Source organism: Borreliella yangtzensis (assembly GCF_014201775.1).
GTDB classification, from domain to species: Bacteria; Spirochaetota; Spirochaetia; order Borreliales; family Borreliaceae; genus Borreliella; species Borreliella yangtzensis.
In genome coordinates this window covers 57672-115342 of sequence record NZ_JACHFG010000002.1, presented here as the reverse complement: position 1 = coordinate 115342, position 57671 = coordinate 57672, and the positions used below count along the sequence as shown (strand labels likewise).

The following is a 57671-nucleotide window of genomic DNA, read 5'->3' as shown; positions in this document are numbered from 1 at the left end:
GTACCCTCTAAAAATATATCTCCCTTGACAAAATAAAAATTATTAACATATCTAAGGCTAATGTCATTAATATCAACAGATACTAAAATACCTCTTTTAAGCCTTTTATAAGCATATTGGGAAAAACTACCGGGTGACGCACCAATATCTAATACATTACCAGAAGAAAATAAAGAAAATTTTTCATCAATTTCTATCAACTTGTACACAGACCTTGCCAAATACCCTTCTCTTTTAGCTTTTTGAGAATACTCATCATCTCGGCGATACACATCAATCCCTTTAATACAATTTATTATACTTTTTCATTATAATTCTTATTATGCAAAATAAACTATTTTTAAAAAACATTGAAAAAAATATTAATAATGTCTTTTCAACAACTAATTTTCTAAATTTATTCAAAGATAAAGATTTAAAATTCACCTTTAAAATAAAAAAGGAAACTCTTGATTATATTAAAGCACCAGCAATTGAAATCATCAATAGAGGTGGAAAACGAATAAGACCAATGATAATGATTCTTTTGGCTTACGCATTGGGTTTAAAAGAAAAAAACGATAAATTAATATATAAATTAAGCTTGCTACTTGAACTTCCTCATTCTGGAAGTTTGATTATTGATGACATTGAAGACAATTCGCTAAAAAGACGAGGCACATCAGCAATACATTTAATCTATGGAATAGATAACAGCATAAATGCCGGTAATCTAATTTATTTTTTACCTGCAAAATTAATAGAAAGATCAAATTTAAAAGAAAATCAAAAATTATTAATTTATGAAAATTTCTTTACCACTCTTTCAAATTTACACCTAGGACAAGGGATTGACATTAAATTTCACAATGAATCGCACATTCCAAGTATTAAGGAATACATTTCTTTAGTAGAATTAAAAACAGCTTCACTTTTCGGAATGGCTAGCTTTTTAGCTGCAATACTCACAAATAATGAAGACAAAGCTAAAAGAATTTACAATACATTCTTAAAACTTGGCGTTTATTTCCAAATAATAGACGATATTAAAAACATCAAAAATAAAATTAATGGCAAAAGGTTTGGAGACGATTTGTTTGAAGGGAAAAAAAGCTTGCCAATAATTTATTTTTTACAAGAAAAAAAATTTGAACCAAAAATTATTTCAAAATTTAATCAAATAAAATATTCTAAAACCACTAAAGCAAAAAAAGAAATATTTAAACTAATAGAAATGATAAATTCATCAAAATCAATAAGAAACTCAACTATTATTGCCTTGAAATACTTAAACGAGTTTAAAACCGAACTCAATTTATACCCATTAGCAAATAAATATAAAAACCTGTTAATAGATATTGTTGAACAAATAAAAGAAGGAATTTAATGAGAACAATAATACTACTGGCACTCTTTTATGGATTGACCCCAAAAATTTGCCCTACAATAACACCACCAACATTAAAGCTCAATGAGCAAACAAACAAATACACAATAGAAAAACTTTACCAAAAATCAATGTTGCTAAAAAAATCAAAAAAATATAACAAAGCTATAGCAAATCTAAAAAAAATAATTAACATGGATCAAAATCAAGTTGATGCTCATCTTTTGCTCTCAGAACTAGAATATTTAAATAAAAACTGGAAAAAAGCAATTATTAAATCTCAAGACTACTTAAAAATAATAGACTTTAAAGACAAAAAGAACTTTTTAGATATCTCTTGGGCCTATTTTTTAATAGGAGAAATCAAAAATTCAATGGACTACATAACTGAATTTTTCCAAAGCGGTAAAGAACTATTTAAAGAAAATATATTTATAGCAATTGATGCTCTTTTTAAAAAAAGTATTTATCATTTTATAAACAATGAAAATGCAGCATTTAATACAATGCTAACCTTAACGTTTCAATTAGCAATCAATGATGATACTTTATTTATCATTTTTTTAAATAATTTAGAAATAATAAAACAAATACCCTTTTATTATTTCAATAGGGAAAAATTCAAAGAATTATATCTGCAAATTAGCACTCTAAAAACAATTCAAAACACAAAGTGTAGAACTTAAACTAAGATTTATCTTTTTTCTTAATCAATGAAACTAATATATTTATTATTATTGCTACATAAAATGGAAAAGAAAGAGAAAAATAAGAATTTATATACTCTTGAGTACGGAAAAATTGATATTCAACAAAAACTATCAAAAAAGAAATTGGGAAAATTAATAAAGGATTTGAAAATGCAATATAAAGAATGCAAATAGCAAGCCAACCATTGTTTAATCCCAAATTATAAGAGTAAGCTTTCAGATTTACCGCAATAAATGAACCAGCAAGACTTGCTGTAAAAATTGATACAAAAATTGCAAAAGATTTAAAACGATTACTTATTTTTTCACCCAAAATGTCTTCATAATTTCCTGAAGAAATAAATTCAAAAACTGCTCTAATTCTTGAATAACTTATAACATAAACAGTAACAAACAAAACAATGAAAAAAATAACAACAAAAACAATACTTTCAAAATTTCCAGATAAATTTAAAGTAAAACCAGGAATAAAATTAAAATTACTCTTTATAAAATAATCAACAAGAAAATAACAAAAAATATTAACACCTATTCCTGCTATGAAAATATCATAATTTTTCTTTACTATAAAAGATAAAAAAAATCCAAACAAAAAGCTAATAAACAGAGTAAAAATAGTTGCCAGAAAAATTCCATATCCCAAATAAATAAAAAAAGATGTCAAAAATATTGACAGATACGAAATACCCTCAATAGATATATTTAAAAATCCTATTCTTTCTGTATAAAGAACTCCAAGTGCTAAATATGAAAATACAAGAGCCTGCTCAAAGACACCAAACATCTACTTTTTCCTAGCTTTAATCAAAAATAAAGAGAGAAAAATTGCAATTGCTTGACACAGCCCAATAAATTCATACTTAAAGTCATAATTTATATTAAGAAAATTATTAAATTCGATTAATATCGAAAACAATAGGCTGAAAAATAATACATAAATATAATTAAATCCTGAAATTACAGCAACAATTAAACTGCTCCAACCAAGTCCTGAAGTTAGCCCTAAAACCAAATACGGTTTAAAGAACACTACAAACATAGAACCGGCAAGACCATTTAAAAAGGCACTACTAAATACAGCAAAAAATTTATATTTAAATTCATTTATATTAAAAAAAATATCTCTCTTTTTTTTATTGCTTAATATCTCAAGTTGAAGCCCATAAATAGTTTTTTTATGCATAAAAACATAAAAAAGCCAAATTGACACACCAAACAAAACCAAATAAACAAGAGATGAATCTAAAGCAAATAAACTATTAACTCTTTTTGTCTGATTAGAAAAACTACCTGTTTTTAACATATTCAAAATAAATCCATCTACCAACCTTTGATTTCCATAAGATATTAAAAGACCTGTTAAGGCTCTATTTAATCCAAAGAAAAAAGTAATAAAAAAGGGAATAAGTCCTAAAAGTCCTACAAAAAAAGAACTCAAAAATATTAAATATATAAAATTAAAATGGGTTAATCCAAAAAAACTTGAAAATATATAAGCGAAAAATGCTCCAAAATAAACCTGGCCTTCATTCCCAAGATTTAATGAATTACTCTTGGCGCAAGTGGCAATGCCAGTAGACATGATTAAAAATAAAATAAAGCGCCAAGATATCATCTTAATATAAGAAAATTGAAAAAAATCACCAAAAAAATAGCTAATACTTAATATCAAAAAAGAAAAAATTAATGCCATAAAGCTATTTCTAAACAAGGTCATAAAAATAGTAATTCCTTTAATTTTTCTTTACTAATCTTTTCTCTAGATACGTTTAATAAAACTTCTCCCATTTTCATTGCCAAAATGTTATCAGATAGCAAAAACAATTCATCTAAATTGGAAGTAATCAACAGAACTGGCTTTTCTTTTGAATAATTACGAATAGCAATAGACATTTCATTATAAGCTTTGTGATCTAAATTACTTAAAGGAGAAAAACAAATTAAAAAACTTTTTGCAATATACATCTCTCTGTAAAGAGCAAACTTCTTCAAAGTTCCTCCAGAAAATGCCAAAGATTTGGAATAAAGAATTCTATATATTTTCTCTTCACTACAAAATTCCATTTTTTTTTTAAAAAAATCTTTTATCTTATTAATATAAGATTGCCTAATAAAAATTTTATTTTCAAAATTCATAGATTTAGCCAAAAAATTATCCAATATACTACTATTATCCGGAAATAAATTGCCAATACCTAAGGGTAAAAATCCTGCTTTACACTCAAAAATATTTACTCGTTCATATCTAATGCCATCAATTTTTATGCACCCAACAAAAATAAGCTCTCCTAAGAATAATTTTTCCCACGTTTTAATTGTCGCTTCTTCGCCAATTATTCCTAAAACACCCCTTTTATTTAAAGAAAAACTAACATCGTACTTCCAAAAATCTTCAAAAAACAAATTGAATTTAATAGAATCTTTTTCAAATTTATTAAAATTAATATTTGTAAAAAATATTTTGTCACTATAAGATTCAAGTTTGCTCAAAATTGATTCTTTGTTTATTGTTCTAAAACATTTTCCATCTTTTAAAACAATAAACTCATCACTAAATTTTACAGCATCTGTGATCTCACTGTGGGTAATAAAAAGAGAAGCAATTCCTGATTTCTTAAGCAACACAAGCAATTTTATAAAAGCTTGCGCTTCTTTTTGAGAAAAATAAGCAGCACTCTCGTCAAAAATAATTATTTTTGCATTCTCTTTAAGAGAAGCAATAATAAGCAAAAAATAAATTTCTTTAATATTTAAATCTTTAATTTTTTTGTCTAGATCAAAAGAAACTTTATAAAATTGCATAAGCCACCTATAATACTTATAGGTCTTAGACTTATTCATCGGCATGAAAAATGCATAACCAAACCAATATATACTCAAATATTCCCATACTCTTAAATTCATTTTCAAATTAGGAACTTGAGAAACGAGATAAATACCATTATTTTTAGCTTTATCTACATTCCAATTTTTCTGCCTAATACCATTGACCAATATTTCACCACTATCAAATTCAACAAGTCCAGCAATAATCTTAGCTAGAGTACTTTTCCCTTCTCCATTTTTACCAACTACTGTTAAAATTTTAACTTCTCCAATTTTTAAATTAATACTGTCCAAAATAGGCTTATCAATATCTGGAAAATACTTAACTATATTTTTAAACTCTACCATTAATTTTGTTCCAAATTAATTTCTATGCCATTTACACTAACCTCTTCTATTCTTTTTAAAAGATCTCTTTTCAACTTTCGACTGGTTCGCTCTAAATAAAAAACATTAGAAATATTAAATAAAACTCCTTTGTGTTTTATACCAAAAATATCAGAACTACCATAATTAATCTCTGACTTAAGCGCCCTATCCAAAACATATGGGACATAATATTTTTGATTTGTAATTCCTGAACCAATAATATTTTCTTTATTATCTAAATAATCTTCGCTATCAAAAAGAATCGCAAAAATATTGTTTTCTCTAACAGAGGAAAGCACTCCTTTAACAGCAGGTCCTACAATAGGAAGTATTACCAAAACATCCGAATCCTTAATCAAAGAATCTGATAGCAATTTAGCTAAATTGCTATCATGCCAATTGCCCAAAACTCGATAATAAACCTCGGTATTCTCGCTCACATCAAGAATACCTTTTTTAAAATAATGATAAATATAATCTCTCATAATAGAATAATCTTGACCTGCAATAAGAGCAGCATTCCCAAAGCCAGAATTAAATTCCTTTAAAAATAGACCTACATAATACCCTAAAACATATGCTTCTTCTGCAACATTATAAGAAACTGAATAAACTTGGTTGTTGGTATTTTTGACTAAAGAATCAAAAATGAGAAACTTGGTATAAGGGTAATCACTTGCAACACTGTCAACAATATCTTGCATAGCATTATTTGTAGTTATTAAAAAATCATATTTTTTTGAAGTTAATAATTTTTCAAGCATTTCTATCCACTCGATTTGATTAAATCCGGCTTCTAAAACTTTAATTTCAAAATTTTCATGCTTTTTTTTAAATTCAAACAAAGAATCATACATTTCTTTATAAGATGGAGATCCTGAAATAATTCCCGGAATAAATAACGCAATATTTGTTTTATTAGAAATATTAACCTTTCGCTTCTTAAAAAAAATTAAATAAACAAATAAATATAAATGGAATATCGTGAATAAAATCCAAAACCCTTTAAAAAACAAATTCTTACTCATAAAGATAATACATCCTTTTATTAATTATTAAATTTACCTTAAAGTTACAAAAGTTAATATAAAAAAAATCCATAATAAGCTATAAAAACAAATCTGCCAAAACTAATTTAAAAATTATACGAATATCTTAAAAACATATCTTTTTTTCCCTTTTATAAGATTTTGGCAAAAAATTCAAAACCTAAATAGCAAAATATTAAGCAAATTCTGAATGTAAATTTTAAATTCCATTGAATAATGGAATTTAATTAACAAAATCTGAAAATTTTTCATTTCTTAATAATGCTCATATTAATAAGTTAAGAATAACTAATAAAAACAAATACGCTACTTTCTCCTCTTATTTTATTTTTCAAGGAACATACCATTTTATCTAACAAATAACTTTAACATAATAAACTAAATATATAAAAATCAAAACTCTTTAGAGCGCAATAAATACAATTCATTAACATTTAAATTACTAGTAATATCATCATTTGAACGTCTTAAATACATTTTCAAAGAATGGATTGTTTTAAAAAACTTATTTTTTAAAACATTTTTATTAGCTTTGTAATCTTTTAAAAATTTTAAAACAGGACTGTTAACAGTTATTGATTTATCGAAAAAAGTAGAAAAATATTTAAAAACATCATCTACAAAATAAAACCTATTGGCCAAATCAACAAAATTATTAAATAATACACCAATTCGACCCTTTAAATAATTAACATTTTTAATCATATCAACCCTGTTACCAAGTTTATAATTTTTATCTTCCAAACTCCATTTTGAATATATAGAATTAAATTTAAAATCTTTCATCAAATAATTATACATAGAGTTAAATCTGAGAATATCTTCGGTATATTTTAAAATAAAAAAATATAAAAACCCTTTATTTAAAGACATAAAATTATCCTTAGCCATCCTTATAAAATTTTGGTTAACACCCTTTAGTGTGCCTTCATTAACTTTATGTAAAAAAGAATTTCCATTAAAAAGCAAAAGACTATTATTAGGAAAAATTAAATATTCGGTTTCGGTTTTATCAATGTACCTTACGCTACCCTTGTAAACATTAATAAAATAATTATTAAAATAATCACTATTAACATAAAATTTTGAAGTATTTTCAGCCTTAAACAAATTATTATTTATAATAACAGAAAATGAAGATCCTTTAACAATGTTATGAATTACAGCATCAAAACTTCCTCTAAACAAATATATTTTTGCATCTTGCAAATCTTTAAGGGAAGAATAAAACACGAAACTATTTGTATTGGAATAAAAAATTAAATCTGCAGAAATACCGTTTATTTCGTATAAATTTATTTTGAGCTTTGAATTTTCTCCAACTTCAATAAAATCGTACTCAAAAATTTCATCATCTAAATCTAACTTAACAGGAAATGTATTTCTAACAACACCAACTTTACCTTCTATTTCTTTTACAACTGCTACTTGAGAAAATAACGCCCTATTTGAAAGCAACATCAAAAGGACAAAATGATATATTCTAAAAATATAGTTCTCCTGATCTTTGAAAAACTTATAAACTTAATTATACATTGTTTTACATAAATTTATTACACTTTGAACAATGATGAAAAAGAACTATAATTTAATTTAAGGATTAAAAATATTAAGTTTTTTTAGGTTTTTATTGACACACTATAATTGCTATAATAATAAAGTAATAAAAAGAGGAACATTAATATTTGTAAGTTCTTACTTTAAAGATAATAGAAGTCAAGTTATTAAAAGGGTGTATTTATGAATATAAATAATAAATTAATAAGAAGGGTGTATTTATGAATATAAAGAATAAATCAATTTTGATGCTGCACATTGTAGTAGCAATCTCTTTTATTGCATGTAAAACGCCTCCAGAAATAAGAGAGAGTAAAAATGCTAAGATTGCACAACCAAACAATAAAAATTTTCAATTAAGAGATATAAAAGATATTAAAAATGAGCTAATAAGAGAGAGAGGACATCTTTTTTATTCTAAAGAGTTTAATGAGGCTGAAAAATTAGAAGAAGTAATGAAACAAAATTTTTCTAAAAGAAAAGCAATAGAAGGAAATGAAGTTGCTCTAAAGATACTTGAAAGGTATAAAACAATACTAAAAGAAACAAAAGAAAAAAAAGAAAAGACAAGTTACCTTAAAGAAAATATTGAAAAGTATTTAAATGATGCAGAAGCAAATGAAGCATATGTATGGATTCCGTTGGAAATCGATGAAGTAAATAACCTATATTTTGAAGCAACAAGAAAATATAAAAATTACGATCTTGACAATGCCCTTGACATGTATAGCAAAGCATTCAACAGAGCACAACAAGCAGCAAAAAATGCTAAAGAAGCTAAAGCTTTAAAAGAAACTGATGAGAGAATGTACAAACAATTAAAAGCACTTGAAGCAGCTTCTAACTTACCAATTTATAGCAACAATAAGCTTATTAAGCCATCTCCATGGAACGGTAGAGCATTTATTAAAGAAAGAAACAGTCATCTAAACCTTTTAAATATCAATGGGGGAGATATTTATCTTCTTGGAGAAACAGAAGATTCAACTCCAATAGTACTAGCATATGAAGAAAGAGTAGAAGTATCAAAAACCTATAAACCTCAAGAACAATTCAAAACACTAGAACTTATTGAGCGATCTAGAAAATTGTGGGAAAAAGGAGTTGAAGCTAAACATGTCAAAAACTTTAGACTTGCAAATGAATTATTTTTAGAGTCCGCAAGATACCTAGAAGCTTATCAAAGCAATGCAAGTAGAGAACTTTATGTAATAAAAATAGGTAATACCTTATGGGGCATTTCTAAAAAATTATATAACGATCCTTACCTATGGCCAAAAATTTGGTTTGCTAATAGACAAAAAATACAAAATCCAGATCTGATTCATTCTAACTGGAAAATAATAATTCCTGCAAAATAAAGCAAAAACAATCACATAGCAAGGCCTTTAGCCTTGCTATCTTATTTTATATCTAATAAAATTAAATAATAAAAATATTCTAAAAGAGACATAAAATGAAGAAACTAACATTATTAAACTTAATATTTATTTCATGCTATACAATTAATTTAGAAAAGCTAACAAAAGAAACTCCTTATGGGGTTTATCTTAGAGAAGCTCAAAAAGCTATCAATGTTAATGATTACAATTCTGCACTAAAAGCATATGAAAAAATGATTCAAAATTTTGCTCATAACCCAAATATAGTTGCTACCGGTAAGTATGAAATTGCATTTATATATTACACAATAAATAAAACAGAAAAAGCAAAAAAAATATTTGAGGAACTAATAGAAAATAAAATAGAAATGCCCAAATGGATTAAGCCTTTGGCTAAAAAAATATTAAATAAAATAGAAAATAATAATTTACAAAAATAAAAATTCTTATTGGAATATAATTCCATAAATTGTAATATCTTTTTCTTTTGCAGAATTGATAACATCTTCATAAACAATAGAACCTCTTGGATACTCGTGGGGGGGCGCATCCCCTATAACAATAACAAATCTTCTTTCTGCCCGCCAATCAAACTGAGTTATGGCAGCATCAATTCCCTCAAATACAGCTTCTGGATAATCCCCACCACCACCAACGTTAACATATTTAAGAATATTATTCAAATAAGGGATAGTATTAAAATCAAACGCTTTAGTTAAAAAATCTTCAAGGTAGTCTTTATAAAAAACAAGACCTATTCTATAGGATTTAAACTTTTGCAATTGCGGCTCTATTATTGAAAATAAATGCTCTTTTAGAATCTCAATATTACTCTTCATACTGTCAGTAACATCAACAACAAGAACTAGATCTAAATCATAAACTGGATCTTCTGAGTTTTTTAAAATTTTTTTTATTTTATCAACAATATCAATGCCATCCTTAGCAATAACAACTTCATCCGAAAATTTTGTAAAAGTATCCCTTAATTCATTAAATTCAATTTTCCCTTGATTTTGATCATCTTTAAAAAGCAATTCATAGGCATTGTCTTGATAATTGCCCAAATAATCATTATATTTTTTTTCAAAAGCTCTTATAGAAAACCAAAAAGGTTCTTTTTTGGTTTTTAATATTTCTAAATCAATCTCACCACTTCTTGTTGAAAAATTTGGAAATCCGTATTTTAATTTTTTTGGAATCAATATATGAAAAGCTTCTCCAAACTTCTTATTAGGAACAGGCGTGGAAGATGTCAATGACAAAAGTTCTTTATTTTTAATAACTCTTCCATTTAAAATTCTAATTTCATCTCCATTAACCTTATTATAACTTAAAGTACGAAATGAATAAGTAGCCACATCTTTTTTCTTATCAGGAATTTCAAAAGACTCTGTCAATATTACTGATTTAATCGAAGGTTTTTTTCTAATAAAAAGATGAAACCCCTCTTCATGAGCCTCAACATAAACATCATCAATGCCAATTTTCAAAGAATTATCTTCAAATCCAAACAAATAAAAACTAATAAAAAGAAATAAAAAAAATTTTTTCATAAGGAACCCGCCCTATATACAATTCAAAACCAATAAATAAAACCTATAATTAAAGCTTTTCGGATAAATTTTCATAAAACAAAACATTCGATTTAGAAAAATTATTCTTAAAAATATTTCTGAGATTCAAACTAGCAAGATCTTTTTTAACACTTTTTACCATATCTTCATTTCTATTTAAAATATCAAAAATCTTAGCTGATTCGCTTAAATTGCTAACCCCAGAATTAAAAAGTTTAGTATCTCTTATGGATGAAAAAGAGGCCATTACTTCTACAACTCCAAGATTATTATAAGTTTCAATTTCTTTTAATAAAAGAATTTTATGATAATCATTTTCTTTGGGATTAAAATTCAAAACATTGGCCTTCTCTAGTTCTAAATTTTGCATAACCCTTAAATAATAGCTTCTAGAAGCTAAAAAATCACCCATCTTATAAAGAGTTAAGGCAATAGAATTTAAAACTTCATTACTACTTGAAAACCCCGCCATGCTCTCTACTTTAAATAAATATTTCAATGCATCATCATAATTGTTTTCCCTATAACTAAGTAATCCAACCTTATAGTAAACATCTGGATAATCAACACCCTCACTTATTGCCAATTTATAAGAAGATATTGCAGACTTAAAGTCATTTAAAGATCTAAGAATATCACCTTGTTTTTCATAAATTGAAGAAATTTCTTTAGATCCTTTTATGAGATTGTGTTTTTTATAAAAAGAATAGTCACTCAAGGCTAAACCAATAATATTGCTAGCTCTAAGAGAATCTTTAGATTTTTCATAAATGTCTGCTAAAATTTTATAAGCCAATATCTTGTCTCCAGCATCTTCAATTGAATTTTTATGCCTAAAACTATTTAATGCTTTAAGCAAATAGACTTCGGCCTTCTTAAAATCCCCTATGTAATACGAATATCTTCCACTTTCAAAAAGTGCCTTATCGTAATTGGGATCTTTATTTAATATTTTTCGAAGAACATATTCAATCTCTGAATTCATATTAACATTATTATCAAGCTTGAAAATAGTTCTACCATCATTTCTTTTGAAATCAGAAAATTCCTTATTCAATAAATTTGTTTGTCCATTAAGATAATTTAAATTTATAGCAAGATTATTTGCCCTCTGATTATAGGTTACAAAAGAAATATATTTGTCTACTAGCTTTTTAGCATATTTTGTATAAACAACTTCATCCATATCAATAATTTCATTTGACTTAATAAAATTATTGACATTATCAGACTCAGTATCTAAACCAGCTTCAATATAAGCATTAAAAAGCTTAAATAAAATTTCCTTTTTTTGTCCATATTTAGAAAGTACAACCGTATAGCTATTAATACCATCTTTATAGTAACTAGGATTTGTCTTAGCCCATTTAAAATAATTATCCCCCTTTAATACTAAAGCATCATAATCATAAAGATCATAAGATATAACCTCATCAAGTATTGAATTAGCTTGAGAATATTCTCCAAGATTAACTTTCATAGAAGCATATGCAATATATCCTTCCTTATTAAACTTTTTTCGCCTTCTATTTGTAGAATTTTTAGAAAAAGGCTCAATTGTAAACAATTCTTCATACTTTTCTTCAGCACTATCAAAATCTCTAATTTCTTCAAACGCTCTGGCATAATTGATAAACCATTTATCATCAGGCCTAATGTAATAAGCGTCTCTAAAGAGAGCTTTTGCAAGCTCTCTTTTATTTGCATATATAGACTCTATACCCTCTTTATATTTGCTCTCAGAGGCAACATAAAAAAACACTACATCTACTATAAAGTAAAAAGAAACTAAGACTAAAACAATAAAAAAAGAGGCTATTTTTATCAAAGGCAACAAAGCTCTTGAGACTCTATAGCTCAATTTCTGTTGAAGTTTACTAAATTCTTCCGCCTTAAAATAAATTACAGGCAATTTAATAGATCGTCCAACAATATCCCCTACAAATTTAGCAATAAATTTCAATCTTTTTTTATTTTTTTCAACAAGATCAATTAAGGCCTCAAGTTTATACTTTGAAATATTTTCTTTGGTTAAAGCCTCAGCAATTGCAATTCTTAAATTTCTAGGATAGGAATTTAAATGTTTTAAAAATAGTGGATAATTAACTTTAAATTCAAAGCGTTTAGATTTTGAATTTTCATCATACTCTAGAAATTTAAAATCATCTGCAACATTTTCAAAATCATTGTTATCAGAATTTAAATTTAAATTATCTTCAACAAACATCTCTGCTTGTTCGTCTGTCTGGCTTTTATCATTTATAGCATCATCAATATTAGATTCATTAGATTTAATAAATTGTAAAAAATCATCATCTCCAGAGACAAAAGAATCATTATTACCTTGATTGTTAATTGATTCTTCTGAACTTGGCTCTGAAGAATCGATTAACTTATCAAAATCAAGCTTGGAAGCAACTTCTAAATCAATAGAATTATCATCAAGAACTCTGTCAATGTTATTTTCAAAAGAATCGCCTGAAGAAACATTAAAATCATCATTCAAAGTTGAAAGCCCTAAATCCATATCAACTCCCAAATCAGAACTACTTGAAGGTAAATTGTCATTAAAAATGTCAGAGTAAGACAATTTATCCTCATTCTCAAGAGCATCAAGCATAAAATTTAAATCAAGCTCATCTTCATTTTCACCTAACCCAAGATCTTCACTTATCCAGGGAACAATGCTCTCTCCAGGCTCAGGCAGCTTAACATCCATACTCACACCAAAAGATTCTTTAGATAATCTTTCATTAGAAAGATTATCTAATATTTCTCTTTTAAACTGTCTTATCTTATCTATATCAGGCATATTGCAATCAAGTTCCTAGTTCACACATCAAAAAATCTTTTTATACACTTCAAACCCTTCTGCATGAAGCGTATTAAACCGATTTTCTAAATCTTCAGCAATTTTTAACCCCAAAACTTCTTTTGAAACCTCTGGTTGACAATCTTTTAAAGCATTTAAAATTTTATCCCTATACTCAGCAATACTTATAACCTTGTCAGCATTATATATAAGGGAGTCTCTTTTAAAAACATCGTGAGACATGTCTCCATCTTCAGAAACTTCTAAAACATTCCCATTGATTCCAATCATTAAATAATAATCAAAAATTTTAAAATAATTAACAATTTCTAAAATTACTTTTTTTGTATCGGGCCTCCCTTTTCTATATCTAGTAGCTGTAGGAAAGATGAGTATAATGTACCCACTATTTTTCTTTTCATAAATATATTTCATAGAATTAGCATTAAAAACACGCCTTTGCCTAGCATGCTCTGCACCAACCCCAACAAATGAGTGTGGTGGATACACTAATATTGCATTGTATCCCAAAGAAAGAGTTTTAACAAATAGATTATCTCTGAAAAGCTTAACTCCGGCTATTGGAATAATATGATCTGCAATTTCACTATAGCCCATTTTATAAAGTAAAAATTGGAAACAAGGAAAATCAAAATTACTGTAATGCTCCATTAATATAATTGAAGACTTACCGGATTTAACCTTTTGGTAAAGTTCTAAAATGTTTTGCATACCAACAATAGTAGATCTATCCTCAAGAAGTCGCTCTATCATTCTATCTACCAACCTTCTACTATTAAGATCCGCATTGCGATAAGATTTATCTAAATAATTAACATTTTCAACAGACTTAAATTGACTTACAAAGTCGCTTTCCATATCTTTAAAATATTTATCAAAACTTTCATTTTGTACAAACATAAAACTAGCACCTTTAAAAGCATTTTATTTTGCCACTTAATCATTAGTTACATCATTTTATTTCCCACGAATAAACAACTCTACAAAACTAACAATAAATAACCAATATTAAACAAGCACACATTTTTGAAAACATTTCACATTTATTATACCTTATCTATTATACAAATTAAAGTAAAGTTTTAGCTTACAACAACAGGCAAAATAACACTAAAAACTATTACATTTATTAGACTTTTTTTATTGTAAGAATTAAAGTAAAATTTAAACATAAGATAAATCAAAGTACCAGGAGGCATAAATACTTAAAAGCAAAAAAGAATAAATATTCTTTATTAAAAAAGATTAATAAAGAATTAACACAATAAATATGCAAAATTTTGAAAAAGGAAAATTCCATGAAATACACAAAAATAGCTTTAATACTAACTATTTTTTCTTTAATGGCCTGTACTAATAGTATTGCAAAAGAAAAAATAGTTTTTAGAGTGTCAAATTTAAACGAACCATCATCACTTGATCCTCAGCTTTCAACAGACCTTTATGGTAGCAATATCATTATAAACCTATTTTTAGGCCTAGTAGTAAAAGATTCACAAACTGGAAAATATAAACCAGGACTTGCAAAAAGTTGGAATATTACTGAGAACGGAACTATTTACACATTTCACCTAAGAGAAAATATAGTTTGGAGCGATGGGGTTGCCATTACTGCTGAAGAGATAAAAAAATCATATCTAAGAATTTTAAATAAAAAAACAGCTGCATTATATGCTAATTTGGTAAAATCTACAATAAAAAACGCACAAGAATATTTTGATGGGACGGTCTCTGAATCTGAGCTTGGTATAAAAGCTATTGACAGCAAAACTCTAGAAATAACACTAACATCTCCAAAGTCTTATTTTCCCGATATGCTAACACATTCAGCATACATACCAGTTCCAATGCATGTTGTTGAAAAATATGGAGAAAATTGGACCAATCCTGAAAATATAGTTGTTAATGGTGCATACAAGCTCAAAGAAAGATTAATTAACGATAAAATCGTAATAGAAAAAAATGAAAAATATTATAATGCAAAAAATGTAGAAATTGATGAAGTAATATTTTACCCAATAGAAGGTAGCGTAGCCTACAACATGTACATAAACGGTGAAATCGATTTTCTACAAGGAGCAGAAAAGAATAATAATTTAGAAGAGATTACAATAAGAGATGATTATTACTCAGGATTACAAAATGCAATGTCATACATGATATTCAATACAACCCTAAAGCCACTAGACAATTTAAAAGTTCGACAAGCCCTCTCACTTGCTATTGATAGAGAAACTTTATCTAAAATAGTTTTAAAAGGAAGTGCAGAGCCAACAAGAAATTTAACTCCAAAATTTGAAAATTATTCTTATGGGAAAAAGTTAATACTATTCGATCCTGAAAATGCAAAAAAACTTTTAGCTGAAGCTGGATACCCAGATGGAAAAGGATTTCCTACATTAAAATATAAAATTTCAAAAGGTGGAGGAAGTTCAATAGCAACAGAATTTTTGCAAGAACAATTTAAAAAAATATTAAACATTAACATAGAAATCGAGAATGAAGAATGGACTACATTTTTAGGAAGCAGAAGAACTGGAAATTACCAAATTTCAAGTATGGGATGGATGGGAGACTATTTTGATCCTTTAACATTCTTAGAGAGCTTATTTACAACAGAAAATCATTTTTTTGGAGCATACAAATATTCTAACAAAGAGTATGACGCTTTAATAGCAAAATCTAATTTAGAATTTGATCCAATAAAAAGACAAGATATTCTAAGAGAAGCCGAAGCAATAATAGTGGAAAAAGACTTTCCTGTAGCGCCCCTATATACACCTAAATCTCATTACCTTTTCAGGAATGATAAATGGGCAGGGTGGATGCCAAATATTGCAGAAAGCTATTTATACGAAGATATTAAAACTAAAAAATAATAAAATAAGTAATTTTAAAATTAAGATTTAAAATTAATATCTACAGAAGGGCAATTATAAAATTAAAGTTAACTTCAAAACGGAGGCATAAAAAATTATGAAATTACAAAAATCATTATTTTCAATAATATTTTTTCTAACTTTTCTTTGCTGTAATGATGCAAAAAAAGCAGAAGGAGTATCATTTAAAATAAGCTTGGGAGCAGAGCCAAGCAGTCTTGACCCTCAATTAGCAGATGATAATGTCGCATCAAAAATGATAGACACAATGTTTAGAGGGCTTGTTACAGGGGATCCTAGCACAGGAGGAAACAAGCCAGGGCTTGCAAAAAGCTGGGATATTTCTTCTGATGGGACAGTTTATACATTTACTCTAAGAGAAAAAATTAACTGGAGCGATGGAGTTGCAATCACTGCAGAAGGGATTAGAAAATCTTATCTTAGAATTCTAAATAAAGAAACTGGCTCAAAGTATGTTGAAATGGTTAAATCAACAATTAAAAATGGTCAAAAATATTTTGACGAACAAGTATCTGACTCTGAACTTGGGATTAGAGCCATTGACGAAAAAACATTAGAAATAACATTAGAATCACCAAAGCCCTACTTTATTGACATGCTAGTGCACCAATCATTTATTCCAATACCAATTCACATTACCGAAAAGTACGGACAAAGCTGGACAAGCCCTGAAAACATGGTTACCAGCGGCCCTTTTAAATTAAAAGAAAGAGTTCCTAACGAAAAATATGTGTTCGAAAAAAATGATAAATACTACAACTCAAACGAAGTGGAAGTACAAGAAATTACATTTTATACAACAAATGATAACTCAACAGCATATAAAATGTATGAAAATTCAGAATTAGATGCAATCTTTGGCTCCATACCGCCCGACTTAATTAAAGATCTAAAATTACGAAGCGATTATTACTCATCAGCTGTTAATGCCATATACTTTTATGCATTCAACACGCACATAAAACCACTTGACAATGTTAAGATTAGAAAAGCTTTAACTCTTGCTATTGATAGAGAAACACTCACATATAAAGTTCTTGACAACGGAACTACTCCTACAAGAAGGGCAACTCCTAACTTTAGCTCATATTCTTATGCAAAAAATTTAGAATTATTTAATCCTGAAATTGCAAAAGCCCTTCTGGCTGAAGCTGGTTATCCTAATGGGAATGGATTTCCTGTTTTAAAATTAAAATATAATACAAACGAATCAAATAAAAAAATTTGTGAATTTATTCAAAACCAATGGAAAAAAAACTTAAATATCGATGTAGAACTTGAAAACGAAGAATGGACAACTTACTTAAACACCAAAGCAAATGGAAATTACGAAATAGCAAGAGCAGGATGGATAGGGGATTATGCTGATCCTTTGACATTTTTAACCATATTCACACAAGGATACACCCAATTCTCATCTCACAATTACTCAAACCCAGAATACAACGCGCTTATTAATAAATCTGATCTTGAACTTGACCCAATAAAAAGACAAGACATCCTAAGACAAGCAGAAGAAATAATTATTGAAAAAGATTTTCCAATAGCACCAATATACATATACGGAAATAGTTACCTTTTCAGAAATGACAAGTGGACAGGTTGGAATACCAATATTTCAGAAAGATTTGATTTATCTCAACTAAAATTAAAAAAATAAATAATTAATAATTAATCAAATAAAAATCGTCTATAAAAAATAAATTTATAGACGATTTTTTTATTGACTTTCTTCTAAAAAAAAGATAGCTTAAACTCATAAATAATTTTAATTTGGGGAAAAGGTTAAAATGAACTTTAATAAAATTGAAAAAATCGGTAAAAAAATTAAGATGATAACGCTATTTATGCTTGTCGCGTCTTTGATTGCATGCAATAGCAACTCAGAAAAAGAAAAATTAACATTTCAAGTATACATAGGGGGCGCACCTTCGTCACTCGATCCTCACTTGGTAGATGAAACAATAGGAGCAAGAATCTTGGAACAAATATTTTCCGGACTCTTGACATTAAATACCAAAACGGGAAAGCTCAAGCCTGGGCTTGCTAAAAATTGGGAAGTCTCAAAAGATAAAAAAACATATCAATTTTATCTAAGAGATAATCTTGTTTGGAGCGATGGAGTTTCAATTACTGCTGAAGGAATAAGAAAATCTTTTTTAAGAATTTTAAATAAAGAGACAGAATCTCCACATGTTGATATGTTTAAATCAATAATAAAAAATGGGCAAGAGTACTTTGATGGGAAAGTACCTGATTCCGAACTTGGAATTAAAGCAATTGATAGCAAAACAGTGGAAATAACGCTAACATCTCCAAAGCCTTATTTTCTTGAACTACTTTTACATCATTCATTCATGCCAGTACCTATTCATGCTATTGACAAATATAAAAAAAATTGGACAAACCCTGAAAACATGGTTACCAGTGGTCCTTTTAAATTAAAAAAAAGATTACCTAATGAAAAAATTATATTTGAAAAAAATGAACACTATTACAATGCAAAAGAAGTAGAACTTGAAAAGCTTGTCTACATTACATCTGACAACGACCTGACTGTATACAATATGTACAAAAACAACGAAATTGATGCTATTTTTAACAGCATTCCGCCAGACATTGTAAATGAAATAAAACTACAAAATGACTATTATCAACACAAAAGTAATGCGATTTATTTATACTCATTTAATACAAAAATAAAACCCCTTAATGATGTTAGGGTTAGAGAAGCTTTAACATTAGCTATCGACAGAGAAACTTTAACTTACAAAGTGCTCAATGATGGTACAGTTCCCACAAGAGAAATAACCCCTAATCTTGAAAATTACAATTACGGCAAAAAATTAGCTCTATTTGATCCTGAAAAATCTAAAAAGCTTTTAACAAAAGCTGGTTATCCAAATGGAAAAGGATTTCCAACGCTAACGCTAAAATATAATACAAATGAAACTCATAAAAAAATTGCTTCATTTATTCAAAACCAATGGAAAAAAATTTTAAATATAAATATTATGCTTACTACTGAAAATTGGCCCGTTCTTACCAATAGTAGGAATACAGGTAATTTTGAAATAATACGGATTGGACGCATTGGGGAATATTTAGATCCACACACATACTTTACTATATTTACAAGCGAAAATTCACAACTTGCATCGTATAAATATTCAAACTTGGAATTTGATAAACTCATCAAAGAATCAGATTTCGAAAAAGATCCTATAAAAAGAAAAAAAATACTCAGAAAAGCAGAAGAGATAATAATTGAAAAAGATTTTCCTGCCGCACCAATATATATATATTCTGGACACTACCTCTTTAGAAACGACAAATGGACTGGATGGAATCCTAATGTATCAGAAGTTTACTATTTTTCTGAATTAAAATCAATTAAAAATACAAACCATAATTAATTAATTTTTCAAAAAGACTTCAATATAAATTAAAAATAATATTGAAGTCTAATATAATAGCAAACTAGATAAATAACACTCAAAAGAGGTGCCTTGTTCAAAGCAAAATTACATAAATAATGTTTCAGTATTTTAAAGTTAAATTGCTTTTAAATAGCAAACAAAAAAACAATACTCTCTAATCAACATAACAAAATTTTTAAATAAAAATTTTAAAAAGGGCAAAGTACATTTTATCGAAAATCGAATTGTTAATTCTAACGCAAACAACCCGCTGCTCCATCAAAAATTATCAATCATAGCTTGAAAAACAATAAATACTATATGATATAATTGACTAATATATCATGTTGCCAATTACCTATTTACAAAGGAGCAAAAATGTTAAAGTTTACTTTAAAAAAAATAATAGGAATAATACCAACTTTACTAGCCATAATTTTTTTATGCTTTTTTGTAATGAGAATGGCTCCTGGAAGTCCATTTGATTCTGAAAAACCCATTGATCCTCAAGTAAAAGCAAGATTAATGGAGAAATATCATCTTGATAAGCCTTTTTATATTCAAGCCTTTTATTATATTTCAAACGTTTTAAAAGGAGATCTGGGACCTTCTCTTAAAAAGAAAGATCTTACAGTTAATCAATACATAAAATTAGGATTTCCAAAATCACTTACACTCGGGGTAATATCCCTCATTATATCACTTTCAATAGGAATACCAATAGGAATATTAGCTGCTATTTATAAAAATAATTATATAGATTATATAATAACATCAATAGCAATATTAGGAATTTCCATACCATTATTTGTAATAGGACCAATTTTACAATACTTTTTTGCAATTAAATGGGGCTTATTCTACACTTCTGGATGGATTACAGAAAGAGGAGGATTTTCAAATTTAATTTTACCTATAATAACTCTTAGCATGCCTAATGTAGCTATTTTTGCAAGAATAATAAGAGGCTCAATGCTAGAAATAATACAAAGTGACTTTATAAGAACTGCACGTGCAAAAGGACTAAGCTTCAGAAAGATAGTTATAAAGCACATGTTAAGGGGGGCAATGCTACCTGTAGTAAGTTATATAGGTCCAGCATTTGCTGCTATAATTTCTGGAAGCGTAGTTATTGAAAAAATATTTAGAATTGCTGGAATGGGAATGTTTATAACAGAATCCGCACTAAACAGAGATTACCCAGTGCTAATGGGGGGGTTATTAGTATATTCAATAATACTGCTTATTTCTATATTAATATCAGATATTATATATAAAATGTTAGATCCAAGGGTGTAGGAGAAAATCAAAATGAATAGCCTTGAAAAACAAAATGAAAAAAAAAATTCTAAACTCGAAAGCAGAGCTTGGTCAAGATTCAAAGAAAATAAGCTGGCATTCGGCAGTCTTTTTGTAATTGGATTTTATATCTTAATTGCTATTTTACAACCAATATTGCCAATATATAAATACCATACTCAAATAGTAGAGCATTCCGATTTACCACCATCTTTCCAAGCTGCTGGGGAATTATGGTACAAGAAAGAGAAAAAGTTTATTGAAAAATTAGCAAAAAAAGAAAGAAGAGAAATAAATGAAGAAGAACTAAAAAAATTAGAAGACATAAAAATAAAGATAGAAAATGAAGTTCAAATAATAGATAAAAGGGAAGTAAAAATACACAAAAGAGTGTATTTACTTGGTACAGACAATCTTGGAAGAGATTTGCTTGCAAGATTAATACAAGGCAGTCAAATCTCTCTTTCTGTAGGATTTATTGGAGCTTTTTTGTCTATGATAATAGGAACTATTCTAGGTTCAATAGCAGGATTTTTTGGAGGGTTACCTGATAAAATAATCACCAAAACAATCGAAATTCTTTATGTATTACCCTATTTGCTTATTGTAATAATACTAATGTCAATAATGGAAAGAAGTATAATAGGATTATTCATAGCACTTGCATTTGTATCGTGGTTAACAGTAGCTAGGGTTGTGCGGGGTCAAGTACAATCATTATCAAGTTCAGAATTTATACAAGCATCCAAAACCTTTGGCGCAACGAATAAAAGAATAATATTAAAACACTTAATTCCTAATAGCATTGGGATGATAGTTATATTCACAACAATAAGAGTCCCAAGCTTTATTATGGCTGAAGCTTTTTTGTCCTTTTTAGGACTTGGAATTTCAGCCCCAATGACAAGCTGGGGAGAATTAGTGCAAAATGGAATTGCTACATTTGTTGAATATCCATGGAAAGTTTTTATTCCGGCTATAGTTATGACAATATTTTTATTATTTATGAACTTTTTAGGTGACGGGTTAAGGGATGCATTTGATCCAAAAGATAGCATCTAAGGAGAAATTGAAATGGAACAAGAAAATATATTAGAAATAAAAAACTTATCAATTGAATTTAGACTAAAACACACAACAATTCATCCCGTAAGCAATATTAACCTGTCTGTAAAAAGAGGAGAAATTAGGGCTATTGTTGGAGAATCTGGAAGTGGGAAATCCGTCACAAGCATGGCTATTTTAAAATTATTACCAGAACTTACAACAGTATATAAAAGTGGAGAAATACTATTTGAAAATCAAGATTTGCTAAAACTTAGCGAAAAAGAACTTTTAAAAATCAGGGGAAATAAAATATCAATGATATTTCAAGACCCAATGACTTCGCTGAACCCATTTTTAAGAATATCAACTCAACTTGAAGAAACAATAATCTTACATCAAAAATTGGGGAAAAGAGAAGCCAAAGAAAAAGCAATAGAAATGTTAAAAACTGTTGGTGTTGTAAACTCAGAAGAGAGAATAAAACATTTCCCCCATCAATTTTCAGGAGGGATGAGACAAAGAGTAATGATTGCCATGGCGCTTAGCTGTCATCCATCCTTACTAATAGCAGATGAGCCAACAACAGCCCTTGATGTTACAATTCAAGAGCAAATATTATTATTAATTAAAAACCTCTCTAAAAAATTTAATACTTCTACTATATTTATAACGCATGATCTTGCAGTTGTTGCTGAAATTTGTGATACAGTATCTGTTATGTATCAAGGAAAAATTGTAGAAGAGGGAACGGTAGAGGAAATATTTAATAATCCTAAACACCCCTATACTATTGGACTTTTAAAATCAATTCTTACACTAGAACACGATCCAAATAAAAAACTTTATTCAATAAAAGAAAATCCTATTAAGATCACAAAAACCAGAATTGAGGAGTTTTAAATGAGCAGTAAAAAAGAAATAATTCTTAAAGTAGAAAATTTAACACAAACATTCATAACTGGAGAAGATTTTTTATTTTGGAAAAACAAACAAAAAGTCAATGCAGTAAACAATATTAGCTTTGAAGTTGAAAAAAATAAAACTCTAGGACTTGTGGGAGAATCTGGCTGCGGCAAATCTACTACTCTTCGCTCAATAATGCAGCTTTACACACCAACTTCTGGAAATATTTACTTTAACGAAAAAAATATAACTAAACTTTCAAAAAAAGAACTTTTAAAAACAAAAAAAGATATGCAAATGGTATTTCAAGATCCTCATACTTCACTTGATCCAAGAATGACAATAAAAGAAATAATAGCAGAACCGCTAGAAATATACAATGAAAACAAAATTCTTCCAAAAACAAAAAAAGAAATAGAGCAAAGGGTTAACGAATTAACAGATATTGTTGGGTTACATAAAAGTATGTTAGCTAGATATCCTCATGAATTTTCTGGAGGACAAAGACAGAGGATAGGAATTGCCAGAGCACTGGCTTTAAATCCTAAGCTTTTACTTTTAGACGAAGCCGTTTCTGCACTTGATGTATCAATCAGGGCTCAAATTCTAAATTTACTAAAAACCTTACAAAAAGAATTTAATTTATCTTATTTATTTATTTCTCACGATCTTGCTGTAGTAAAATATATGAGTGATAAAATCGCTGTAATGTACCTAGGAGTTATCCTAGAACTTGCACCCAGAGAAACACTATTTTCAAACCCAATTCACCCATATACTAAAATGCTAATAGCATCAATTCCTGAAATTAACCCTGAAAAAAGAAAAAATAAAACTATAAAGCTAGACGAACAAACTTTAGCAAACATTAGAAAAATTCATTTATTAACCCAAGTACACCCAAAACTTGAAGAAGTAGAAAAAGATCATTTTGTATCTAAATACCTTTTTGATGAGATGAATAAATAAATCAACTTAAAAGACCTATTTATGGTCAAAATAGGAAACTTCAAAATCTATTTTATTATCAATTCCTTCTACAAAGTATAAGTTAATTCTATTAACATTATTTTTATCTATTACTTTGTTACCAGAATCAATAAAATAATAATAAATTCTATCCTTAGGTAAATTTTTAAGCTTAATAGTATAAATTCCCTTATTGTCTTCTTTTTCAATAAGCCTATTTAAAAAAGGATTAAAATTATTAAAACTACCAGCTATTGTAACTATTTGTCCAGGACGACCTATATAAAAAATTTCAATCTCGTTATTGTCATACGATTGTATTGGATTCCTCAAAGAAATATAACTGGACTTCTCTTTAGCAATCTCAATTTTAGAAAATGGGGTTAAATCCTCATTGTAAACCACATTTTTATTATATTCGTCATTAGTCCAAACACCGTCTATAATAAGCCTATATTTTATATCACTTGTGCCATGAGGAATATTAACTTTAACAAAAAAAACTCCATATTCATTTTTTTTGAATAAATATTTTTTAGCATAATGATCAAAATCAAAGGCAGCAAAAATTTTTCTAATGCCCTTATTAGGAGGATAAAATAATAATATACGATTGGAATCAACCATAGGCTCAAAATTGTCTTTTCTTGTTGAAACTTCCAAAAATTCATTTAAACTTAAATCAAAATCATACATTACATAACTATCTGAAAAAAGATTATTAACACATAAAGCTGTAAAAACCAATAAACATAAATACCTTTCTTTCATAGATTATATATAAGACTCACAATAACAATTCTTTTGGAAAAATACTACACATTTATACCTTTTAACATTATACTAAAAAGATACATTAAAGTAAATAATACGAGGAGTATAAAATGGGTTTTCATATTTATGAAATCAAAGCTAGACAAATTATTGATTCTAGGGGGAATCCAACAGTTGAAGCTGATGTAATTTTGGAAGATGGAACTTGTGGAAGATCTGCCGTACCATCAGGTGCATCAACAGGAATTAACGAAGCCGTTGAGCTTAGAGATGGTGATAGGTCTGTATATATGGGGAAAGGAGTTTTAAAAGCAATTGAAAACATAAAAAACATAATTGCCCCAGAACTTGAAGGTATGAGCGCCTTAAATCAAGTTGCAATTGACAGAAAAATGCTTGAACTTGATGGAACCCCTACAAAAGAAAAACTGGGGGCTAATGCAATTTTAGCAGTTTCAATAGCTACAGCTAAAGCTGCTGCAAAGTACCTTGGACTTAAGACTTATCAATATCTTGGAGCTTACAAAGCTAACATTTTGCCTACACCCATGTGCAATATTATTAATGGTGGTGCACATTCTGACAACTCTGTTGATTTCCAGGAGTTCATGATAATGCCTATAGGAGCAAAAACTTTCAGCGAAGCAATAAGAATGGCAGCAGAAGTTTTTCATACGCTAAAAGGCATTTTAAATAGTAAAGGATATGCAACTTCTGTTGGAGATGAGGGAGGATTTGCTCCAAATTTAAAATCAAATGAAGAAGCCTGCGAGGTTATTATAGAAGCAATAAAGAAAGCGGGTTATGAACCTGGTAAAGACATAGCAATAGCTCTTGATCCAGCAACATCTGAGCTTTATGACCCAAAAACAAAAAAATATGTACTTAAATGGTCAACAAAAGAAGAACTTACTTCCGAACAAATGGTTGAATATTGGTCAAAATGGGTAGAAAAATATCCAATTATTTCAATTGAAGATGGCATGGCTGAAGAAGATTGGGCTGGATGGAAAAAACTTACAGACAAAATTGGAAACAAAATACAACTTGTTGGAGATGATTTATTTGTAACAAATACCTCATTTCTTAAAAAGGGAATTGAAATGGGAGTTGCTAATTCAATTCTTATCAAGGTCAATCAAATTGGAACGCTAACAGAAACATTTGAAGCTGTAGAAATGGCCAAAAAAGCAGGGTACACAGCAATAGTATCCCACAGATCAGGAGAAACAGAAGATACTACAATAGCCGATCTTGTCGTAGCTCTTGGAACAGGGCAAATCAAAACTGGCTCACTATCAAGAACAGACAGAATAGCAAAATATAATCAACTAATAAGAATAGAAGAAGAATTAGAAACAACCGCTGAATACCACGGTAAAAATGTATTCTATTCCATTAAGCAAAAAGAATCCCTTTAAAGGGATTCTTTTTGCTTAAATAAAAATGTAAAATTATAGAAAATAAAATTATCTTTTAGAAAATTGAAAACTTTTTCGCGCTTTTTTCTGCCCAAATTTTTTACGTTCAACCTTCCTTGAATCTCTTGTTAAAAATCCATTAGATCTCAAAATCATCTTGTTAGATTCATCAAGTTCAAAAAGAGCCCGTGAAATGCCATGCCTTATTGCTCCTGATTGGCCTGAAATCCCTCCCCCATAAACATTAATATAAAGATCATATTTACCAAGTGTATTTGTTAAAACTAAAGGTGATAGTGCCATCGTTCTTAAATTTTCAAGTTGAATGTAAGAGTCAAAGTCTCTATTATTTATCTTTATATTACCATTACCCTCTCTAATGTAAACTCTAGCAACAGAAGATTTTCTTCTACCGGTTCCCATTGATAAATTAACATTGCTAAAACTTGATTTTTTCATTTTATCCCTCTTAAATTAACTTCCAATTTTATAGGATTTTGAGCTTTAAGAGTATGCTCTGAACCAGGGAAGACTCTTAAATTTCTAAAAAGATCGCGCCCCAAAGGACCTTTTGGCAACATACCTTTAACAGCAATCTCTAAAGGTGCGCACGGCTTTCTCTCCGACAATGTTCTAAAAGTATCAGAATAAAGACCTCCCGGATATCTTGAATGTCTATAATAAAGTTTTTGTTGATATTTTTTACCTGTAAGCCTAATCTTAGAAGCATTAATAATAATAACATTGTCACCTAAATCCTGGTGAGGAGTATAATAAGCTTTATGCTTACCCCTTAAAATTCTAACAGCATCCACAGCAACTTTACCTAAAATTTTATCTGCTGCATCAATTACATACCATTTCTTCTCAACAGTTTTTGGCTTGATCCAAATCGTAACATTATTGGTTATTTTATTCATAATAGCGCATTACCCTAACATATAATTTTATGCATAAATCTTATTAATTGTATTATTTGTAAGAATCACTGTCAAGCCCATCAATAAACTTATTTTTAAGGTCAAAACAAATTTTTTTAAAATTATCCAGATCTCCTTTAGAAAACTTCAAGGGAACAATAGATGGAATATTAAAATCTGGACTAATTAAATATCCATATTTTAGAAATTCATTAAAAATTTCCGCATGATAACAAGCATCATAAAGAGGAAACATATACCTATCAATCACTTTAAACAAAGATGTTGCAAAAAAATTAAAATCAACATTGAAATTTTTTTTATATAATAAAAGCTTGCTTAATGTATGTCTAGCCAAAGATAAAGTTAAAGCATCAAAATTATCTTTAAATTTTATTTTTCTAGAAATATTATCTATAACAACAATACTAACAGACGTATAATCGGGCAAAGGAATATTAAAAATCATAGGATATTTAATATTATTAAATCCTACTTTAAACTCATATATTCCTTCTCCTTTTTCCCAAGGCATAAAAACTTTATCTTTACCGGTTAAAGATAATAAAAATTTTTTTGCATCTTGTTCTAATTTAAAAATATAAACAGATCCAGCCTCTTTAAAAAAAGTAAATATCAAATTGACAAACTGATTTTTAAAAACAGAAGGATATGGGGATATCAAACCCCTCGACATAGTTTGCTTAAAAAGGCGATTCAAACCTTGAAGCCTATAGCCTAAAAAATTCTTTCCACCATTTAAATATAAATCTAAATATCTCTTACCATGAATATCGTAAAGATAAAAAAATCTTGCCCTTTTGATCACTGGCAAATTATCTATTAAGGACAAATTATACATTTGATAAACTTTGTAAAAGAATTTCATTTGCAAGTATAGGATTAATTTTTCCTGAAGATTTTTTCATTATTTGTCCCATCATAAATTTGATAGCATGATCTTTGCCCTTTTTGTAAAGCTCAATTGACTTAGGATTTTCGTTCAAAACTTCAAGCACAATCTGTTTAATAACAAACTTGTCATTTACTTGCTCTAATTGATTTTCATTTATAATAACAGATGCTGGAACTTCTCTAACAATCATCTCTGAAAATACTTTTTTTGCTATTTTGCCACTTATTTTGCCAGCAACAATAAATTCAACAAGCTCTGCAACATGGCTTGGAAGCAAATTAAACTCAAGAATACTAATCCCTTTATCATTAAGAACATTTAAAACTTCAGACAATATCCAATTGGCTAATTTTTTAGGGTCACTTGCATTAATAACAGCTTCTTCAAAATATCTAAGCAAATGCTTATCTGATGTTAAGGTAATAACATCAAAATCACTTAACCCATATTGGTCTTTAAGCCTAATTCTTGCATCAAATGGAAGTTCAATTAACTTTAAATTCTTAATATTATCAATATAAAAATCATCAATCTCTATTAAAGGTAGATCGGGTTCTTGAAAATAACGATAATCAGATACTGTCTCTTTATCCCTTTGAATCACTGTAATACCACTTTTATCATCAAACCCTCTGGTATGCTTGCCGCAACTATCAAAAGTTTTTCTAAATTGAATCCATTCCTCTTGTTGTCTTAATTCCTCATATTCAATAGCAGCTTTAATAGATTTAAAAGAGTTTAAATTTTTTATTTCAGCTATGGGAGTTTTATACTCAACATCATTCTCTCTAACAATTAAATTAACATTTACATCACATCTAAAAGAACCATTTTCCATATTACATTCCGACAAATCAAGATACCTAAAAATTTCTCTTAAGGAATTTAAAAAAGCAACTGCCTCATCTCCATTGCTAATATCTGGAGCAGAAACAATTTCAAGCAAAGGAGCACCTGAACGATTAAAATCAATATAACTCTGATTTTCACTGTCTAGCAAATGTAAACTCTTGCCCGAATCTTCTTCCATATGGATTCTAATAATGTTAATCTTTTTTAACCCATAAGAGGTTTCAATTAATAAGCTTCCTCCTTCACAAATTGGCTTATCATTTTGAGATATTTGATATCCTTTTGGCAAATCTGGATAATAATAATGTTTTCTATCAAATTTAACAACATGACTAATATTTGAATTTGTAGCATGCCCTGCTAAAATTGCACTATTAATAAGTTCCACATTTACGCTTGGCAATGATCCAGGCAACCCAAGACAAATTGGACAAATACGAGAGTTAGGAACCCCTCCAAACTCATTCTTACATCCACAAAAAGCCTTTGTTCTTAAACCTAACTGAACATGAATTTCTAGCCCAATAACTAATTTATATTCCATTCAATCCCAATTCCCTAATCACATTTTTTGAAAAACTTAAAAGTTCAAAATCCTTCCTGCTGCGCCCAATAATTTGCATTCCAATCGACAATCCTTCCTTATCCTTAGAATACGGAAATGAAATAGCAGGAGCTCCAATAAGATTTGCAATCACAGTACAAATATCTGAATAATACATTTTAACAGGATCGTCAAAATCTAAACCGACTCTAAAAGGTTTAACAAAACTTGTTGGAGTAATAATAAAATCGCAACTTTCAAAAAGCTTGTTAAATTTGGGAATAATCAAATTTTGAAGAATTTCACAAGCTTTTGAATAATACTTGGCATCATACCCTTCCGACAATAAATAATTTCCAAGAATAATACGCCTTTTAACTTCTTCTGACAAGAAATTGCTCCTATGTTTAAAATAAAAATCATTAAGGCTTAAATTTTCTGATATTCTCTTACCATAACAAAGTCCGGTATAACGAGCAAGATTGGAAGATGCTTCAACAGGAGAAATTGTATAATAAATTGATAAAATAATATTAATCTCTTCTATTGAAACTTCTTTTATATTAATACCTTTTGATAAAAGGTCAAGTTTAAATTTGGCAAAACTACTTTCAACATTTTTGTCCATTAGATCTTCACTAAGCTCTTTAATTAAAGCTAAATTTTTACCTTGCAACGACTCTATTTTTAAAGGATAAAAATCATCATCAAAAATATCTATACTAGTAGAATCCATTTCGTCAGCTCCACAAGTATGCTTTAAAACTAAAGCAATATCTTCAATAGAATGAGAAAAAAACCCTATTTGATCAAAAGACGAAGCATAAGATGCAAGTCCATAACGAGAAAGGCCTCCATAAGAAGGTTTAAAGCCTAAAATTCCCGAAAAAGATGCAGGAAGTCTAACAGATCCTCCAGTATCACTGCCAAGCGAAAAAGGTGCTTGAAAAGCTGCAACTACAGCTGCAGAGCCCCCAGAACTACCCCCCACAACATATTTTTTATTTAAAGGATTTAAAGTTGCACCATAACAAGAAAATTCACCAGTAGAACCCATGGCAAATTCATCCATATTGGTTCTACCAATTATAATTGCTCCTTTATTTTTAAGCCTTTTGACTACAGTCGCATCATAAGGAGAAATGTATCCTTTTAAAATTTCAGAAGCACAGGTTAAAGATTTATCTTGAATTGAAATATTATCTTTAACCGCAATAAGCATACCAATTAAAGGCAAGTCTTCTAATTCACAATTCTTTAAACGCTCGTCATACCTTTTTGCAATTTCTAAAGAATCATCAAAAAATTCAATATATCCATTGATATCCCTGCTTAATTCATAATTATTTTTATAGGCAAGTAAAATATCATAAATTTTACACTTTTTAGTTAAAACTAATTCTTGAATTTTAGTTAAAGTTAAATTGCTTAAGTCCAAGACCTTATCCTTATTCTAATATTTTGGGAGATGCAAAATATCCATCTAAAAACGAATTACTAAGTTTTTTAATTGATTCAATAGGAAGAGAAAATCTTGCTTCATCCTCACGCAATGTAAAAATTTTTTTCTTATTAGCATCAAAATTAACCTGAACCTCAAAATTTGAAATTTTATTAACCAATTTAATAACTTTCTCAAATTTTGAAATAAATTTATCTTCACTCTCTCTGCTAAGTGTAACTAAGCTTAATTTTAAACTATTTTCTAAATGTATATCTTGCAAAATAATCCTCTAGACTTTAATAATTTTTTTAACATACTCAGGACTCAAAATAGCCTTTTTACCATTTGTCAAACTAATTTTAACAAACTGTAAACTACCTTGATACCAACTATCAACAACCAACCCCTTTTCTCCATTATAAATTATATAGTCTCCAATATTAAATCTACTATCCCTTTTATTATCAATAAAAAAATTACTAAAATTCTCTTTTAAATACTCGGGAATAAAGATGATATCATAAGAGTTTTTGTCAATATCTTGAAAAAACACAGAAGGCACGGTACTTTTAAAAGACCCTCTAAAAGCTCGCCTTAAATTTAAAGTAACAATAAGTTCTGACTTAGCTCTTGTGATTGCAACATAAAAAAGCCTCCTTTCCTCCTCAAGTCTATCTTCTGTTAATTCTTCAATTTCAGCTGGCAAAAGACCTTTCTCAAGTCCAGAAATCACAACTCTATCAAATTCAAGCCCCTTGACACCATGAATTGAAGACAAAAATATATTGGACTTAAAATCCCCAGAAATTAAAGGAGAAAGTAAAGAATTTTCTAAAAATATAGCAAGACCTTCAAACGTACCTGAATATTCAATCCCACTATTAATAAGCTCATCAATATTCCTTAATTTTTCATCTTTATCAAATTTTTTATAATAATCTAAAATACCAAACCTAATTACAACATCCTCAATAAACGCAGATAAATTAATATAATTATCTTCAAAAAGTTTCTTACCCAGCTCATCATAAGCATTTAAAAACAATAAAAGAGACTCTTTGGCTCTATTTTTAAGCAAACTCAAAACCTTTTTGCTTGCAAAAAATAAATTGGAATTAACATCATCATCGTTTAAAGTACTAATTATTTTTTCTAGAGTACTTTTTCCAATTCCTCTAGAAGGCTTATTTATCATTCTCAAAAAAGCTATTTTATCTCTCTGGTTTATAAAAAGTCTAAGCAAACAAATAATGTCCTTTATTTCTTCTCTATCATAAAATTTAATTGATCCTAAAACCTTGTATGGAATATTTTTCTTTAAAAAAGATGTTTCAAAATGAAACGATTGGGAATTAAATCTATAAAGTATTGCTGTCTCAATATCATTATCAACAAGCAAATTAGAAAAATATTCAGCTTCATCTGATGTGCTTTGAAAAACTAAAAATTTCATTCTTTTATCAGAACTATTTTTAGTTGTTATTTGTTTCTCGTACCTATTTTTATTTTTTGAGATAACGCCATTTGCAATATCAACTATATTTGAATTTGAACGATAATTTTGCATTAAATAAAATTTAACAACATTGCCAAAAGTTTTTTCAAATTCAAGAATATTTTCAATTCTAGCCCCTCTAAAAGAATATATTGACTGATCTTCATCTCCCACAACCATAAAATACATACCATCTAAATAAAGTTCTTTCAAAAATAAAAATTGTGAATAATTTGTATCTTGATACTCATCTACAAAAATAACTTTAAATTTGGATTGAATATATTCTTTTAAAGATTTAGATTGCCTTAACATTAGAATAGGTTTAATAATAAGATCTGGAAAATCAAAAGCATTACTCTTGGCTTTCTCTTCCTCATAAATTTTAATATATTCATGCTCCTTTTCTCTAAATTCAATAAATTTTTCTAAGAAAAAATTTTCTTTGTCTTTTAAAATCAAAGCTGCAATATGTTTTGCCATTTCAAGACTTGGAGCAAGATCAATTTGTTTGATAAATCTAGCAACATCATTAGTATCCCAAATTGTAAAATTTGAATCATAATTTTTATCAAAATCCTTATAGTAAAATCTCAAAAGCCAAGACCCAAAAGAATGAAAAGTTTGAATATGAAGTTTTTTATCAAATTTTAAAAGATCATTTATTCTGGCATTCATTTCATTTGCAGCTTTATTGGTAAAAGTTAAAGCCAAAATTTCATTGGGATTTATATTCATATATTTGATTAAATATACAATCTTTGCAATTATAACTCTTGTTTTACCACTACCAGGCCCTGCTAAAACAAGAATTGGATTTTTACTTTTACTAAAAACAATTTTTTCTTGAGAAGCATTTAAGCTAGAAAAAAAACTTTTTATTTTAACCATTACTAATAAACTTCAGAGACCTTAAGATCAAACCCTGAGGGTGTTTTTACCCAAAAAAATTGGACAGCAAAAATTTCTTTTCCCTGCTCTTTTAAAAAAGAAGTGATATCTCTGTCATTTAGAATAATATTAACATCAGAAAGCCTTGAAAAAAACAGTATCAAAGATTTTTCAAAAGACAAATTAATAGGAATCCCTTTGGACGCAAAAAAAGACTTGCCATGAAGATTGTTTTCATCAGCATATCTAAAAAATGTATCGTTTAAAAAATCAATTTTTAAATCAACATTTGAAAGTTTCTGGGAAGAGTATAAGGTAAGATAATCACCACTTGGCAACTTTTCAGTTCCTTTAACATCAAACTGCCAATTTAAAATATTAAATCTATTATCAATATTAGTTTCAGATACATATTTAACATTTAAAGCAAAAGATTCTAAGCTTACATTAGCTATTTTCAACTTATCATAATAATAATTCTCATAAATAATTTTGACTCTCATATTATCATCAAGATTTATCTCTTTAAACTCTCCTAGATTAAAAATATTTTTACTTTTTTCAGACTCATCAACAATAACTAAATCATCGCCAATAAAGGATGCTCTATATTTTGTAATATTATCTCCATTCGTTAAAGATAAAAGATCCCCCTCTTTAAGAGAAAGATTCCAAAAATTTTTTTTATCAAAAGACACTTCATGAATATTTAAAATTATCTTCTCATCCTGACTAAGCTTAAAAATTTTTTTAAAATAAACTTCTATTTTTCCAAAAGCAAAAACTGCAAATAATAGCAAAATAACACCAACAATTCCTAAAAGGATTTTAAATGTACTTAAAGACTTAAAACTAAAAAAAACAAATTTTTTCTCCGAAACCTTATTATCGCTTAAAAAGCCTAAATTTGAAATTTTATCTTCAGGCCTAATCCCAATATAGCTATTATTAAGTCTACTTTTATAATCCTTAAAAAGTGTTGATATCAATTTAGAATCAATATCCAAATATTCACTATAAGTTCTTAAAAATCCAACAGCCAAAACTTCATTTGGAAAAATTTCAATATTAGAATCTTCAAGAGCTTTAAGATACTTAATAGAAATTTTAATATCATCAGCTACCATTTCAAGAGTCAAATTTTTACCATTCCTAACTTTTCTCAAATAACTCCCAAATTTAATAAAATCATTTTCTTCCATAGATTTAAACCTTTAATTTTTTTTAATATCATATAAAAAATTATCTACCTTATTTGAAGATTTTGGAGGATCATACTTAAATTTGCTATCAAGAATTCCAACATTAAACTTCACAGCAGTTAAATCAATAACTATTTCACGCCCGCCACTAGTAGGATAAGCAGTAATTCTTCTAATTATTCCATCCGAAGCAAAAGCAATAATAAAAGAATTAATGGTAGCAGCCCCCTTGTAAAGCTTTCTGGAAAAGGCTAATTTAATATATTTCCCAGACTCAGATGAATCAAGGGCTTCTGGATTTGGAGAATTAGCATAAGACACACTGTATTCACTATTTAAAACTTTCATAAGACCTCCCCCGCTGCTACCTTTTACCAATTGTTGGCTAAACGAAGTTCCAAGAGATGGAACATAAACTGTTAAAAATTCACCGTCGCTTACAAAAACTTGATTATTTGAATTTAGGTTAATAATAAACTTGTCTGGGAACTTATAAAGCAAAACACCTGTTTGCTTTAATCCCTTTAAAGTAAAATTAATTGTTGCTTGCATATCCTCTATATTCTGATACTTAGCATAAATTCCTTCAAAGTATTGATTTGCAGATATTTGAGCAAACACAGCAACAGGATATAAAACAAATAAAAGTATTGTTTTTATCATTCTATGAACTCTTAATTATTAAGCTTAAGCTATTAACAAAGCTAAATTTAAACTATTTTATTTATTGCCAATAAACTTTATTTCCATAATACTACATATCATAGAAATAAACTATTATTAATAGTAATAGTTTAATACATAAAATAAAAATTTAAAGCTTAGGTATAAACACCTTGAAAGAATTAGGATTTAGTAACAATGTCTTTGAATTACATTGAAATAAATACTTTGATTAAAGAAATTCCTTTTACAAACTCTTTAATAAAAAAAATAATACAACCGGATTACAAAAGTTTGATTTTAGAGCTTTACAATAAAGTTGAAAATAAAAAATTTCAAATATTAATCTCTTTAAATCCAAACACTACCAGATTTCATATAACAAAAAAAAATTTCAAAAAGAATGCTTTAAACTTAAGATTTTCTGACTTCTTAAAATCAAAAATTCAAAATGGGAAAATTATAAAAGCTTTCCAAATGAAAAATGAAAGAATCATTTATCTTGAAATTTTAAAAAAGAACATAATCATCTTATTTATTAAATTGTGGCCATCTTCTCCAAATATAATAGCTACAAACTCAAACTTTAAAATATTAGATGCATATTACAGAAGACCAAAAATAAAAGAAACATCAGGTGAAATCTTTTTAAAAGCCAAAGAAATACAGGAAAGCAATAAAATGTCTGATAAAAAAATTATGGGTTTAAAAGAAGAATACAATAATGCCACGCACACATCTTATTCTGAATTTCTTGAAAATTACTACGAATCGCTCAGTAATCAAATTAAAAAGACCAATACAAAAGAATTGCTTATTGAAAAATATAAAAAAGAATTGCTTGTTTTGGAAAAAAGAATAAAGTCTTTAAAACAACAAATTAATCTGCTCGAAAACATTGAAAATGAAAAAGAAAAAGGTGAATTGATTTTATTAAATATTAATAAAATACAAAAAGGGATTAAAGAAATAACTCTATTAAATTATAAAGAAGAAAGAATAACAATATCATTAAACCAATCATTGTCACCAAAAGAAAATGCTTTGCAATATTTTAAAGTATATAAAAAAGGTAAAAATTCTTTTAAAATCATACAAAATCAATTAAAAGAAAATCTAGAAAAATTTAATTTAATACAATCAAAAATAACAATGTTAAAGATCGAAAATTTCATTCCAAAAGAAGAATATACTCAAGAAGAAACTGTTATTAAAAGAAAAGAAAAGACACCAAAAATAGGTTTGCATTTTACCTTTTGTGAATTTGAAATCATTATTGGAAGAAGCGCAAAAGAAAACGATAAACTTTTAAGACACTGTGTTAAAGGAAATGACTATTGGCTTCATACAAGAGATTATCCTGGAGCTTATGTCTTTATTAAAAGTCAAAAAAATAAAACTCCTTGCCTTAATGTCCTTTTGGCTGCTGGTAATTTATGCATATTTTATACAAAATTAGCAAAAAAATCTGGGAAAGCAGATCTTTATTATACTCAAGTTAAAAATTTAAGAAGAGTCAAAAATGGAAAGTTAGGCCATGTAATTCCAAGAGCAGAAAAAAATTTACATATTAAACTGGATGAAAATCTAATAAAAAAAATCAAAAATCAAACCTAAGCACTGCTTATAGTAAAACAAAGTTTTGAATTTTTTATAAAATATTGTTATTCAAAGATAAAAAGCATAAAATTTATAAAAGTGGAGGAAAAATTATATGATTTCAAAGCTAACAAAAATTGTAGCAACAATATCTGATCTTAGATGCGAACCAGAACATATAAAAGATTTATACGATGCAGGAGTAAATGTTATAAGACTAAATACTGCTCATCAATCACACGAAGATACAATAAAAGTAATAAACAATGTTAGAAAAATTTCAAATAAAATAGCTCTAATGATTGACACAAAAGGACCGGAAGTTAGAACAGCAAATATTGAAAATCCTATTATTGTAAAAACTGGAGACAAAGTAATCATATCAACTTTACCTATTAATGAGCCTAACAGCTTTCAAACCAATTATGATGGATTTGTTAAAGAAGTACCACAAGGATCTAAAGTGCTAATTGATGACGGTGAGCTTGAAATGACTGTTGTTACCAAATTACCTGATCGATTAATTTGTGAAATTAAAAATGATGGCCAAATTAAAAATAAAAAATCAATCAACACTCCTGGAATTTCCCTTAAATTGCAATCAGTAACCGAAAAAGACAAAGGATTTATTGAACTTGCAGCAAAATATAATATTGATTTTATCGCTCATTCATTTGTAAGACATTCCAAAGATGTTGAAGATGTCCAAAAAATTTTAAATGCTGCTGGAAATCCTGATGTTAAAATCATATCCAAAATAGAAAATCAAGAAGGAATTGACAATATTGAAGAAATTGTAAAAACATCTTATGGAATAATGGTTGCAAGAGGAGATATGGGAGTCGAAATTCCTGCAGAAGACGTGCCCATTGCTCAACTCAAAATAACACAAACATGCATAAAGTATGGAATACCTGTGATTACAGCAACTCAAATGCTCCACACAATGATTGAAAATCCAAGACCTACTAGAGCAGAAGTATCTGACATAGCTAATGCTATTTTAAACGGTACAGATGCAATTATGCTATCTGGAGAAACCGCTTACGGGAAATATCCAATTGAAGCAGTAAAAATGATGACAAGTATTGCTAAAAAAGTTGAAAAACATAGAAAAATGACCTTATATAAAGATGAACTTTTTTACGACAAAAGCACTACAAGAAACTATATTATCAAATGTGCAATCGATGCCACAAAGCTCATGGATGTAAAAGCAATTATTGTAGATTCTTTAAAAGGAAAAACCGCAAGAATAATGGCAACTTATAGAGCAAGTGTTCCATTATTCATTACAACAAATAGCGAAAGGCTATCAAGAGAATTGGCATTATCTTACGGGGTTTATTCTAATCTTGTAGACAATAACTTTAAAAGAACTACTGAATTTGTGGTAACTTCTCTTAAAATGCTAAAAGCACAAGGTGTTGTTAATGACAAAGATACTATAATAATTATTTCTGGCAACCCAAATAGAGATATTGACAAAGGAACAGAATTTATGGAAATAAACACAGTAGAAGATGCAATCAAAGGGCGAAATATATAAAGCAAGTCAGACGCCCCTTGGTTGAAAACATATTTTATTCAAATAATATAAACAGCTTATCATTTGAATTGACAGAAAAAAAAACTCACAAAGCCATCTTAACAAGTTATGGAAACTATGAGTTTTTTTTAAAAAATGAATTTTTGTTTAGAAAAATAATATCAAATCAAACTAATAATGTATTCATAATCTCTGAAGCAAAAAGCGATTTTTTAATCAATATATCCAATCATAATGTGTGGAAAATTTTTAACAAAAACATTAAAGTAAGTCCAATAAAATTTAAATTATTAAAAAATTTAAATTTTATTAACATAGACGATAAACTAATAGAAAACGACCATAAAATCGAAATTACATTAAATTTTATTAGCAATATAAAGAGTAATATAAAAATAATTCCAATAATTTTTGGGAAAACTTGCAATAAGAATTTGTTAAAATTTTGCGAGTTTTTAAAACCTTTCATAAATAAAGAAGAAAATTCATTTATTTTACTATCTTACTTTATTTCAAAATCTACAAACATAAAAAAAGCGCTAAAGCTTGAAGAAAATTTAAAACGCATCTTTTTTGAAGAAAAATCACCTACTCTCAATTTAATACTAGAAAATTATAAATCAAAAAAAATATTCCCGGAAAACATAAACGCAATCATGACTATTTTAAGCCTTTTTAAAAATTTTGAATTTACAGAATCAAAAATAACAGCAAACTCCCCAGAATACCTGATATCAAGCAACATTTTAATAAAATAAAATTGTCAAAAATAAAATTTATAAAAAGTTTTCTATTTTTTTGCAATTTTTCTTTAAAAAAGCATCCAGTCCCATCTTTGAAATACTTCTTAATGCATTAGCAGAAACCTTAATATTAATACTTCTTCCAAGATTTGGAAGAAAAAATTTTTTATTTATTAAATTAACCTTAAAAGTTCTTTTGGTTTTTACGCCAATATGTTGTCCGGCCCCACCTTTTTTCTTAGCAAGACCCTTCCTTGGAACATTGTTCCCAAAAATAGTTTTTTTCCCTGTTATTTCGCACTTTCTAGCCATTTAAACACTCCTTCTTATGATTTTTTTTCCAAATATAAATCCATTAACTTCAAAAATAAAGCTAAACTACCCAAAATATTTTTCATTATACCTCCAAAGTTTAAATTGTTTCCATAGCTTTTAGCAAGCTCCATATCAAGTTCTTTCCAATTATAAATCAGCTCTCTTTCTAAAGAAACCTTTGAATAGTCTGAAAGACAATCTTGCAATCGCTGCGCAATAGAATAAATTTTAGAATAATATTCACTTGATATAGTAAACGCCCTTTTATTAACATCTGCTATTATATTTAATAATAACTTCTCCGAAGATTTATCCCCCAAAGAAGCTCTATGCAGCAATGCATTTATTCTATTACCATAGCCACCTTGTTCTCCTAAATTAGAATCAAAATCCATAAGATTTGCATAAATATTAATCAAAGCATGCATATCATTAGACATTTCTCTTGAAAGCTCTATAAATTTCCATTGTCCTTTAATAATAAGTAAATTAATAATATCATTAAGATCTTTTTTAACAAAATGAATAGTATATGTTCTCAAATAAACCAAAAGCTCACAATAAATATAGCCTGAAGTGCTCATAATTTTAGATATAATCTTTTCATTCATTTTTTCATTATAATTATCCAAATTTAAAAAAGATATTCCTGGAAAAAGTTGTTCTGCTAATATTTTAGATTTGTTATTTTTTTGCAAAACTTTAATCTTTTCAATTTCAGTGGCAACATGCTTGGTAAGATCATTAAAAAATATTTTTGCTACTGGATTAGGTTTTTGTCCAACAGAAATAGGAAAATAATCTGGATCCCCACTAACATATCTTATTAAATACAAAATTTCTTTACTCTTATTTATATCTAAAATGGAAGAAATAATTTTAATCCAAACATTCGATTTAATAGGAAAATCCTCTTTATTTCCATAAATTTCTAAAATAATGTCATAAAGGTTTTTCCAAATAGAAACATTCTTAACACAAGATATACATTCTAACAAATCTTTAAGATCATCCATAATAACTCCACAACCTATAGGACTGAATCTAGGCCTATAAACAAAATCATCTTCTGGAAACAAGCTATCAAAATTTTTAAGAACTAAATAGTATTGATATAAAACTAAATCAAAAAAATTATGCAAGGCTTGATAGGTTTCATCTATTAATTTAATTTGTTCTTGGGTTATGTTTTTAAACAAAAAAGATAAATTATTATGTAAATTTTTAGGAAGATCTGAAGAAAAATTTATATTATCGCCTGCAGAAAAAGAATAAATATAATCTAAAGATTTTTTCTGGCTTTCATTTAAATATTTTTCAACAACAAAATGAATAACTTTATTGGAATTTTTATACCTTTGGGCAAATGGCCTTAAGGGAGAAAAAATTTTATAAAAATTATAAAGAAACCTAGAAAATTGAGGTAAAGCTTGAATTTTGGAAGCATTAAAAAAATTACTTACTCTGCTTAAACTAACTTTAACTTCTTTTAACCTTTTTTGCTTTATTTGCTCAGAAGTAAGTTCTTTATTAATACTAAACATAGAAAGTATAAAATCGAATAAACCCAAATTCATCGTCCCCCTAAAAGCTCTTTAATTCCCTTACTATATTTTTCTAATTAAACATGGGAATAAATATTAACTATAAAAATTATACATAATTTATTGTAAAATAAAAGAAAAAACTTGAATAATTTTATGAGAATAAAAAATTTAATGCTAATAGCAATTTTATTGATTAACCCCAGTTGTTCAAAAAGGAAGAACGTAATTGTACTAACTGACAACAAAACAATACCATTTTATATAAATCAATTTAACATCGAAAATAAACTAAATTTTATAATTAAGTTTAGAAATAGCATTGATTTGCAAACAGTAGAAAAAGAAAATGCACAAATAATCATCTCCAAAAACATTGGCAATACAAACATTGCCAATCATTTTAAATCCATAAAAACCAATTATAATCCAGATTACCCTATCTTAAAACATATTTTCAAACAATTTAGCTACAAAATAATCCCATTAAGCTTTGACATTCCCATTTTAATCTATAAAAATACACACCAAATTAAAAAATACATAAATACTAAATATTTAAAAGAAAAATACGAAAATTTCATTAAAGATGGGAAATTCTTTATATCACCTTATATTTCTGAAAATTTATTTTATGTGATTTCTGAAATAAATGATGTGGGATTTTCTTTTGAAAAGAATAAATTAAATTATAATGAAAATAAAATTTTTAAAATGCTAGAATATTTTTCATCATTTTTAAATTCAAAACAAATGGATTTGCAAAAAGACTTCTTTAATAAATACGGCTACCTAAAACTAAACAAAATATTACTTAATAAAAAATCTCCTTTAGTAGCAGGATTTAGTGATTTAACCTTCTACAATAGCTTGAGCAAACAAGAGAAAGAACAAATAAAATTTTCATATTTAATCAACAATAACGATGAAATCGTTATCTCAAACCCAAATTTTATTGGCATTTTAGAAACATCTACTTTAACTAAAAAATTTATCAGCTGGATTTTAAATAAAAAAACCCAAAAAACCCTAATTGAATTTAACAATCAATCCCAATCAAATATATGTTTTGGATTTGCTAATGGTTTTACTCCTTACAAAGAATTAAATTTAAAAATAAAGCACTCAATCGATGAAATATCTCCTTTTATTGTTGATGAAACTCAAATCAATAGTCATTCTTATGTATTAAGCAAAAAAACAATTGAAAAGGAAAACTTACTAATAAATGAGTGGTTTTTCTCTAGAATTAAGAATCTAAAAAAAAATAAAAATTAATTATGCCTATAATTTACAATTATTATTTTAAAAATAAGAAAAAACAATAATGCAGCAATAATAGCTAAAGATATGTACACACTATTAAAAACATATATAAGAAGAGAAGTGAAAACAATTAAAAAATAATTTATAAAAAGACAAATAATTCCTGAAAAAATAGCTATCATGAATGAGACTAGAAAAATCATAACCTTGGAATTGAAATTAAATTCTATTTTAGAAAACAAAGAGATAAAAAATGACCCCATTAAAACTAGCAAAATAGGAGAAATTAGCAACACCAAACTTAAAGAACAAATATTAATTAATTTCAAATTTAATATAGCGATCTTACGAAAAGCGCTTGACAAATTTTGAATTTTTAAAAAAAATCCAACTTCAGTAAAATTTGAAAATAAAGCTAAATTTTCTACATTTTCATTAATCTTGACAACCTCTAAACCGTTTGTATCAAAACTATCTGTAGACACAAAGACTTTGGTAAGAGTAATCTCACTCTCTTCATTATCTTTATCCAAAACATTTTGATACACAAAATTACCTCTCAAAGTAGCAAATGGAATTTTAATATGCAATATAATATTTCCTGTCTTATTAAATCTAATAAGTTCAAAATTTTTTATTATTTTAGAATAATTATTAAAGGTGACAACTTTTTGCATATAAATATAATCATAAACACCTCTATTAGAATCTGATTGCAATAAAAATACATCGTTTATTCCGTAATATTCAAAATATTTTTCAATTTCATCAAAAAACAGATATCTTTTCCTAAGTTTTTCAAGTGATTTATTTTTATAATTCAAAATTTCAGTATCATTGGGTAATAGTTTATGAAGATTTAAAAAACCATAATAAGCTAATTTAAATTTTTCAGTATTAAGATACAAAAAATTTTTTTGCTTTTCTTTAGAAATCAACTGTATTTTTTCTTTTTCAAAATTTCTATTTTCATTAATAAACTTTAAGGTCAAATTTAAAAGCGTAACAAAATTATCATCTTTTGTTGCAACATAAGCAATATAAGCAAAGTAATTAGCTGTATAATAATCATTTTGGAAAATAAATTCATTGACAATATTTAAAAAATCTTGCTTTTTAAGGTTTCTTAAAGGATATAATGAAAAAGTTTTTTTAACCTTCTCTAAATCAATGTCATAGCTTGGAATTTTACTATATTCAGATTTCACTAAATAATAATTTGTTAAAAGTTCTTCATTATTTACATAAATAATTCGCATTTTATCATATATTCTAATCAAATTTTCAAGATGCTTCCTCTTTTGCTTCATTGAATCTGACAAATCAGAAGATAAAAAAAATCTACTTGAAGACAAACTTATATCTATATTTTTAATCTTCAGGGATATTTCACTTGCTTCACTTTCAAGAAGATTATATCTATCATAACTAAATTTATACTCATTTCTCTGGGCAATTATATAAGGTAATATTAAATTAAATATAAAAGTAAAAAAAAGTCCTATAATAAAAAATAATAGTAAAAATGCATAAAGCCGAGAAAATAAATACCCATTATACGATTTCAAATAAATCTTTATTTCTTGCTGAACAAAAAAAGCAAAGTAAATACAAACAATAAAAATAAAAAATCCATAAAAATACTTATAAAAAAGTAAAATAGAATCAAAAAAGGCTGCTATTAATTTATGTTTTTCTAAAAAATTCTCCCCAAAAAAATAAGAATAACTAAAGATTAACCCTATAAAAAAACATAAAAAAATAATAAAGTTGCTCAAAAATGCATATATTTCTCTTTTCATAAGCTTTAAGAATTAACTATCCTTATATAAATTATCACCTACTAAATCTTTGCTGATTTTAATATATTCTGAAACAAATCCAAATAAATAGGTAGAAAAAAAAGTTAAAACACAAAAAATAAAAGGAATAAAATCAGATATCATACTCTTTCCTATTATTACATTGTAAATTTGAGGAAACTCAATCGAGTAAACATTATAAATTTTTAAAAAAAGTATAATAAAGATGGGATAAAGAAATATTGCAAAACTATTTGAAAAAATAAGATTAAAAATATAAAAAAACGAAAATAACAATAAAGAAATTCCCAATATATTAAAAATTAAATTTAAATAATTGAGTGAGAGTAGAAAATTATTCAAAATTTTTAAATCCTTAAAAATAAAATCAACAAAGTTATTATAAATCTTTTGATCTAAAAAATTATTCTCAATAAAATCAACCTTACTAGAATCGGAAAGATTTGATTGGTAAGAAAAACTTTTATCCTTTTTGTCATTCTCTGAAACGATTAAAACTCCATTCAAACCATAAAGTTTGGGTCTATTGCTAGAAAATATTATTTTACCATTTAAAAAATGCACAATCTCATCTTTAAGGATAAAATTATTATTATTCCTATTATCATTAATATAGTAAGAATGGAAACTGTGGCTAACCAAAAACCCCAAATAAGAAAACAATAAAATAAGAATAAAGATAATATAATAAAAATATAAAGTCTCTCTAGATGACTTTAAAACCATTCCATAAAAAGGATAAGGCATCCTCATAAAAGTAAAAACAAGCGACAAAGGGAAAGAATAAACATAGGCATTGTAATAAAGGCTATAACTAAAAATAGAAAAATTAAAATACAAAAACTTATATTTTAAATAAAATGTGCAGATAAACATTAAAGAAAAAAGGCAAAATATTAAAATAAACCTATAAATTATTAAAAAGATCAATCTTAAAGAATCAAACACAGCAAATCCTTCCCTCTCAATAATTTAAAAACCTTTAAGCCTTTTTACTACCGACCAAAATATTTTTAATCTTTTCCTTAGCTTCTTCAAAGCTAATTTGCAAAGCTAAGCTAATCTCGTGCTCCAATATTAATTCAAAATCATTCAAAATCCTTTTTTCGTAAAAAGGAAGTTCCTTTTGAGTAGATTTTTTATATAAAAATTTATATAACTTTGCTGTATCTAAAATATCGCTTTTTTTATAAAATTCATGACCGCCATCTTTTATTTTTTTTGAGTCTATTTGACCTTCAAACTCTTTAATAACATCAAAAACTTCTTCTACCTTTTCCCTACTAACCAAAGCTCTAATTCCAAAATCGTCAACCCTAGCAACAGGAACCATAAAAATCATATCGCTAAATGGGAAATGTATTTCATAATAATCAATAATCTCCCCATTAAACTCTTTAGTTCTAATATCCTTAATTATGCCTACTCCGTGCATTGGATAAACTACTGATTGATTTAGCAAAAATGCCATAATTACCTCATAAAATATAAATAGTTGAAATTTAAAAGCTCATAAAAAAACGCTTAAATTGGTCCTAATATTAAATTTATTTTCATAAAATAAGTTTTCAAGATATCTGTCATTACAAAAGCTTATTATTACACTAGGAGTAAGTTTATTAATATTTGCAAAAAACATTTCTTTATTTCTCTTTACAGCTTTTAAATCATAATACCCAATAAAGCTAATTTCTTTATGGGATTCTTTCAATCTTAAAAATTTTTTCTTCGAAATCACTTTATCCTTATCAATAATATAACATGTTTTATGAGCATTTTCTAGTATTCCCATTAAAATGAGAAGAACTGTATTTGAATCATAACAGTCAATATTAACTCTTTTAAAAATCCTACAAAAAAATCTTACAATCTTAGAATTTAAAAAAACAAGAGAAGAATTTTTAATGTGATTTCTAAACTTTTTAAAAATTAAAACCTTTAGGAAACCTTTAAATCCAATAAAAATTACTATTGAATGATAGGGATGGCCTGTAAGATACGAAAACCTACTTATAAGCTTACTGCGACTATCAAAAACATCTATAGGCACGCCTAAAAAATAAAATCTGTCTGGTTTTGAATATATGTCTTTTAAATTAGCCATTACAATCCTCTAACAATGCTTTAAAATAAGCAAGTGAATAAATAATAGCCGTATCTGCTCGTAAAATTGGAGTGTTAAACCTTACAAAATTAAAGTCTTTCTCCTTGAAAAAGGAAATTTCTGAATCCGAAAAGCATCCCTCAGGACCTATTATAATTCCAATTTTGCTAAAATTTTCAAAACTCTCATTTTTACCTAAAAGCATTCCACTTTGATGAGCAACATAATATTTAGTAGTGCAAAAAGAATAAGGTAAATAAAAAAAACTATTATAAAAATTGATCTTAGGTACAATTTTATTACCGCTTTGCTTTAAGGCCTCATCTATTATTTTTGAAAATCTTAAAGTTTTGGCAGATGTACTGCTTATATCTATTTTAGACACAGAACGATCTGCATTAATAATATTAATTTCTGAAACTCCAATTTCAACAATCTGTCTTAAAATCGAATCTATTTTTTTACCCTTTAAACTAGAAATAAAAATACTTATCTCAAAATTATTTTTTTCAATTTTATCTATTTTATTGGTAGCAAACTCAATAAAGTTGCTACCAATCTTTACTATTTCTGACACTCTTAATTCCTTACCTTTTAAAAGAATTTTCAACTTATCGCCTTTTTTAAGTCGTCTTACATTAATAAGATGATGATATATTCTCATATCTTTAACAATAATAAAATCACCTACTAAACAATTAGCATCCAAAACAATTTGCTTCACAATTTAATTACCTAATTTAGATAAATATTCACAAGCTGATTTTAAAACCTTGTCATAATGTAGATTATAAATTGGAAGCTCCTTATTATTATCTTGATAGTAATTAAAAAACACATACTTACCTAAAAATTCTTTATCAATTTTATATTTTGGATTTTCTTTAACAAGATTATCAACAAAAAAATCAATTTCTTGTTCAGTAATAGCTTTTTTGTCTTTTAAAAAACTTTCTATTAACTTTTTATCAAAAATTTCTTTATATATTAATGCTTCCTCCTCAGAAAAATCTGGTGATTTTATTTCCAAATCAGGCTCAATCCCAACTTTATGAATACTCTTTCCAGATGGAGTATAATATTTTGAACTTGTAATTTTGAATCCGCCAGTATAAAAAGGAACTACATGCTGAATAAGCCCTTTGCCATAAGACTTTTCGCCTATAATATAGGCTCTCTTATTATCTTTTAAGGCTCCTACAAAAACCTCTGATGCTGACGCCGATGATCTATCTATTAAGGCAACAATTTTTATATCTGAAGGTAAAATTTGTTTTGAGCTGGCCTTATAATCAACAGGCTTGCTGAAATTTCTTGACTTTGTGGAAACAATAGTTCCTTTAGATAAAATATTATCCGCCATTTTTATAGCTGCCTGAAAATATCCCCCAGTATTAAGCCTTAAATCCAAAATTAAAGATTTAATATTTCTATTCTTAAGATTGTCTAAAGCCTTACTAAAAGCTTCTGAGGTGTGCGGATTAAAGCTTATTATTCTTATATAGCCAATATCTGAATTAATAACATCATACTTAATTGTTTGTATTTCTATCTTTTCTCTTGTAAGTGCAAAATCCAATGTTAAATTTTTCCCCCTAAGAATAGATACTTTGACTTTTGTGCCTTCTTTACCTTTCAAAAGATCAACAACTTGATCTACTTCCATAGAAGAAACACTCTTATCATCAACAGCAATAATACAATCTCCAGATTTAATTCCAGCCTTATAAGCCGGCCCTCCCTCAAAAGGAGTAACAATAGCAACGCAAGCATTATTAGTATCAAGATCTTTTGTTTTATCTTGCTTATCTTGAGAATGCATTTTTTTTATTATAGAAATTCCAATACCAACATAATCTCCTACCGTTGTTTTTGAAATTTCTTCTAAATCCTTTTTTGTCAAATATTGAGAATAAGGATCACCCAAGGCTTGAAATATTCCTTTTAAAGCGCCTTCAAAAATTACTTCATCGTTTACAGGATCCACATAATTTTCTTTTACAAATTCAAAAGCTTGAATCATCATCTGCTCATAATTAGATCTTGATAACTTATTACTATTAGATTCATCAAAAGCAAAAATAGATTCAACAATTACTAGAGAGCTTATACCTAGAGTCAATAAAAAATACACGCATATTAAAAATTTATTTTTCATTTATTCATTCCTAATGCAAAAATTAAAACTTGATTTTATTTCCATAATATAATATTTTAAAACTATGTTAAACTCACACCCTAAAAAAAAACAAAACCTTCAAAGAGCAAGCCTTATTATATTGCAAATGCTCGAGAGCCTTTTAGTTTTAACATTACTATACCACGCTATTAATAGATTAATTTTTATCAATAACTACTCATTAAAGTTTATGCTAACATTTATTTTATACTCACCTGAGTTTTTCATGACCAATTTAACACTCTATTATTTTATCTACGAAAAATTTAAAATTCTTCACAGCATTATAGTAATAACTAAACTATTCCAAATAATATTAACATTATTATTATTTGTCTTAGGATTTATTTTTAAAATGTACGTCTATCAAACCTCTTTATCCATACTTTTAGGAATTACAGTAGTTTATCTAGTATTTAATATAGTAATTTTAGCACTGATTAAAGCAAAAAGAAAAACCGTGGAGTAAAGCTTGATTATTATTCCTGTAGCCAGTGGTAAAGGAGGAGTTGGCAAATCCCTTTTCTCAGTAAACATAGCAATTTGCCTGGCAAATGAAGGGAAAAGTGTCTTGCTTATTGATCTTGACCTTGGAGCATCTAATTTGCATTCAATGTTAAACATTATTCCTAAAAAAAGTATAGGCACATTTTTAAAAACAAAGATTAATTTCCCAGACATTATTATTGAATCTGGAATTAAAAATCTAAGCTTTATTGCAGGAGATTCTGACATCCCAGAACTTGCTAATATAGCTGCTTCTCAAAAAAAAACTATAATAAGAAATTTAAAATCTTTAAAATATGATTACTTGGTGATTGATCTTGGAGCAGGAACAGCTTTTAATATCATAGACTTTTTTTTAATGTCAAAAAGAGGAGTAATAGTAACAACACCAACGGTAACAGCTACAATGAATGCGTATTTATTTCTTAAAAATATTATATTTAGACTCTTATCAAGCGTTTTTAAAAGAGGAACAAAAGGGAATGAAATCCTCATAACAATAAAACAAAATTCAATAGATCTTCAAAAGGTATATATACCTAATTTACTATCAAAACTCGAAAACGAAGATCCTGAAAATTACTCTAAATTTGACAAATTGTTTAAAACAATCTGTCCTTTTATGATATTTAATATGCTCAAAACTCCCAATGACATTAAAAAAACCGAAAAAATAATAAAATCAGCAAAAAACTATTTAAGCATAAACTTACAAAGTATTGGAGCAATCTATAAAGATGAAATAGTCGATCAAGCTTTAAACAACAAAATTCCCATCACTATATACAAACCTACAAGTTCAACCTCTAAAAGCATAAAAAAAATTGCGAAAAAATTGATTGAAATTGAAGACTTAACAAATGATGCTGAACTTTTAAACGAAGAAGATTTAAATGAAAGCTATGATTTCGTGCTAAGAGAAGCACAAGAAGAATATATTGGAAAAATTGAATACCTTGAATCGTTGATAAAAAACAAAACAATAGAAAGTAGCGAAATTATTGATATAATAAAATCTCAGAAAAGAGAAATCGAAACCTTAAGAAAGCAAAATATGTTATTTAAAAAAAAGCTTTTTGAAAAGCTTGAAAGGGCTAAAGAGGAGGTCTAATGCCAAATTATATAAATTACCCAAATTGGTTACATCCTGAAGTGATTCAAGGCATACCAATTACATGGTATAGCCTATCTTACATTTTTATCATACTAATCTCCTATAAGTTTATTTGGTATCAAATACAATCAGACAAAATTGATATCAAAAAAGAAGATTATGAAACATTTATGTTCTCACTTGTACTTGGAGCAATTTTAGGAGGCAGATTGGCGTCTACCTTGGTTTACGATAAATCGGGCATTTATTATTCTCATCCTTGGTTAATTCTTTTACCATTCGATCAAAATTGGAATTTTACAGGCTTCAGGGGTATGGCTATCCATGGTGGGTTTTTAGGTGCAATAGTTGGTCCTTTAATCGCAATAAATACAAAACTTAAAAATACAAATGTTCAAAAATATTTTCTAAAAATAACAGACTATGGAGCAATAGCTTTTTCTTCTGGCTACATACTTGGAAGACTTGCTAATTTCGCAAACGCAGAACTTTATGGAAGAGTAATAAAAGGGGGAATAATATTCCCTAATGCAGAACCATTTGACACAAATATCCCAGGTGTAAAAGAATTTGCATCATCTGTAGGAATTGAAATTTTACCTCATGATCTGCTAATTAACCTTCCAAGAATACCCTCTCAGCTTATTGAAGGATTTTTCGAAGGACCTGTAACTTTTATGTTACTATGGTTTTTATTTAGAAAAATTAAAAAATACGATGGATTTATTTTTGGTACATATATAATGCTTTACGCTTTTTTCAGATTCTTTATTGAATACTTAAGAGAACCAGACAGAGAACTTGGATTTATAATAAACTACAAACCAATTAAAAGTTTATCCGAATTTTCTTTTTTAAACATATCAATGGGACAAATTCTCTCACTAGCACTAATGCTCTCGGGTTTAATCTGGATAATAGTTACTAAAAAAATCGCAGATAAAAAAATAAAATATAATACTAACTTGGCATACAAAAATTAAAATAAAAGCAAGCCCACAAAAATGAAAGGGATTAATAATTATCAAAATATAAATTCCGTTGTAATCTCTAGAGACGAAATTGATGTTAGAGATCTTATAAAGCTTAGATCTATCTTTAACTTAATTCAAATCGTAAAATCTGAAAAAGCTTTATACAGTGAATATGTAAAACAAAATAATATTAAATTCGCTATTATTTATAATTATGAAAAACCAATAGATTTTTCAATAAACGTTGCGAATGAATTAAAAAATATAAACAAAATCCATTCTATTATAGTTAGCAATGAAAAATTCGATAAGGAATATTTAAAACTTAATCACATAGAAATAATAAAAGATATAAGCGAATTAGAATATAAACAAAGTTTAATACACCAAAAAAAACTATTTTGCGATAATAAAAACACAACTCTGGATTTCTTCTTAAATTTATCAGAACTCATCAAAGAAATAGTAATTATCACAAACACCGAAAATGAAATTATTTATATAAATGAAAAAGGCAGTAAAAATCTTAATCTTCCAATGAAAATTTCTGGAAATACAATCAAAGTAACCGACATAGATATTAGAGATTGGGAAAAGTTAAAAAAAATAGATTTAAGTTATCATACAAATTCCATTCCCGAATTTAAAAATATATTAATAACCGATTGTCTTTTAACTTTAAAAAACAATAAAAAACTACATGTGGATGTATTTATTAGCACAATTGCTCAAAACAATATTGACAAATTAATAACAATCAAAGAAATACCAAACCGGAATGAAATCGCAAACTATAAATACCTAGAAATTATCGATTCACAAGACGAAATTCAAAAGGCCAAAGAAATTGAAAAATTACTAGTAAATCATATGGATATTTACAAAAAAAAAAGAATATATTTGCTTAATTTAGACCTATCCCTAACAACTGAATATGAATACAAAGAGGATAAAGAACAGCTTAATATAAAAATACTTAAAATAATATATTCAAAAATAATGTCATTATACTCTGAATATATTTTCAAGCTAAAGCACAACAATTTAATAGTAATCATATGCACAAGTGGCGGTGAAAAACAAATAATCTCAATTGCTAAAAAAATCAAACAAACAATTATGTTGGCATTAAAAAAAGAAGATATTATTATATTTGAATTCAATATCGGAATAATAGAAGTAAATTTACGAGAAAACTTAGAATTCAAAATTCCTAAATTAATGATGGCTACAAAAATATCATCGGAATACAAAGAATCTAACCCTATTATATACAAAGAAGAGCTACCAGAAGCGGTGGTTTTAAAAAATCAAAATAAAATCTTTCAATACATACTAAAAGCAATAAAAAATGATTTTTTTACTCTTTATTATCAAAAAATCAATCCTCTTAAAAAGAACTTAAAACCTAAAATAGAAATTTTGACAAGACTTTTTGATCACATGGGCAAACCAATCCCAAACGATCAAATTTTTAGCTTAATAGATAAATATAATTTAACTGTTGAAGTTGATCAATTAGTGGTTAAAAAGGCTTTAAGAGAATATAAAAGTTTTGTATCAAAAAATGGAGTACACATTTTCTCAATTAACATATCTCCTTATTCTTTAAAATCCCAAAACTTTCGTATCTTTTTAAAAGACACTTTATTAAAAAGTCAAATTCCGCTCCAAAATATATGCTTAGAAATAACAGAAACTGGAATTCTTGAAAATTTTGAGATAATAAATAAATATTTTCAAGAATTAAAAAGTTTTGGCATCAAACTAGCACTTGATGATTTTGGAAGCGGACATACATCACTCTCATATATCAAAACACTGCCAATAGACTTACTTAAAATAGACGGGTCTTTCATAAAAGCAATAAACTCTAGTGAAATAGATTTTGTAATAATAAAATCCATTAAAAAAATAGCAGATACAAAAAATATAAAAATTATTGCCGAATTTGTATATAATGAAGAAATATTAAAAAAAATAAATGAACTAGAAATAGACTATGGACAAGGATTTTTATGGCACAAACCAGAACCAATATAACTTTTACAAATAGAAAAAAAATCGTAAATATACTAATGACTAAGTTTCATTAAATTTCAACAAAAAATTATTTTACATTAGAAAAGGAATAAAATTAATGGAAAAAAAAATAGCATTAATTGCACATGACAAAAAAAAAGATGATTTGGTAAATTTTGTCAAACTAAACTATCTATTCTTATCTAAATTTAAGCTTATTGCAACAGGAACAACAGGGTCCAAAATCCAACAAGCTACTGATCTTACAATTATTAAATATAAATCAGGCCCCATGGGGGGAGATCAACAAATTGGCGCTGAAGTAGCTGAAGGGAATATCTTGGCTATATTTTTCTTTAGAGACCCACTAACAAGTCAGCCTCACGAACCAGATGTGTCAGCTCTTATTAGACTTTGCGACGTACATAACGTACCGCTCGCAACCAACGTAAAAACAGCGGAAATTTTAATAAAAGGCCTTGAGAGATTGGTTTCAAAATAGGCTTTAATTTTAAAATTAAAGCCTAAAAATTAAAAAATATAAATTAATTCATCATCATAGGCGATATTTTTTCAATACCATCTATAATATAATTAACAGATTCTAGAAAAGTTTTTGCGTCTGCATTATTCTCATCAATTGTAACTTCCAATTTTGAATTTTTAATATTAAGATCTCTAAAAGTCCCAATAAGGTCGCTTTTCGCACCATGCAAATTACTATTTATAATCTTTTTAAAATCAGAGGTAATCCCTACAAAAATAAACGCTTCTTTTCCAGAGATACTAATTGGAGCTTCTCCTGCATAAATATTATCATAAAGATAAACTATTAATTTTGCATCCTCTTTTGAAGGTATTGTTTCAAAGTATCCATCTTTTTCAGAAAAATAAAAAACCTTTATATTTTCTCCCAAACTTTTTCGATCATTTTTTGAATGAACTACTCCCATAGCATGAAAAACATGACCAATAGTGTGTTCATCTATTTTAGAAGCATCATCGAGTTTAGAAGAGCTATCCACTTCTTGTTCTTCAACATACTCACTTGAGCTATCTTTTGAAGTACACCCAATTATTAAAAAAAATAAAACCCCCATTAAATAGTTTTTTAAAAAACCATTTTTATACATAAAAATTCTCCCTTATGATTTATTCATAATATTTAAATTAAAGGTAAGTTTACAATAAATAATTTATTTTGTACACACTTTAAAAATAATTAAAATGTTAGAATAAAAATAGGAGGTCTTATTAATGAAAAAACAAAATCCATGGATATCTTTAAGCGAAGAAGAAAAAACCCAAATTTTCAATTTTTCCGAAGGTTACAAAAAATTTATAAGTAAATTTAAAACAGAAAGAGAAGTTACATCATATGCCCTAGATAAAGCAAAAAAAAAAGGATTTCTTAAAGCTGAAGAGAAAAAAAATTTAATGCCAGGCGATAAAATTTTTTATACCTGTAGAGAAAAATCTGTTGCTTTTGCTATTATTGGAAAAAATCCTATTGAAAATGGAATGAATTTAATTGTTTCTCATACAGATTCACCAAGACTTGATGCAAAACCTTCACCAATCTCTGAAGAAAACGAACTTTCATTTCTTAAAACCAACTATTATGGAGGAATAAAAAAGTATCAATGGTTATCTATACCCCTTTCAATAAGAGGTGTGATTTTCTTAAAAAATGGAGAAAAGGTTGAAATCAATATTGGCGATAATGAAAATGATCCCGTATTTGTAATTCCCGACATTTTGCCTCATCTTGATAGAAAAATACAAAGAAATAAAAAATCAGATGAAATTGTTGAAGGAGAAAATCTAAAAATTTTAATTGGAAGCCTGCCAATCGAAACAAAAGAAAAAGATAAAGTTAAATTAGCAACTCTGCAACTAATAAAAGAAAAATATAACATAGAAGAAGAAGATTTTGTATCATCAGAAATCGAAATAGTACCCGCAGGAACAGCAAAAGATGTCGGATTTGACAAAGCTTTAATTGGTGCTTACGGACAAGATGATAAAATATGCGCTTACACCTCACTAGAATCTATATTTGATCTTGAAGAGATCCCAAACAAAACAGCGATTTGCTTTCTTGTAGACAAAGAAGAAATTGGTTCAACAGGTTCAACTGGACTAGACTCAAGATATCTTGAATATTTTGTTTCTGACATGATCTTTAAAATTAAAAAATCAGAATATAATAATCTTCACGTTCAAAAAGCTTTTTGGAATTCAAAAAGCATCTCCGCTGATGTTTGTGCAGCAATAAACCCACTATTTAGCTCAGTTCATGACGAACAAAATGCTCCTAAACTTGGCTATGGTATACCCATAATGAAATACACAGGACATGGTGGAAAAAGTATGGCCAGCGATGCTGATGCAGAGCTTGTTTCTTATATCAGGCAATTATTAAATAAAAAAAATATAGCCTGGCAAGTAGCAACACTTGGAAAAGTAGAAGAAGGGGGGGGGGGAACTGTTGCTAAATTTTTAGCTAGCTATGGAATAAGAACAATAGATATGGGGCCTGCTGTTATAAGCATGCATTCTCCAATGGAAATAACTTCTAAATTTGATTTATACAATGCTTACTTAGCATATAAAGCTTTCTATAAGGAATAAAATTGCTATGATGGATTTAGAAAAAACAAATAAAATCAAAGTAGCAGAGCACATTGTAGAATGCTTTGGAGGAATCAAAAATATCAAAAACATAAACAAAGACATAACGAGAATAAAAATTTTAGTGGACAGCAATTCTTTAGTTAAAAGAGACGATCTAACAAAAAATGACAACATAATAGGAACTATAAAATCTAATGAACTTACAGAAGTTGTAATGAATTTTGAAATAATCGAAGATGTTTATAATAAAATTTTATATATGATGAATGATCAAAAACAATAAAGCCTCTAAAGAGGCTTTATTTTATTGTCTAATATTTTTCATATATTCAATAACAGATTCGGATTTCAACTCTTTATTCAAAATTCTATATATAACACTTAGCAAGCTATTAGGATTGAGATCTCGATTTAATGCTTCAAAAAGAGAAAAAATTGATTTAGCAGCCAAAACTCCCTCTGGTAAATATCCAATTTTTTCAATATTATTTACTAAATCATCTATACTAAAAAAGTTTTCTAAAATATTCTTACTAACAATTTCATTACCAAATCGTCTATTTCTTCCAAACATACTTCTACAAGTAACATCTAAATCACCAGAACCAGACAAAAATAAAAACGTTTCAATGTTTTTTCCCCCAAGCTCAATTGCAATATCTTTAATATTATTTAAAGACATTGAAAATAAAAATGATTCTGTATTATTACCTATCAAATTAGGATAATTCAATTTATACGCATCTAAAATCCCAAATGCAATTGCAAAAACATTTTTTAAAGCTGATGCTATTTGCACACCAAAAACATCGTCACTATAAAACAAAGAAATTGGAGTTCTGGCAAATAAATTAATAAACAAATCTGCATTTTCTCTGTTATTGCTAGCCGCAACAAGTCCTGTTATCACACCAAGTCCAACCTCTTCAGCATGACTTGGGCCAACAATATAAGTAATTTCATCTTTATATCCTCTAATGACTTTCTCAGCAGCTTCAACAACTGTGTGGGTTTTCCCATCAAAAGTAATAAACCCTTTTGTAAGTATTGCTAATTTTGGCTTTATTTGCAAAGAATGGAAAAATTGATCCAATTTTTTAAAAATATCAACAGTAAAAAGAGATGGTGTTGCAATGAAAATATAATCAGACATTGACACAACTTCAAACAAATTTGAACTTGCAACTAAATTTTTTGGCAATTTAATTGCTTTTAAATATTTGGCATTAACATTATTATTATTAATATAGTTCTTAACATCTTCTTCAAAAGACCATAAAAAAATATTAAAATCAAATTTATCTGCCAAAGACTTTGCAATAGCTGTCCCCCAAGCGCCTGCTCCTATTACTGATATTTTCATAACTACTCCCTGTAACCTTATAAAAACTCATATTTTATTGTTCCATCTAAATAGATCTTTATTTTACCAAAATTTTCAATTTTCTTAAAAAGAATTTCATCTATTAAGAGCTTTCCCACTTCTTTAAATATAAACTTTTTAACAATTTTTAATCCATAACCCTTTCCATAAATCTTTTTCCGAATATAATCAACAACACTTTTTTCAAAAAAAACATCAAATTTTCTATCTTTTAATATCTTAGCAAAACGATTAAGTTCATTAAGAATAATTTTTTCAAAATCTAACTCATCAATAGATTTAAATACAAACACATGATCTATTAAATCTAAAAATTCATTGGGAAATCTTTTCTTTAATATAAAATTAACATCATTTCTTTCTGCTATTTTATTTTTAAAGCCGATGCTATTAAGCTCATTGCCCTTAGCATTTACACTTATTATTATTAAACTTTCTGATAAACTTACCTTTTTCCCAAGACCATCAAAAAGTTTGCCTGTTTTAAACCCCTCCAAAAAAAATTCTAAAACCCTTTTATTACATTTATCAAAATCTGATAAAAAAATAATAGAATTAGAAGATTTGTTCAAAAATTTGAAAA

The 57671-nt window shown here is 27.4% G+C and carries 53 protein-coding genes (2 of these 53 cut by a window edge); 23 read left to right on the top strand and 30 right to left on the bottom strand.

Annotation, left to right across the window (positions count from 1 at the left end; translation table 11 throughout):
* Positions 1–272, bottom strand: partial view of an SAM-dependent methyltransferase gene (locus HNP68_RS02720; RefSeq protein WP_183220193.1) — the 5' portion only. The gene continues 307 nt to the left of window position 1, outside the view; the window shows 272 of its 579 coding nt (coding positions 1–272); it begins with the start codon at positions 270–272; the stop codon falls past the left edge of the window.
* A gap of 50 nt (positions 273–322) precedes the next feature.
* On the opposite strand from HNP68_RS02720, the gene HNP68_RS02715 reads away from it, so the two are divergent.
* Both HNP68_RS02715 and HNP68_RS02710 read left to right on the top strand, forming a co-directional pair.
* A complete protein-coding gene (locus HNP68_RS02715; RefSeq protein WP_183220191.1) occupies positions 323–1366 on the top strand; it encodes a polyprenyl synthetase family protein in 1044 nt (347 codons plus the stop codon).
* Entirely contained in the window at positions 1366–2052 is a 687-nt protein-coding gene (locus tag HNP68_RS02710; protein WP_183220190.1) for a tetratricopeptide repeat protein, read from the top strand. The genes HNP68_RS02715 and HNP68_RS02710 overlap by 1 nt, the downstream gene beginning before the upstream one ends.
* Position 2053: 1 nt before the next feature.
* On the opposite strand, the gene HNP68_RS02705 is transcribed toward HNP68_RS02710, so the two are convergent.
* The 5 genes from HNP68_RS02705 to HNP68_RS02685 form a co-directional block, all read right to left on the bottom strand.
* A complete protein-coding gene (locus tag HNP68_RS02705) occupies positions 2054–2860 on the bottom strand; it encodes an ABC transporter permease (RefSeq protein ID WP_183220189.1) in 807 nt (268 codons plus the stop codon).
* A complete protein-coding gene (locus HNP68_RS02700) occupies positions 2861–3793 on the bottom strand; it encodes an ABC transporter permease (protein WP_183220188.1) in 933 nt (310 codons plus the stop codon). It abuts the gene before it with no gap.
* Positions 3790–5250: an ATP-binding cassette domain-containing protein gene (locus HNP68_RS02695; RefSeq protein WP_183220186.1), complete on the bottom strand. Its 1461-nt coding sequence runs from the start codon at positions 5248–5250 to the stop codon at positions 3790–3792. The genes HNP68_RS02700 and HNP68_RS02695 overlap by 4 nt, the downstream gene beginning before the upstream one ends.
* Positions 5250–6299 carry a BMP family ABC transporter substrate-binding protein gene (locus HNP68_RS02690; protein WP_183220184.1) on the bottom strand — a complete coding sequence of 350 codons (1050 nt, stop codon included), beginning with the start codon at positions 6297–6299 and terminating at the stop codon, positions 5250–5252. Before HNP68_RS02690 ends, HNP68_RS02695 begins: the two co-directional genes overlap by 1 nt.
* 414 nt (positions 6300–6713) lie before the next feature.
* Positions 6714–7778 (bottom strand): hypothetical protein, encoded by a 1065-nt coding sequence (locus HNP68_RS02685; protein ID WP_183220806.1) that lies wholly within the window; start codon positions 7776–7778, stop codon positions 6714–6716.
* 320 nt (positions 7779–8098) lie between these two features.
* Here HNP68_RS02685 and HNP68_RS02680 point away from each other — a divergent pair, with 320 nt between their 5' ends.
* Positions 8099–9238 carry a LysM peptidoglycan-binding domain-containing protein gene (locus HNP68_RS02680; RefSeq protein WP_183220182.1) on the top strand — a complete coding sequence of 380 codons (1140 nt, stop codon included), beginning with the start codon at positions 8099–8101 and terminating at the stop codon, positions 9236–9238.
* A gap of 95 nt (positions 9239–9333) precedes the next feature.
* Positions 9334–9699, top strand: coding sequence for an outer membrane protein assembly factor BamD (bamD, locus tag HNP68_RS02675; protein WP_183220180.1), 366 nt, complete (start codon positions 9334–9336; stop codon positions 9697–9699).
* Between the two features lie 6 nt (positions 9700–9705).
* On the opposite strand, the gene HNP68_RS02670 is transcribed toward bamD, so the two are convergent.
* Genes HNP68_RS02670 through HNP68_RS02660 form a run of 3 tightly spaced genes read right to left on the bottom strand, consistent with a single transcriptional unit; the run spans position 9706 to position 14569 of the window.
* Entirely contained in the window at positions 9706–10815 is a 1110-nt protein-coding gene (locus HNP68_RS02670) for a VWA domain-containing protein (protein WP_183220178.1), read from the bottom strand.
* 49 nt (positions 10816–10864) lie between these two features.
* Positions 10865–13648, bottom strand: coding sequence for a periplasmic flagellar collar protein FlcA (gene flcA / locus HNP68_RS02665; RefSeq protein WP_183220175.1), 2784 nt, complete (start codon positions 13646–13648; stop codon positions 10865–10867).
* 27 nt (positions 13649–13675) lie between these two features.
* Positions 13676–14569: a 1-acyl-sn-glycerol-3-phosphate acyltransferase gene (locus HNP68_RS02660; protein WP_183220174.1), complete on the bottom strand. Its 894-nt coding sequence runs from the start codon at positions 14567–14569 to the stop codon at positions 13676–13678.
* Positions 14570–14967: 398 nt separating this feature from the next.
* On the opposite strand from HNP68_RS02660, the gene HNP68_RS02655 reads away from it, so the two are divergent.
* The 7 genes from HNP68_RS02655 (at position 14968) to HNP68_RS02625 (ending at position 24206) form a co-directional block, all read left to right on the top strand.
* The gene (locus HNP68_RS02655) at positions 14968–16548 is read left to right on the top strand and encodes a peptide ABC transporter substrate-binding protein (protein WP_183220172.1); all 1581 of its coding nucleotides are present in this window, start codon (positions 14968–14970) and stop codon (positions 16546–16548) included.
* A gap of 97 nt (positions 16549–16645) precedes the next feature.
* Entirely contained in the window at positions 16646–18229 is a 1584-nt protein-coding gene (locus tag HNP68_RS02650) for a peptide ABC transporter substrate-binding protein (RefSeq protein WP_183220170.1), read from the top strand.
* Positions 18230–18359: 130 nt separating this feature from the next.
* Complete coding sequence (locus HNP68_RS02645) at positions 18360–19985, top strand: peptide ABC transporter substrate-binding protein (protein ID WP_183220168.1); 1626 nt, start codon at positions 18360–18362, stop codon at positions 19983–19985.
* A 381-nt stretch (positions 19986–20366) separates the two neighbouring features.
* Positions 20367–21287 (top strand): ABC transporter permease, encoded by a 921-nt coding sequence (locus HNP68_RS02640; RefSeq protein ID WP_183220166.1) that lies wholly within the window; start codon positions 20367–20369, stop codon positions 21285–21287.
* A gap of 12 nt (positions 21288–21299) precedes the next feature.
* Positions 21300–22349: an ABC transporter permease gene (locus HNP68_RS02635; protein WP_183220164.1), complete on the top strand. Its 1050-nt coding sequence runs from the start codon at positions 21300–21302 to the stop codon at positions 22347–22349.
* A 12-nt stretch (positions 22350–22361) separates the two neighbouring features.
* The gene (locus HNP68_RS02630) at positions 22362–23234 is read left to right on the top strand and encodes an ABC transporter ATP-binding protein (RefSeq protein ID WP_183220162.1); all 873 of its coding nucleotides are present in this window, start codon (positions 22362–22364) and stop codon (positions 23232–23234) included.
* Positions 23235–24206 (top strand): ATP-binding cassette domain-containing protein, encoded by a 972-nt coding sequence (locus HNP68_RS02625; protein ID WP_183220160.1) that lies wholly within the window; start codon positions 23235–23237, stop codon positions 24204–24206.
* Positions 24207–24221: 15 nt separating this feature from the next.
* Here the strand turns inward: HNP68_RS02625 and HNP68_RS02620 are convergent, their stop codons facing one another.
* Positions 24222–24953, bottom strand: a complete 732-nt coding sequence (locus HNP68_RS02620; protein ID WP_183220804.1) for an early set domain-containing protein — start codon at positions 24951–24953, stop codon at positions 24222–24224.
* Between the two features lie 137 nt (positions 24954–25090).
* Here HNP68_RS02620 and eno point away from each other — a divergent pair, with 137 nt between their 5' ends.
* A complete protein-coding gene (gene eno / locus HNP68_RS02615; RefSeq protein WP_183220158.1) occupies positions 25091–26401 on the top strand; it encodes a phosphopyruvate hydratase in 1311 nt (436 codons plus the stop codon).
* Between the two features lie 48 nt (positions 26402–26449).
* Here eno and rpsI read toward each other — a convergent pair whose 3' ends face one another.
* From rpsI to HNP68_RS02570, 9 genes are read right to left on the bottom strand one after another with little or no spacing between them, the layout of a single operon-like run.
* Entirely contained in the window at positions 26450–26860 is a 411-nt protein-coding gene (rpsI, locus tag HNP68_RS02610) for a 30S ribosomal protein S9 (protein WP_183220156.1), read from the bottom strand.
* A complete protein-coding gene (gene rplM / locus HNP68_RS02605) occupies positions 26857–27321 on the bottom strand; it encodes a 50S ribosomal protein L13 (protein ID WP_183220154.1) in 465 nt (154 codons plus the stop codon). Before rplM ends, rpsI begins: the two co-directional genes overlap by 4 nt.
* Before the next feature lie 52 nt (positions 27322–27373).
* Positions 27374–28183 carry a hypothetical protein gene (locus HNP68_RS02600; RefSeq protein ID WP_183220152.1) on the bottom strand — a complete coding sequence of 270 codons (810 nt, stop codon included), beginning with the start codon at positions 28181–28183 and terminating at the stop codon, positions 27374–27376.
* Positions 28176–29633, bottom strand: coding sequence for an Asp-tRNA(Asn)/Glu-tRNA(Gln) amidotransferase subunit GatB (gatB, locus tag HNP68_RS02595; RefSeq protein WP_183220150.1), 1458 nt, complete (start codon positions 29631–29633; stop codon positions 28176–28178). The genes HNP68_RS02600 and gatB overlap by 8 nt, the downstream gene beginning before the upstream one ends.
* Entirely contained in the window at positions 29623–31071 is a 1449-nt protein-coding gene (gatA, locus tag HNP68_RS02590; protein WP_183220148.1) for an Asp-tRNA(Asn)/Glu-tRNA(Gln) amidotransferase subunit GatA, read from the bottom strand. Before gatA ends, gatB begins: the two co-directional genes overlap by 11 nt.
* 10 nt (positions 31072–31081) lie before the next feature.
* Positions 31082–31357, bottom strand: a complete 276-nt coding sequence (gatC, locus tag HNP68_RS02585; RefSeq protein WP_183220146.1) for an Asp-tRNA(Asn)/Glu-tRNA(Gln) amidotransferase subunit GatC — start codon at positions 31355–31357, stop codon at positions 31082–31084.
* A gap of 9 nt (positions 31358–31366) precedes the next feature.
* Positions 31367–33463, bottom strand: a complete 2097-nt coding sequence (locus HNP68_RS02580) for an ATP-dependent helicase (RefSeq protein ID WP_183220144.1) — start codon at positions 33461–33463, stop codon at positions 31367–31369.
* A 2-nt stretch (positions 33464–33465) separates the two neighbouring features.
* Entirely contained in the window at positions 33466–34665 is a 1200-nt protein-coding gene (locus HNP68_RS02575; RefSeq protein ID WP_183220142.1) for a BB_0345 family helix-turn-helix protein, read from the bottom strand.
* A 12-nt stretch (positions 34666–34677) separates the two neighbouring features.
* Positions 34678–35328, bottom strand: coding sequence for a LolA family protein (locus HNP68_RS02570; protein ID WP_183220140.1), 651 nt, complete (start codon positions 35326–35328; stop codon positions 34678–34680).
* Between the two features lie 198 nt (positions 35329–35526).
* On the opposite strand from HNP68_RS02570, the gene HNP68_RS02565 reads away from it, so the two are divergent.
* The 3 genes from HNP68_RS02565 to amrB all read left to right on the top strand — a co-directional run bounded on the left by HNP68_RS02565 (position 35527) and on the right by amrB (position 39234).
* Complete coding sequence (locus tag HNP68_RS02565; RefSeq protein WP_183220138.1) at positions 35527–36945, top strand: NFACT RNA binding domain-containing protein; 1419 nt, start codon at positions 35527–35529, stop codon at positions 36943–36945.
* Between the two features lie 97 nt (positions 36946–37042).
* A complete protein-coding gene (pyk, locus tag HNP68_RS02560; protein WP_183220136.1) occupies positions 37043–38476 on the top strand; it encodes a pyruvate kinase in 1434 nt (477 codons plus the stop codon).
* Positions 38477–38493: 17 nt separating this feature from the next.
* Positions 38494–39234, top strand: a complete 741-nt coding sequence (amrB, locus tag HNP68_RS02555; RefSeq protein WP_183220134.1) for an AmmeMemoRadiSam system protein B — start codon at positions 38494–38496, stop codon at positions 39232–39234.
* Positions 39235–39252: 18 nt separating this feature from the next.
* Here amrB and rpmB read toward each other — a convergent pair whose 3' ends face one another.
* Positions 39253–39531 carry a 50S ribosomal protein L28 gene (rpmB, locus tag HNP68_RS02550; RefSeq protein WP_183220132.1) on the bottom strand — a complete coding sequence of 93 codons (279 nt, stop codon included), beginning with the start codon at positions 39529–39531 and terminating at the stop codon, positions 39253–39255.
* Positions 39532–39545: 14 nt separating this feature from the next.
* Positions 39546–41111: a hypothetical protein gene (locus HNP68_RS02545; RefSeq protein WP_183220130.1), complete on the bottom strand. Its 1566-nt coding sequence runs from the start codon at positions 41109–41111 to the stop codon at positions 39546–39548.
* 111 nt (positions 41112–41222) lie between these two features.
* Here HNP68_RS02545 and HNP68_RS02540 point away from each other — a divergent pair, with 111 nt between their 5' ends.
* Positions 41223–42356, top strand: a complete 1134-nt coding sequence (locus tag HNP68_RS02540; RefSeq protein ID WP_183220128.1) for a hypothetical protein — start codon at positions 41223–41225, stop codon at positions 42354–42356.
* Here HNP68_RS02540 and HNP68_RS02535 read toward each other — a convergent pair.
* Genes HNP68_RS02535 through HNP68_RS02510 form a run of 6 tightly spaced genes read right to left on the bottom strand, consistent with a single transcriptional unit; the run spans position 42353 to position 48429 of the window.
* Entirely contained in the window at positions 42353–44146 is a 1794-nt protein-coding gene (locus HNP68_RS02535) for a hypothetical protein (protein WP_183220126.1), read from the bottom strand. The two genes, HNP68_RS02540 and HNP68_RS02535, sit on opposite strands and share 4 nt — an antisense overlap.
* A gap of 12 nt (positions 44147–44158) precedes the next feature.
* Complete coding sequence (locus HNP68_RS02530) at positions 44159–45115, bottom strand: hypothetical protein (protein WP_183220124.1); 957 nt, start codon at positions 45113–45115, stop codon at positions 44159–44161.
* Positions 45116–45149: 34 nt separating this feature from the next.
* Positions 45150–45638 (bottom strand): CarD family transcriptional regulator, encoded by a 489-nt coding sequence (locus tag HNP68_RS02525; protein WP_183220122.1) that lies wholly within the window; start codon positions 45636–45638, stop codon positions 45150–45152.
* Between the two features lie 39 nt (positions 45639–45677).
* The gene (locus tag HNP68_RS02520; protein ID WP_183220120.1) at positions 45678–46271 is read right to left on the bottom strand and encodes a hypothetical protein; all 594 of its coding nucleotides are present in this window, start codon (positions 46269–46271) and stop codon (positions 45678–45680) included.
* Positions 46264–46995, bottom strand: a complete 732-nt coding sequence (locus HNP68_RS02515) for a 16S rRNA (uracil(1498)-N(3))-methyltransferase (RefSeq protein ID WP_183220118.1) — start codon at positions 46993–46995, stop codon at positions 46264–46266. The genes HNP68_RS02520 and HNP68_RS02515 overlap by 8 nt, the downstream gene beginning before the upstream one ends.
* A 3-nt stretch (positions 46996–46998) precedes the next feature.
* Positions 46999–48429 carry a S41 family peptidase gene (locus HNP68_RS02510; RefSeq protein WP_183220116.1) on the bottom strand — a complete coding sequence of 477 codons (1431 nt, stop codon included), beginning with the start codon at positions 48427–48429 and terminating at the stop codon, positions 46999–47001.
* 64 nt (positions 48430–48493) lie between these two features.
* On the opposite strand from HNP68_RS02510, the gene HNP68_RS07595 reads away from it, so the two are divergent.
* The 5 genes from HNP68_RS07595 to mgsA all read left to right on the top strand — a co-directional run bounded on the left by HNP68_RS07595 (position 48494) and on the right by mgsA (position 53569).
* A complete protein-coding gene (locus HNP68_RS07595) occupies positions 48494–48919 on the top strand; it encodes a hypothetical protein (protein WP_363325273.1) in 426 nt (141 codons plus the stop codon).
* Between the two features lie 3 nt (positions 48920–48922).
* Positions 48923–50068 carry a MinD/ParA family protein gene (locus HNP68_RS02505; RefSeq protein WP_183220114.1) on the top strand — a complete coding sequence of 382 codons (1146 nt, stop codon included), beginning with the start codon at positions 48923–48925 and terminating at the stop codon, positions 50066–50068.
* Positions 50068–51054 (top strand): prolipoprotein diacylglyceryl transferase, encoded by a 987-nt coding sequence (lgt, locus tag HNP68_RS02500; RefSeq protein ID WP_183220111.1) that lies wholly within the window; start codon positions 50068–50070, stop codon positions 51052–51054. Before HNP68_RS02505 ends, lgt begins: the two co-directional genes overlap by 1 nt.
* Positions 51055–51075: 21 nt before the next feature.
* Positions 51076–53088: an EAL domain-containing protein gene (locus HNP68_RS02495; protein ID WP_183220109.1), complete on the top strand. Its 2013-nt coding sequence runs from the start codon at positions 51076–51078 to the stop codon at positions 53086–53088.
* 97 nt (positions 53089–53185) lie between these two features.
* Positions 53186–53569 (top strand): methylglyoxal synthase, encoded by a 384-nt coding sequence (mgsA, locus tag HNP68_RS02490; protein WP_183220107.1) that lies wholly within the window; start codon positions 53186–53188, stop codon positions 53567–53569.
* Between the two features lie 43 nt (positions 53570–53612).
* On the opposite strand, the gene p22 is transcribed toward mgsA, so the two are convergent.
* Entirely contained in the window at positions 53613–54200 is a 588-nt protein-coding gene (gene p22, locus HNP68_RS02485; protein ID WP_183220105.1) for a lipoprotein P22, read from the bottom strand.
* Between the two features lie 124 nt (positions 54201–54324).
* Here p22 and HNP68_RS02480 point away from each other — a divergent pair, with 124 nt between their 5' ends.
* Complete coding sequence (locus tag HNP68_RS02480; protein WP_183220103.1) at positions 54325–55701, top strand: aminopeptidase; 1377 nt, start codon at positions 54325–54327, stop codon at positions 55699–55701.
* A gap of 7 nt (positions 55702–55708) precedes the next feature.
* A complete protein-coding gene (locus HNP68_RS02475; RefSeq protein ID WP_183220101.1) occupies positions 55709–55987 on the top strand; it encodes a PTS sugar transporter subunit IIB in 279 nt (92 codons plus the stop codon).
* Positions 55988–56008: 21 nt separating this feature from the next.
* On the opposite strand, the gene HNP68_RS02470 is transcribed toward HNP68_RS02475, so the two are convergent.
* Both HNP68_RS02470 and HNP68_RS02465 read right to left on the bottom strand, forming a co-directional pair.
* Positions 56009–57067 (bottom strand): NAD(P)H-dependent glycerol-3-phosphate dehydrogenase, encoded by a 1059-nt coding sequence (locus HNP68_RS02470; RefSeq protein WP_183220099.1) that lies wholly within the window; start codon positions 57065–57067, stop codon positions 56009–56011.
* Between the two features lie 17 nt (positions 57068–57084).
* On the bottom strand, positions 57085–57671 hold the 3' portion of the coding sequence (locus HNP68_RS02465) for an AAA family ATPase (RefSeq protein ID WP_183220097.1). Its footprint extends 1708 nt past the window's final position; the window shows 587 of its 2295 coding nt (coding positions 1709–2295); its start codon lies beyond the right edge, outside the window; its stop codon occupies positions 57085–57087.

Bases quoted from the DNA above. Each gene is read 5' to 3' on its own strand.
- HNP68_RS02470 (WP_183220099.1), bottom strand. From the start codon at position 57,067: ATGAAAATATCAGTAATAGGAGCAGGCGCTTGGGGGACAGCTATTGCA.
- HNP68_RS02635 (WP_183220164.1), top strand. From the start codon at position 21,300: ATGAATAGCCTTGAAAAACAAAATGAAAAAAAAAATTCTAAACTCGAA.
- rpmB (WP_183220132.1), bottom strand. From the start codon at position 39,531: ATGGCTAGAAAGTGCGAAATAACAGGGAAAAAAACTATTTTTGGGAAC.
- HNP68_RS02575 (WP_183220142.1), bottom strand. From the start codon at position 34,665: ATGGAAGAAAATGATTTTATTAAATTTGGGAGTTATTTGAGAAAAGTT.
- HNP68_RS07595 (WP_363325273.1), top strand. From the start codon at position 48,494: ATGTTAAACTCACACCCTAAAAAAAAACAAAACCTTCAAAGAGCAAGC.
- rplM (WP_183220154.1), bottom strand. From the start codon at position 27,321: ATGAATAAAATAACCAATAATGTTACGATTTGGATCAAGCCAAAAACT.
- HNP68_RS02670 (WP_183220178.1), bottom strand. From the start codon at position 10,815: ATGAAAAAATTTTTTTTATTTCTTTTTATTAGTTTTTATTTGTTTGGA.
- HNP68_RS02625 (WP_183220160.1), top strand. From the start codon at position 23,235: ATGAGCAGTAAAAAAGAAATAATTCTTAAAGTAGAAAATTTAACACAA.
- HNP68_RS02495 (WP_183220109.1), top strand. From the start codon at position 51,076: ATGAAAGGGATTAATAATTATCAAAATATAAATTCCGTTGTAATCTCT.
- pyk (WP_183220136.1), top strand. From the start codon at position 37,043: ATGATTTCAAAGCTAACAAAAATTGTAGCAACAATATCTGATCTTAGA.
- HNP68_RS02660 (WP_183220174.1), bottom strand. From the start codon at position 14,569: ATGTTTGTACAAAATGAAAGTTTTGATAAATATTTTAAAGATATGGAA.
- bamD (WP_183220180.1), top strand. From the start codon at position 9,334: ATGAAGAAACTAACATTATTAAACTTAATATTTATTTCATGCTATACA.
- HNP68_RS02690 (WP_183220184.1), bottom strand. From the start codon at position 6,299: ATGAGTAAGAATTTGTTTTTTAAAGGGTTTTGGATTTTATTCACGATA.
- flcA (WP_183220175.1), bottom strand. From the start codon at position 13,648: ATGCCTGATATAGATAAGATAAGACAGTTTAAAAGAGAAATATTAGAT.
- HNP68_RS02525 (WP_183220122.1), bottom strand. From the start codon at position 45,638: ATGGCATTTTTGCTAAATCAATCAGTAGTTTATCCAATGCACGGAGTA.
- HNP68_RS02695 (WP_183220186.1), bottom strand. From the start codon at position 5,250: ATGGTAGAGTTTAAAAATATAGTTAAGTATTTTCCAGATATTGATAAG.
- rpsI (WP_183220156.1), bottom strand. From the start codon at position 26,860: ATGAAAAAATCAAGTTTTAGCAATGTTAATTTATCAATGGGAACCGGT.
- HNP68_RS02705 (WP_183220189.1), bottom strand. From the start codon at position 2,860: ATGTTTGGTGTCTTTGAGCAGGCTCTTGTATTTTCATATTTAGCACTT.
- HNP68_RS02510 (WP_183220116.1), bottom strand. From the start codon at position 48,429: ATGAAAAATAAATTTTTAATATGCGTGTATTTTTTATTGACTCTAGGT.
- HNP68_RS02545 (WP_183220130.1), bottom strand. From the start codon at position 41,111: ATGAATTTGGGTTTATTCGATTTTATACTTTCTATGTTTAGTATTAAT.
- HNP68_RS02710 (WP_183220190.1), top strand. From the start codon at position 1,366: ATGAGAACAATAATACTACTGGCACTCTTTTATGGATTGACCCCAAAA.
- HNP68_RS02645 (WP_183220168.1), top strand. From the start codon at position 18,360: ATGAACTTTAATAAAATTGAAAAAATCGGTAAAAAAATTAAGATGATA.
- mgsA (WP_183220107.1), top strand. From the start codon at position 53,186: ATGGAAAAAAAAATAGCATTAATTGCACATGACAAAAAAAAAGATGAT.
- HNP68_RS02640 (WP_183220166.1), top strand. From the start codon at position 20,367: ATGTTAAAGTTTACTTTAAAAAAAATAATAGGAATAATACCAACTTTA.
- HNP68_RS02570 (WP_183220140.1), bottom strand. From the start codon at position 35,328: ATGATAAAAACAATACTTTTATTTGTTTTATATCCTGTTGCTGTGTTT.
- lgt (WP_183220111.1), top strand. From the start codon at position 50,068: ATGCCAAATTATATAAATTACCCAAATTGGTTACATCCTGAAGTGATT.
- gatB (WP_183220150.1), bottom strand. From the start codon at position 29,633: ATGGAATATAAATTAGTTATTGGGCTAGAAATTCATGTTCAGTTAGGT.
- HNP68_RS02480 (WP_183220103.1), top strand. From the start codon at position 54,325: ATGAAAAAACAAAATCCATGGATATCTTTAAGCGAAGAAGAAAAAACC.
- p22 (WP_183220105.1), bottom strand. From the start codon at position 54,200: ATGTATAAAAATGGTTTTTTAAAAAACTATTTAATGGGGGTTTTATTT.
- HNP68_RS02650 (WP_183220170.1), top strand. From the start codon at position 16,646: ATGAAATTACAAAAATCATTATTTTCAATAATATTTTTTCTAACTTTT.
- HNP68_RS02630 (WP_183220162.1), top strand. From the start codon at position 22,362: ATGGAACAAGAAAATATATTAGAAATAAAAAACTTATCAATTGAATTT.
- HNP68_RS02475 (WP_183220101.1), top strand. From the start codon at position 55,709: ATGATGGATTTAGAAAAAACAAATAAAATCAAAGTAGCAGAGCACATT.
- HNP68_RS02700 (WP_183220188.1), bottom strand. From the start codon at position 3,793: ATGACCTTGTTTAGAAATAGCTTTATGGCATTAATTTTTTCTTTTTTG.
- HNP68_RS02655 (WP_183220172.1), top strand. From the start codon at position 14,968: ATGAAATACACAAAAATAGCTTTAATACTAACTATTTTTTCTTTAATG.
- HNP68_RS02680 (WP_183220182.1), top strand. From the start codon at position 8,099: ATGAATATAAAGAATAAATCAATTTTGATGCTGCACATTGTAGTAGCA.
- HNP68_RS02565 (WP_183220138.1), top strand. From the start codon at position 35,527: ATGTCTTTGAATTACATTGAAATAAATACTTTGATTAAAGAAATTCCT.
- HNP68_RS02715 (WP_183220191.1), top strand. From the start codon at position 323: ATGCAAAATAAACTATTTTTAAAAAACATTGAAAAAAATATTAATAAT.
- eno (WP_183220158.1), top strand. From the start codon at position 25,091: ATGGGTTTTCATATTTATGAAATCAAAGCTAGACAAATTATTGATTCT.
- HNP68_RS02520 (WP_183220120.1), bottom strand. From the start codon at position 46,271: ATGGCTAATTTAAAAGACATATATTCAAAACCAGACAGATTTTATTTT.
- HNP68_RS02580 (WP_183220144.1), bottom strand. From the start codon at position 33,463: ATGGTTAAAATAAAAAGTTTTTTTTCTAGCTTAAATGCTTCTCAAGAA.
- HNP68_RS02535 (WP_183220126.1), bottom strand. From the start codon at position 44,146: ATGAAAAGAGAAATATATGCATTTTTGAGCAACTTTATTATTTTTTTA.
- HNP68_RS02600 (WP_183220152.1), bottom strand. From the start codon at position 28,183: ATGTATAATTTGTCCTTAATAGATAATTTGCCAGTGATCAAAAGGGCA.